Origin of the sequence: Amycolatopsis echigonensis (genome assembly GCF_014174495.1) — a bacterium.
Lineage (GTDB): Bacteria > Actinomycetota > Actinomycetes > Mycobacteriales > Pseudonocardiaceae > Amycolatopsis > Amycolatopsis echigonensis.
This window is the reverse complement of record NZ_JACJHR010000032.1, coordinates 57,178-98,965: the sequence shown is the minus strand read 5'-3', so window position 1 is coordinate 98,965 and position 41,788 is coordinate 57,178. Positions and strand designations below refer to the sequence as shown.

The 41,788-nt window shown below is 69.6% G+C and carries 48 protein-coding genes; 17 read left to right on the top strand and 31 right to left on the bottom strand.

What is annotated here, in order from left to right; translation table 11 throughout:
• Positions 1-295: 295 nt before the first annotated feature.
• The 3 genes from H5411_RS22855 to H5411_RS22845 form a co-directional block, all read right to left on the bottom strand.
• The gene (locus H5411_RS22855) at positions 296-1,246 is read right to left on the bottom strand and encodes a PLP-dependent cysteine synthase family protein (protein ID WP_183124963.1); all 951 of its coding nucleotides are present in this window, start codon (positions 1,244-1,246) and stop codon (positions 296-298) included.
• A gap of 4 nt (positions 1,247-1,250) precedes the next feature.
• Positions 1,251-1,529: a MoaD/ThiS family protein gene (locus H5411_RS22850; protein WP_009082495.1), complete on the bottom strand. Its 279-nt coding sequence runs from the start codon at positions 1,527-1,529 to the stop codon at positions 1,251-1,253.
• Positions 1,530-1,594: 65 nt separating this feature from the next.
• The gene (locus H5411_RS22845) at positions 1,595-2,002 is read right to left on the bottom strand and encodes a M67 family metallopeptidase (RefSeq protein WP_009082496.1); all 408 of its coding nucleotides are present in this window, start codon (positions 2,000-2,002) and stop codon (positions 1,595-1,597) included.
• A gap of 81 nt (positions 2,003-2,083) precedes the next feature.
• Here H5411_RS22845 and H5411_RS22840 point away from each other — a divergent pair, with 81 nt between their 5' ends.
• Complete coding sequence (locus H5411_RS22840) at positions 2,084-2,455, top strand: hypothetical protein (protein WP_101438109.1); 372 nt, start codon at positions 2,084-2,086, stop codon at positions 2,453-2,455.
• Between the two features lie 2 nt (positions 2,456-2,457).
• Here H5411_RS22840 and H5411_RS22835 read toward each other — a convergent pair whose 3' ends face one another.
• The 3 genes from H5411_RS22835 to clpS are packed head-to-tail and all read right to left on the bottom strand — an operon-like array spanning position 2,458 to position 4,309.
• Positions 2,458-3,495, bottom strand: a complete 1,038-nt coding sequence (locus H5411_RS22835) for a P1 family peptidase (protein ID WP_183124962.1) — start codon at positions 3,493-3,495, stop codon at positions 2,458-2,460.
• On the bottom strand, positions 3,456-4,013 hold the full coding sequence (locus H5411_RS22830; protein ID WP_101438107.1) for a DUF2017 domain-containing protein: 558 nt from the start codon (positions 4,011-4,013) through the stop codon (positions 3,456-3,458). The genes H5411_RS22835 and H5411_RS22830 overlap by 40 nt, the downstream gene beginning before the upstream one ends.
• Complete coding sequence (gene clpS / locus H5411_RS22825; protein ID WP_037718267.1) at positions 4,010-4,309, bottom strand: ATP-dependent Clp protease adapter ClpS; 300 nt, start codon at positions 4,307-4,309, stop codon at positions 4,010-4,012. Before clpS ends, H5411_RS22830 begins: the two co-directional genes overlap by 4 nt.
• Before the next feature lie 74 nt (positions 4,310-4,383).
• Here clpS and H5411_RS22820 point away from each other — a divergent pair, with 74 nt between their 5' ends.
• Positions 4,384-5,688: a nicotinate phosphoribosyltransferase gene (locus H5411_RS22820; RefSeq protein WP_101438106.1), complete on the top strand. Its 1,305-nt coding sequence runs from the start codon at positions 4,384-4,386 to the stop codon at positions 5,686-5,688.
• A gap of 10 nt (positions 5,689-5,698) precedes the next feature.
• A complete protein-coding gene (locus H5411_RS22815) occupies positions 5,699-6,274 on the top strand; it encodes an isochorismatase family protein (RefSeq protein ID WP_101438105.1) in 576 nt (191 codons plus the stop codon).
• 4 nt (positions 6,275-6,278) lie between these two features.
• Here H5411_RS22815 and H5411_RS22810 read toward each other — a convergent pair whose 3' ends face one another.
• Positions 6,279-6,935 carry a hypothetical protein gene (locus tag H5411_RS22810; RefSeq protein ID WP_183124961.1) on the bottom strand — a complete coding sequence of 219 codons (657 nt, stop codon included), beginning with the start codon at positions 6,933-6,935 and terminating at the stop codon, positions 6,279-6,281.
• Between the two features lie 187 nt (positions 6,936-7,122).
• Between H5411_RS22810 and H5411_RS22805 the strand changes: the two genes are divergently transcribed.
• The 3 genes from H5411_RS22805 to H5411_RS49815 all read left to right on the top strand — a co-directional run bounded on the left by H5411_RS22805 (position 7,123) and on the right by H5411_RS49815 (position 10,246).
• Positions 7,123-7,713 (top strand): biotin transporter BioY, encoded by a 591-nt coding sequence (locus tag H5411_RS22805; protein WP_101438103.1) that lies wholly within the window; start codon positions 7,123-7,125, stop codon positions 7,711-7,713.
• 91 nt (positions 7,714-7,804) lie between these two features.
• Positions 7,805-9,856: an ATP-dependent DNA helicase gene (locus tag H5411_RS22800; protein ID WP_101438102.1), complete on the top strand. Its 2,052-nt coding sequence runs from the start codon at positions 7,805-7,807 to the stop codon at positions 9,854-9,856.
• Between the two features lie 57 nt (positions 9,857-9,913).
• Positions 9,914-10,246 (top strand): hypothetical protein, encoded by a 333-nt coding sequence (locus H5411_RS49815; RefSeq protein ID WP_009082506.1) that lies wholly within the window; start codon positions 9,914-9,916, stop codon positions 10,244-10,246.
• 581 nt (positions 10,247-10,827) lie between these two features.
• Here H5411_RS49815 and H5411_RS22790 read toward each other — a convergent pair.
• The 4 genes from H5411_RS22790 to ctaD form a co-directional block, all read right to left on the bottom strand.
• The gene (locus H5411_RS22790; protein WP_101438101.1) at positions 10,828-11,232 is read right to left on the bottom strand and encodes an OsmC family protein; all 405 of its coding nucleotides are present in this window, start codon (positions 11,230-11,232) and stop codon (positions 10,828-10,830) included.
• A gap of 51 nt (positions 11,233-11,283) precedes the next feature.
• Positions 11,284-12,057 (bottom strand): peptidyl-tRNA hydrolase, encoded by a 774-nt coding sequence (locus tag H5411_RS22785; RefSeq protein ID WP_101438100.1) that lies wholly within the window; start codon positions 12,055-12,057, stop codon positions 11,284-11,286.
• Positions 12,054-13,283, bottom strand: a complete 1,230-nt coding sequence (gene serB / locus H5411_RS22780; RefSeq protein ID WP_101438099.1) for a phosphoserine phosphatase SerB — start codon at positions 13,281-13,283, stop codon at positions 12,054-12,056. The genes H5411_RS22785 and serB overlap by 4 nt, the downstream gene beginning before the upstream one ends.
• A 390-nt stretch (positions 13,284-13,673) precedes the next feature.
• Entirely contained in the window at positions 13,674-15,446 is a 1,773-nt protein-coding gene (gene ctaD, locus H5411_RS22775; protein ID WP_101438098.1) for an aa3-type cytochrome oxidase subunit I, read from the bottom strand.
• A 135-nt stretch (positions 15,447-15,581) separates the two neighbouring features.
• Between ctaD and H5411_RS22770 the strand changes: the two genes are divergently transcribed.
• A complete protein-coding gene (locus H5411_RS22770) occupies positions 15,582-16,412 on the top strand; it encodes a phosphotransferase enzyme family protein (RefSeq protein ID WP_101438097.1) in 831 nt (276 codons plus the stop codon).
• Here the strand turns inward: H5411_RS22770 and H5411_RS22765 are convergent.
• Complete coding sequence (locus H5411_RS22765) at positions 16,405-17,142, bottom strand: alpha/beta fold hydrolase (protein ID WP_101438096.1); 738 nt, start codon at positions 17,140-17,142, stop codon at positions 16,405-16,407. The genes H5411_RS22770 and H5411_RS22765 overlap by 8 nt on opposite strands.
• Between H5411_RS22765 and H5411_RS22760 the strand changes: the two genes are divergently transcribed.
• Positions 17,141-17,719, top strand: coding sequence for a GNAT family N-acetyltransferase (locus H5411_RS22760; RefSeq protein ID WP_101438095.1), 579 nt, complete (start codon positions 17,141-17,143; stop codon positions 17,717-17,719). The genes H5411_RS22765 and H5411_RS22760 overlap by 2 nt on opposite strands.
• A gap of 757 nt (positions 17,720-18,476) precedes the next feature.
• On the opposite strand, the gene H5411_RS22755 is transcribed toward H5411_RS22760, so the two are convergent.
• Positions 18,477-19,883: an MFS transporter gene (locus tag H5411_RS22755; protein ID WP_101438094.1), complete on the bottom strand. Its 1,407-nt coding sequence runs from the start codon at positions 19,881-19,883 to the stop codon at positions 18,477-18,479.
• Positions 19,884-19,948: 65 nt separating this feature from the next.
• Between H5411_RS22755 and H5411_RS22750 the strand changes: the two genes are divergently transcribed.
• Entirely contained in the window at positions 19,949-20,443 is a 495-nt protein-coding gene (locus tag H5411_RS22750; protein ID WP_101438093.1) for a CGNR zinc finger domain-containing protein, read from the top strand.
• Between the two features lie 10 nt (positions 20,444-20,453).
• Here the strand turns inward: H5411_RS22750 and H5411_RS22745 are convergent, their stop codons facing one another.
• Both H5411_RS22745 and H5411_RS22740 read right to left on the bottom strand, forming a co-directional pair.
• A complete protein-coding gene (locus H5411_RS22745; protein WP_101438092.1) occupies positions 20,454-20,759 on the bottom strand; it encodes a hypothetical protein in 306 nt (101 codons plus the stop codon).
• A 333-nt stretch (positions 20,760-21,092) separates the two neighbouring features.
• On the bottom strand, positions 21,093-22,217 hold the full coding sequence (locus H5411_RS22740; RefSeq protein WP_183124960.1) for an alkaline phosphatase family protein: 1,125 nt from the start codon (positions 22,215-22,217) through the stop codon (positions 21,093-21,095).
• Positions 22,218-22,262: 45 nt separating this feature from the next.
• Between H5411_RS22740 and H5411_RS22735 the strand changes: the two genes are divergently transcribed.
• On the top strand, positions 22,263-22,466 hold the full coding sequence (locus H5411_RS22735) for an FmdB family zinc ribbon protein (protein WP_183124959.1): 204 nt from the start codon (positions 22,263-22,265) through the stop codon (positions 22,464-22,466).
• Between the two features lie 108 nt (positions 22,467-22,574).
• Here H5411_RS22735 and H5411_RS22730 read toward each other — a convergent pair whose 3' ends face one another.
• A complete protein-coding gene (locus tag H5411_RS22730) occupies positions 22,575-23,687 on the bottom strand; it encodes a trans-sulfuration enzyme family protein (protein ID WP_183124958.1) in 1,113 nt (370 codons plus the stop codon).
• Between the two features lie 59 nt (positions 23,688-23,746).
• Between H5411_RS22730 and H5411_RS22725 the strand changes: the two genes are divergently transcribed.
• Together H5411_RS22725 and H5411_RS22720 are read left to right on the top strand one after the other, a co-directional pair.
• Complete coding sequence (locus tag H5411_RS22725) at positions 23,747-24,262, top strand: Lrp/AsnC family transcriptional regulator (RefSeq protein ID WP_101438088.1); 516 nt, start codon at positions 23,747-23,749, stop codon at positions 24,260-24,262.
• 18 nt (positions 24,263-24,280) lie between these two features.
• Positions 24,281-24,715 (top strand): GNAT family N-acetyltransferase, encoded by a 435-nt coding sequence (locus tag H5411_RS22720; RefSeq protein WP_183124957.1) that lies wholly within the window; start codon positions 24,281-24,283, stop codon positions 24,713-24,715.
• On the opposite strand, the gene H5411_RS22715 is transcribed toward H5411_RS22720, so the two are convergent.
• The 7 genes from H5411_RS22715 to H5411_RS22685 form a co-directional block, all read right to left on the bottom strand.
• On the bottom strand, positions 24,709-26,475 hold the full coding sequence (locus H5411_RS22715) for a 3-hydroxyacyl-CoA dehydrogenase family protein (protein ID WP_183124956.1): 1,767 nt from the start codon (positions 26,473-26,475) through the stop codon (positions 24,709-24,711). The two genes, H5411_RS22720 and H5411_RS22715, sit on opposite strands and share 7 nt — an antisense overlap.
• 114 nt (positions 26,476-26,589) lie before the next feature.
• Positions 26,590-27,276: a dihydroxyacetone kinase phosphoryl donor subunit DhaM gene (gene dhaM / locus H5411_RS22710; RefSeq protein WP_101438085.1), complete on the bottom strand. Its 687-nt coding sequence runs from the start codon at positions 27,274-27,276 to the stop codon at positions 26,590-26,592.
• Complete coding sequence (gene dhaL / locus H5411_RS22705; protein ID WP_101441114.1) at positions 27,273-27,896, bottom strand: dihydroxyacetone kinase subunit DhaL; 624 nt, start codon at positions 27,894-27,896, stop codon at positions 27,273-27,275. Before dhaL ends, dhaM begins: the two co-directional genes overlap by 4 nt.
• The gene (gene dhaK, locus H5411_RS22700; protein WP_101438084.1) at positions 27,896-28,897 is read right to left on the bottom strand and encodes a dihydroxyacetone kinase subunit DhaK; all 1,002 of its coding nucleotides are present in this window, start codon (positions 28,895-28,897) and stop codon (positions 27,896-27,898) included. The genes dhaL and dhaK overlap by 1 nt, the downstream gene beginning before the upstream one ends.
• A 78-nt stretch (positions 28,898-28,975) precedes the next feature.
• Positions 28,976-29,983 carry a DUF3558 domain-containing protein gene (locus tag H5411_RS22695; RefSeq protein WP_208637434.1) on the bottom strand — a complete coding sequence of 336 codons (1,008 nt, stop codon included), beginning with the start codon at positions 29,981-29,983 and terminating at the stop codon, positions 28,976-28,978.
• A 47-nt stretch (positions 29,984-30,030) separates the two neighbouring features.
• A complete protein-coding gene (locus H5411_RS22690; RefSeq protein ID WP_101438083.1) occupies positions 30,031-30,306 on the bottom strand; it encodes a hypothetical protein in 276 nt (91 codons plus the stop codon).
• A gap of 10 nt (positions 30,307-30,316) precedes the next feature.
• Complete coding sequence (locus tag H5411_RS22685) at positions 30,317-32,014, bottom strand: sodium:solute symporter family protein (protein ID WP_183124964.1); 1,698 nt, start codon at positions 32,012-32,014, stop codon at positions 30,317-30,319.
• Positions 32,015-32,302: 288 nt separating this feature from the next.
• Between H5411_RS22685 and H5411_RS22680 the strand changes: the two genes are divergently transcribed.
• Entirely contained in the window at positions 32,303-32,752 is a 450-nt protein-coding gene (locus H5411_RS22680; protein WP_183124955.1) for a hypothetical protein, read from the top strand.
• A 93-nt stretch (positions 32,753-32,845) separates the two neighbouring features.
• On the opposite strand, the gene H5411_RS22675 is transcribed toward H5411_RS22680, so the two are convergent.
• Entirely contained in the window at positions 32,846-33,577 is a 732-nt protein-coding gene (locus H5411_RS22675) for a TetR/AcrR family transcriptional regulator (protein ID WP_220817306.1), read from the bottom strand.
• A gap of 89 nt (positions 33,578-33,666) precedes the next feature.
• Between H5411_RS22675 and H5411_RS22670 the strand changes: the two genes are divergently transcribed.
• Together H5411_RS22670 and H5411_RS48525 are read left to right on the top strand one after the other, a co-directional pair.
• Positions 33,667-34,251 (top strand): flavodoxin family protein, encoded by a 585-nt coding sequence (locus tag H5411_RS22670; RefSeq protein ID WP_183124953.1) that lies wholly within the window; start codon positions 33,667-33,669, stop codon positions 34,249-34,251.
• A 451-nt stretch (positions 34,252-34,702) separates the two neighbouring features.
• On the top strand, positions 34,703-34,831 hold the full coding sequence (locus H5411_RS48525; protein ID WP_281377296.1) for a hypothetical protein: 129 nt from the start codon (positions 34,703-34,705) through the stop codon (positions 34,829-34,831).
• A 13-nt stretch (positions 34,832-34,844) separates the two neighbouring features.
• Here H5411_RS48525 and nucS read toward each other — a convergent pair whose 3' ends face one another.
• The gene (nucS, locus tag H5411_RS22665; protein WP_101438079.1) at positions 34,845-35,504 is read right to left on the bottom strand and encodes an endonuclease NucS; all 660 of its coding nucleotides are present in this window, start codon (positions 35,502-35,504) and stop codon (positions 34,845-34,847) included.
• A 102-nt stretch (positions 35,505-35,606) separates the two neighbouring features.
• Between nucS and H5411_RS22660 the strand changes: the two genes are divergently transcribed.
• Positions 35,607-36,146: an NUDIX domain-containing protein gene (locus tag H5411_RS22660; RefSeq protein ID WP_101438078.1), complete on the top strand. Its 540-nt coding sequence runs from the start codon at positions 35,607-35,609 to the stop codon at positions 36,144-36,146.
• Positions 36,147-36,279: 133 nt separating this feature from the next.
• Here the strand turns inward: H5411_RS22660 and H5411_RS22655 are convergent, their stop codons facing one another.
• Complete coding sequence (locus tag H5411_RS22655; protein WP_183124952.1) at positions 36,280-37,053, bottom strand: enoyl-CoA hydratase-related protein; 774 nt, start codon at positions 37,051-37,053, stop codon at positions 36,280-36,282.
• A complete protein-coding gene (locus H5411_RS22650) occupies positions 37,026-38,024 on the bottom strand; it encodes a GlxA family transcriptional regulator (RefSeq protein ID WP_183124951.1) in 999 nt (332 codons plus the stop codon). Before H5411_RS22650 ends, H5411_RS22655 begins: the two co-directional genes overlap by 28 nt.
• A gap of 70 nt (positions 38,025-38,094) precedes the next feature.
• Between H5411_RS22650 and H5411_RS22645 the strand changes: the two genes are divergently transcribed.
• The gene (locus tag H5411_RS22645; protein WP_183124950.1) at positions 38,095-38,652 is read left to right on the top strand and encodes a cysteine hydrolase family protein; all 558 of its coding nucleotides are present in this window, start codon (positions 38,095-38,097) and stop codon (positions 38,650-38,652) included.
• Here the strand turns inward: H5411_RS22645 and ehuA are convergent.
• The 4 genes from ehuA to ehuB are packed head-to-tail and all read right to left on the bottom strand — an operon-like array spanning position 38,636 to position 41,687.
• Positions 38,636-39,400, bottom strand: a complete 765-nt coding sequence (gene ehuA, locus H5411_RS22640) for an ectoine/hydroxyectoine ABC transporter ATP-binding protein EhuA (RefSeq protein WP_183124949.1) — start codon at positions 39,398-39,400, stop codon at positions 38,636-38,638. The genes H5411_RS22645 and ehuA overlap by 17 nt on opposite strands.
• A 4-nt stretch (positions 39,401-39,404) precedes the next feature.
• Positions 39,405-40,061, bottom strand: coding sequence for an ectoine/hydroxyectoine ABC transporter permease subunit EhuD (gene ehuD / locus H5411_RS22635; protein WP_101438073.1), 657 nt, complete (start codon positions 40,059-40,061; stop codon positions 39,405-39,407).
• Positions 40,058-40,762, bottom strand: coding sequence for an ectoine/hydroxyectoine ABC transporter permease subunit EhuC (ehuC, locus tag H5411_RS22630; RefSeq protein WP_101438072.1), 705 nt, complete (start codon positions 40,760-40,762; stop codon positions 40,058-40,060). The genes ehuD and ehuC overlap by 4 nt, the downstream gene beginning before the upstream one ends.
• A gap of 16 nt (positions 40,763-40,778) precedes the next feature.
• Entirely contained in the window at positions 40,779-41,687 is a 909-nt protein-coding gene (gene ehuB / locus H5411_RS22625; protein WP_101438071.1) for an ectoine/hydroxyectoine ABC transporter substrate-binding protein EhuB, read from the bottom strand.
• Positions 41,688-41,788 lie beyond the last annotated feature (101 nt).

The window sequence follows — 41,788 nt, the reverse complement described above, 5'->3', positions numbered from 1 at the left end:
TCGAGCAGCTCCACGAGGTACAGCACCGCCACGAACCCCAGCGCGACGAACGCCGCGGCCTTGGGACGGGCCGGCAGGATGCGCTTCGCGGCGTCGACCGGCTTGTCGCCGCCGGCAGCGGGCGGCGGCGAGGTCGGCGGGGAGGGAGGCAGTGTGCTCACGACCTCAGGCTACGTCGCGGGCGAGCGGGCGGCCTCGGGAGAAATCCCTGAACTTCAGGCCCGGGACGCGGTCCGTGAAGGACTCCTTCCGGGAATCTGATTCCCTCAAGGAGTCCTTCACGGACAGTCAAAGGTCAGGCCCAGAGCTGACCGTCAAGCCGTTCTGCCGCTTCGTCCAGCGACCCGGAATACGCGCCGGTCGACAGATACTTCCACCCGGCGTCCGCGACCACGAAAGCCACGTCCGCCTTTTCGCCGCGGGCAGCGGCCTTCTCCGCGACCCCGAGAGCGGCGTGCAGCACCGCACCCGTGGAGATCCCGGCGAAAATGCCCTCGTGCTCCAGCAGCTCCCGCGTCCGCCGGAGAGCGTCGTACGCCCCCACCGAATAGCGTCCGTTGAGCACACTTTCGTCGTACAGCTCCGGCACGAACCCCTCGTCGAGGTTCCGCAAGCCGTAGACCAGCTCGCCGTACCGGGGCTCAGCCGCGATGACCTGGACGTCCGGCTTGGTCTCGTGCAGGTACCGGCCCACTCCCACCAGCGTCCCGGTCGTCCCGAGGCCGCCGACGAAATGCGTCAGCGTGGGCAGGTCCTTCAGCAGCTCAGGCCCGGTGCCGCGGTAGTGCGCGTCCGCGTTGGCCGGGTTGCCGTACTGGTACAGCATCACCCAGTCCGGATTCTGCTTCGCCAGCTCCTTGGCCCGCCGCACCGCCTCGTTCGAGCCGCCCGCGGCCGGCGAGAACACGACCCGCGCGCCGTACGCCTGCAGCAGCTGCTTGCGTTCGGCCGACGTGTTCTCCGGCATCACGCACACCAGGCCGTAACCCTTGAGCTTCGCGGCCATGGCCAGCGAAATCCCGGTGTTGCCCGAGGTCGGTTCGAGGATCGTGGACCCTCGGCGCAGGATGCCGTCCCGCTCCGCCGCCTCGATCATGGCCAGCGCGGGCCGGTCCTTGATCGAGCCGGTCGGGTTGCGGTCCTCGAGCTTCGCCCACAGCCGCACCTCGTCGGTCGGGGACAGCCGCGGCAGCCCGACCAGCGGCGTGCCGCCGAGGGCGTCGAGGAGGGAGTCGTAGCGAGTCACCGGCTCAGCGCGCGCCGCCCGCGACGGCGGGCAGGATGGTGAGGGTGTCGCCGTCCTTGACCTCGGCGTCGAGCCCGCCGGAGAAGCGCACGTCCTCGTCGTTGACGTAGACGTTGATGAAGCGGTGCAGCTTCTCTTCCTTGACCAGGCGCGCCTTCAGCCCGGCGTGCCGCGACTCGACGTCGTCGATGATCTCGAGGACGGTCTTGCCCGACGCCTCGACGGACTTCTCGCCGCCGGTGTGGGTGCGCAGGATGGTCGGGATGGACACGGTCACGGCCATGGTTTCTTACCTCCGGGTGGGTTCCTAACACGCTGACGCATCGGACGCCGCGCTTTATTCCGGGATCAGTCGATGATCTCGACCGGCTCCTCGGTGATCTCGGCGTCCACGATCCGGTACGAGCGGAACTCGTGCGAATCGGGCTCTCGGGTCGAGACGAGCACGTAGTGCGCGTCGGGTTCGGCGGCGATGTTCGCGTCGGTGCGCGACGGATAGGCCTCGGTCGCGGTGTGCGAGTGGTAGATGACCACCGGGACCTCGTCGTTCGCGTCCATCTCGCGGTAAAGCTTGAGCAGGTCGCCCGAGTCGAACTCGTAGAACGTCGGCGAGCGGGCCGCGTTCAGCATCGGGATGAACCGCTCGGGGCGGTCCGAACCGGCAGGACCGGCCACCACCCCGCACGCTTCGTCGGGGTGGTCACGGCGGGCGTGGGCGACGATCTCGTCGACGAGTTCACGGCGGATCCGGAGCACACGGACATCTTAGTTCGTGGACCGAACCAGTCCACACTGTGAGAGCTACCGCTCATCCGCAGGTCAGGGCACAATAGCGGGATGCCGGTGTCGTCGAAGGTCCGCGAACGCTGCCGTTCGTTCCTGGTCGAGGGCGACGTCGTCCAGTACGTGTTTCCCGCCACGTCGCTGATGGTGTCGATGATGGCCGCGCACCGGAACTTCGTCGTCGTGGTCACCGACCGGCACGTGACGGTCCTGGCCTGCAGCGCTTTCCGCCGGTGGAAGCCGGTCTCGGTGTGGGCGCAGCTGCCGAGGTCGACCGAACTGGGCCCGGTGGACCTGCATCCGTCGCTCGGGGCGACCGTGTCGTTCGGCGGCCTGGTGCTGGAGATCGAGGACGAGTACGTGGCCGCCGTGCGCGCCGCCGACCTCGAGCGGAGCGAGGACGCCCTCCCGCAGGACCCGTTCTGACCTCAGCCGAAAGCTTCCGGCCACACATCCCGGTAAGCAGGGACGCCAGCCGCTGAAGTCGCCGACAGCAGTCCGTGCACCATCGCTCGCGCGAACACCCGCGCAGCCGCCGCACAAAGCGCGTCCAGCGCGCCCGCTCGCGCCGCCGCCGCGAACGACCCGGGCTCCCCTGGCAGCTCCCGCGCACCTGTCGCCAGCGCGAACACGGTGTCGCCGTCGAACATCGAGTGCGCCGGACGCACCGCGCGCGCCAACCCGTCCTGCGCGGCGACCGTCAACCGGCGCGCCTCGGCCTTCGTCAACGCCGCATCGCAAGCCACTACACCGATCGTGGTGTTCAGATCGGTCCGCTGCCCGGGCACCTCGCCGGGACGGTCCGGCCAGCGGACGCCGAATTCGCCGTCTACTTCGTGATCAGCGGCAAAAGCCCGCCCGGTCGCGAAATCCACTGCCTGGCCCGCCGCGTTCACCGCGACGATCGCGCCGACCGTCACCTCGCCGACGACCTCGCTGGCCGTCCCGATGCCGCCCTTGAGCGAGCCGACGACCGCGCCCGAACCCGCGCCGACGGTGCCCATCGCGACCGCGTCCCCGGCTGCTTCGCAAGCGGCGTAACCGAAATCGGCGTCCGGCCGGTTGCCCCACGCACTGCGCGGCAGGTCGAACAGCACCGCCGCGGGCACGATCGGCACCACCTCATACGGTTGTGCGCCAACGGGAAACCCGAAATTCCGCTCGGACAGCCACCGCATCACGCCGTCCGCCGCCGCGAGCCCGTACGCGCTTCCGCCGGAGAGACAGACCGCGTTCACCTGCTGCACCAGGTTTTCCGGCTCCAGCAAGTTGGTTTCGCGTGTGCCGGGCGCGCCGCCGCGCTGATCGACCGCGCCGGTCGCTCCGTCCGGCACGAGCACGACAGTGGTTCCGCTGGCCCAGCCGTCGCCCAGCCGCTGGTGATGGCCTACGAGCACGCCGGGAACGTCGGTGATTTTCCCGCCGGTCAGCCGGTCAGCGCCTGGATCAGCGTCTCCTGCACCCATGTGAGCCAATGGTAGACGCCGAGATGGGGGGCACGGGGGTCGTCGTCGGGCAGCTCGTCGGGCATGTCCTCGGTGACGTCGAGCGCGGTGCCCAGCGCCAGCCGGACGTCGTTCAGCGCGCCGAGCCAGGCGTCGGCCTGCTCGAAGGTCAGCTTCACCGAACCGCCGTCGCGCGGCAGCGTGTCGAGCACGGTCTTCGCGACGCCGACCTTCTTCTCCAGCAGCTCCGGCTCGTGCAGCGAACGCATCGCCGCGGCCGAATCGAGGTCCTCGCGGCTCGGGTTGTCCGGGTCGAGCCGGTGGAAGTCCGGCAGCAGCCGCGACAGCACCGGGTCGTCCGGCGATTCGGCGGGTCCGGTGCGGATGCCGGTCAGCTCGGCCAGTTCGTCCTGCGGGGCCTCCTCGGCCCGCGCGGTGAGCATGTCCTCCAGCTGCCCGACCAGCCCGCGCAGCACCGCGGCTTCCTGCTGTTCGAACCCGGCGAGAATGGCGTCCCCCTTGCGCCGCCAGGCCTTCACGAGGGCTGTTCCATGGTCGCCCACAGGCCCGCGGCGTGCAGCTTCGCCACGTCGGTCTCCACCTTCTCCTTCGAACCCGACGACACGATCGCCCTGCCCTTGTTGTGCACGTCGAGCATGAGCTTCGTGGCGTGGTCCCGGCTGTAGCCGAACAGCTTCTGGAAGACGTACGTCACGTACGACATCAGGTTGACCGGATCGTTCCAGACGATCGTCCGCCAAGGCTGGTCGGATTCGGCCAGCTCGGCCCCGAGTGGATCGACCTGCGTCTGTTCGGATGCGACAGGCGTGGACATGCACACCATGGTGTCACGGGGCCGTCCCGGTACGCCGCGCCAGGTCCGTCCATGTGAGTGAATAGGGTGCTCCCATGGGTTCCCCCGAGCCGGTCACCAGCGCCAGCACGGCGCTGCTCACCGACCACTACGAGCTGACCATGCTGGCGAGCGCGCTCGCGGACGGGACGGCCGACCGGCCGTGCGTGTTCGAAGTCTTCGCGCGCCGGCTTCCCGACGGCCGCCGGTACGGCGTCGTCGCCGGCACCGCGCGCGTGCTCGACGCGATCGCCGAGTTCCGGTTCACCGACGCCGAACTGGCCATGCTGGAGCAGACCGCGGTCGTCGACGCGGAAACGCTGGCGTGGCTGGCCGACTACGAGTTCCGCGGCGACATCGACGGCTACCGCGAAGGCGACCTCTACTTCCCCGGTTCGCCGATCCTCACCGTGACCGGCAGTTTCGCCGAGGCGGTGGTGCTGGAAACGCTGGTGCTGTCGATCCTCAACCACGACAGCGCGATCGCGTCGGCGGCAGCGCGGATGTCCGGCGCGGCGCACGGCAGGCCGATCATCGAGATGGGCGGACGGCGCACGCACGAGTACGCCGCGGTCGCCGCCGCGCGCGCCGCCTACCTGGCCGGATTCGCCACCACGTCGAACCTCGAAGCGGGCCGCCGCTACGGGATCCCGACCCGCGGCACGGTCGCGCACGCGTTCATGCTGCTGCACGACAGCGAGGAAGCCGCGTTCCGCGCCCAGGTCAGCAAGATGGGCGCGGACACCACTCTCCTGGTGGACACCTACGACATCACCGCGGGCATCGAGGCGGCCGTGCGCGTCGCCGGTCCGGAGCTGGGCGCGATCCGGATCGACTCCGGCGACGTCGGCCCGCTCGCCCGCAAGGCCCGCGACCAGCTCGACGCGCTCGGCGCGAAGGACACCCGGATCGTGGTGTCCGGCGACCTCGACGAGCACGCGATCGCGGCGCTGCGCGCGGAGCCGGTGGACGCCTACGGCGTCGGCACGTCGGTGGTCACCGGATCCGGCGCACCGACCGCCGGGATGGTGTACAAACTGGTCGAGGTCGACGGCAGGCCGGTCGCGAAACGCAGTGCGCACAAGGAATCCCGCGGCGGGCGCAAGCACGCGCTGCGCCGGCACCGCGACACCGGGACCGCGGTCGAGGAAGTGGTCTGGACCGCCGCCAGCGGCCGCCCGGAACCCGGAGAGAACGATCTCGACCTGCAGATCCCCCTGGTGCGCGGTGGCGTGCCGATGGATGATTTGCCCACGCTGGACGACGCGCGTGCCCGCCTGCGGCGCGCGCAGGTGAGCCTGCCGTGGGAGGGCCTCAAGCTCTCGCACGGCGAGCCCGCGATACCGACGACTTTTCTGTAGGGAGCCGACCATGGGAACCGCGCTGATCGTGGTGGACGTGCAGAACGACTTCTGCGAGGGAGGCTCGCTCGGCCTGCCGGGCGGGGCGGCCGCCGCGACGGCCATCTCGCGGCGGATGGCCGACGGCGGCTACGCGCACATCGTCGCCACCCGCGACCACCACATCGACCCGGGCGACCACTTCAGCGACACGCCCGACTTCAACACCAGCTGGCCGCCGCACTGCATCGCGGGCACCGCGGGCGCGTCGTTCCACTCGGAACTGGACGTGGTGCCGGTCGAGGCAGTGTTCTCGAAGGGCGAGTACAGCGCCGCGTACTCCGGTTTCGAGGGCAAGTCCGGCGACGGCAAGACGCTCGAGGAATGGCTGCGCGCGCATGAAGTGACCGACGTCGACGTCGTCGGCATCGCCACCGACTTCTGCGTGCGCGCCACCGCCCTCGACGCCGCGGGCGCCGGGTTCAACGTGCACGTGCTGCTGGATCTGACCGTCGGCGGATCGCGGCCGACGGTGGACGCGACGCTGAAGGACTTCGACAAGGCAGGCGTCCGCTACACCGGCACGCCCGCCTTGCCGCCCGCCTGACGCGTCACTGCTTGGGCGCACCGCCCTTGCCGTACGGGTTGCACGCCGCGGTGCCGAGGTAGATGTCCCCGCTGGCCGGACCGCCTTGCGGGAACAGCTTCACGTGCACCGCGTGCGTGACCAGGCTGCCGTCGGCGGGCTGCGGCGTCACCGTCTCGTTGAGCGTGATCGTGGCCAGCGCCGTGCCCGCCGCGCCGCCGGGGATCGTGACGCGGTAGTTCGCCGGGATCGACGACGGCGCGGTGAAGCCGGAGACCTCGCCGATCGACATCGAACCGGTGCTGCCCGAATCCGTCGTGGTAGTGCAGCCGACCGAGTACGTGCGGACCTTCAGTTCAGGCCCGCCGTACCGGGTGAGCAGGTCGGATTCGAAGCGCTGGCCGCCGGTCCGCACCTGCGCGACCTGGCCTTGTCGCTCGCAGGTGGTGCCGCCGAAACCGAACACCGCGACGTCGCCCGCCGCGCCCCCGGTGGTACGCGCGGAAACCGGCCCGTCGGCGTCGCACCGGGCCAGTTCGCCGGTGACGACGTGCTGGTGGTCCACCAGGACGTCGAGGCTGCCCGCGGAACCCCAGCCGGTGGACGTCGGCGGATCGGCGTGCGCCACCGCGGGCACCGCCGCCAGGAAAACCCCGGTGACCAGCAAGATCCGTCCGCGCATTCGACTGCTCTCCCTTCGCCCGTGCTTCGACATCGGCAGCGCGGAGGGGGTCCCAAACGTCGACGGTCGCAGCTCACCCGGACGTGTGGCGGACGACAGGGGTGGTGAGGAACGCAACTTGTCTCGTTCCGTCGCCTCGCTCGACGATAACCTGCCCTGACGTCCGTTTTCCGTGGTTGGAGGTCCCGTGTCGTCACTGTCTCTCCCGGCCCGCCGTCAAGTGCTGGCCGACCTCGTGCCCGGCACTCTGGTGCGCGACCTGGCGCTCGTCGCCGGCGGGGCCGTGCTCACCGGCGCGGCCGCGCAACTGGTCATCCCGCTTCCCGGCACACCGGTGCCGATGACGGGCCAGACCTTCGCCGCGCTGCTCGTCGGCGCGACGCTCGGCATGCGCCGCGGCGCTGCCTCGCTGCTGCTGTACTTGCTCGTCGGCGCGGCCGGCGTGCCGTGGTTCCAGGGCGGAACCTCCGGGCTGTCCGGAGCCTCGGCCGGCTACATCGTCGGGTTCGTGTTCGCCGGCGCCCTCGTGGGCACCCTCGCCCGCCGCGGCGGCGACCGCACTCCGCTGCGCACGGCGGGGACCATGGTGCTCGGCAACGTCGCGATCTACGCCTTCGGCGTGCCGTGGCTGATGGCCGTCACCGGGTTCGATCTCGCCACCGCTTTCGACAAGGGCGTCACGCCGTTTCTCGTCGGTGACGTGCTGAAGACCGTGGTCGCGGCCGGGGTGCTGCCGCTCGCGTGGGCCGCGGTTTCGCGCTTCCGCAAGGAAGACTGAGCCGGAATTCCGGGAGCTTCGGTCCGGCGCGACGGGTCCGTTCGCGCCGGATCGAAGATCCTGTCGGGGCTGGCGGCTATCGTGTCTCGCTGTGCCCGCCCGAACCGATTTCCCCGGCGTCCTCGAACTCCTCACCCACGCGGTGGAGTCTGTCGGCGGCGCTGAACGCCCCGGCCAGGTGAAGATGGCCGACGCCGTCGGCCACGCCATCCGCACCGGCGAACACCTCGCCGTGCAAGCGGGAACGGGCACCGGCAAATCGCTGGCGTACCTGGTGCCCGCGATCCGGCACGCGGTGGAGAAAGACACCACCGTCGTCGTTTCCACCGCCACCATCGCGTTGCAGCGCCAGCTGGTCGACCGCGATCTCCCGCGCCTGGCGAAGGCGCTCAAGAAGCCGCTCGGGCGCGAACCGACCTTCGCGATCCTCAAGGGCCGCCGCAACTATCTCTGCCTGCACCGGCTCGACACCGGCCCGGCCGACGAACCCGACGACGCGCAGCTGTTCGACCCGTTCGCGGTGTCCCGGCTGGGCAAGGAAGTCACGCGGCTGCACGAGTGGACGTCGGACACCGAAACCGGCGACCGCGACGAGCTGGTGCCCGGCGTGTCCGACCAGGCGTGGCGGCAGGTTTCCGTCACCGCAAGGGAATGTCTCGGCGCCGCGAAGTGCCCGGTCGGCACCGATTGCTTCGCCGAACGCGCGCGAGCCGAGGCGGGCCGAGCCGATGTCGTGGTCACCAACCACGCGCTGCTGGCCATCGACGCGCTGCAGGGCTACCAGGTGCTGCCGGACCACGACCTGGTGATCATCGACGAGGCGCACGACCTGGTCGACCGGGTCACCTCGGTCGCGACCGGCGAGCTCACCAGCGCCATGGTGTCGGCCGCCGCGCGGCGCTGCGGAAAGCTGATCGACGCGGGAATCGCGGACCGGCTGCTGGAGTCCTCCGACGGGCTCGCGCTGATCCTCGACGACATCCCGGCCGGACGGCTCGACGCGCTGCCCCGGCCGTTGCAGGGCGCGATCCCGGCGGTGCGCGACGCGGCGAAGGAATGCCTCACCGCGCTGGGCTCGGATCGCAAGGAAGACGTCGGCGAGGCGACCGCGCGCAAACTGGCGCGGTCGCTGCTCGAAGAAGTGCACGACACCGCGGTGCGGCTGCTCGAGGCGTACGACGAAGATCTGGCGCACCAACGCGACGTCGTCTGGGTGACCGGCGACAAGTACTCCGCGAACCCGCGGCCGCCGGCGTTGAAGGTCGCGCCGCTGGGCGTCGCGGGATTGCTGCGGGAGCGGGTCTTCAATCAGCACACCACCGTGCTGACCTCGGCGACGCTGACGCTCGGCGGCGAATTCGACACCATGGCCCGGCAATGGGGTCTCCCGCCGAGCGGCGCGCGCGTGGTGAAGTCGCCGGGCACGGCCACCGACAAGGAAGCCCCGTCCGACGAGGACAACGGCCCGAAATGGACCGGACTGGACGTCGGATCGCCGTTCGACCACCGCCGCAACGGCATCCTCTATCTCGCCAAGCACCTGCCGCCGCCGGGAAGGGACGGGCTCGCCGAGTCCACAATGGACGAACTGGCCGGGCTGGTCGAAGCCGCCGGCGGCCGTACGCTGGGCCTGTTCTCCTCGATGCGCGCGGCGAAACAGGCCGCGGAGGCCATGCGGGAACGGCTCGACCACCCGATCCTCTGCCAGGGCGACGACGCCACGCCGTTGCTGGTGCGGCAGTTCGCCGAGGACGCGCGCACCTGTCTGTTCGGCACGCTCACGCTGTGGCAGGGCGTCGACGTGCCGGGTCCGTCGCTGCAGCTCGTGGTGGTGGACCGGATCCCGTTCCCCCGTCCGGACGATCCGGTGTTGTCCGCTCGCCAGCGCGCGGTGGAAGCCCGGGGCGGCAACGGATTTCTCACCGTGGCCGCGACGCACGCGGCGTTGCTGCTGGCACAGGGCACCGGACGGCTGCACCGCTCGGTCACCGACCGCGGCGTAGTGGCCGTGCTGGACTCCCGTCTGGCCACCGCGCGCTACGGCGGTTTCCTGCGCGCGTCGCTGCCGCCGTTCTGGCCGACGACAGATCCGCAGGTCGCGCGCGACGCACTGAAGCGACTCGACGCGGCCGCGCCCGCCTGACCGAGCGCGGCGGACGGGCGGGTACGGTGAGTGGAACGAACACGACAGGGAGCACCGTTGACCCAGGATTCGTCCAGCGCCCAATCCCGGACCGTCAGTGTTGACGACACCGGGGTTCGGCGCCGGCTCGCCGATGGCAGCGAAGAAGCTGTGACGTGGTCGGAGCTGCAATCCGTCATGGTGAGAGTCATCCCCGACGGCCCCTGGAACGAAGACGTCTTCTTCATGCTGGTCGGCAACGACGGCAAAGGCACCGCGGTCCCGAGCGGCGACCCGGCCGCGGACGCCCTCATCGAACGCCTCCAGACCCTGCCCGGCTTCGACAACGAGAAGTTCATCGAGGCGATGACCACGGACGCTGACCAGGCGTACGTGGTGTGGCAAAGCTGAGCTTGAGTCTGGTTTGAGCCGCGCCGGGGTTCGGCTGGCGCGTTCGCTGCCGGTGGCGGCGGGGAAAACCCTTGCTGGACAAGGGGCGCGGCGGCTTTGACGGGTGCGGCCAGAGCTGTTCGAGACCGTGCCGCAGTGGCTGCTTGGCACGGTTGTTCGGCGATCCTGGCACGAGGATCGCCTGCCGTCAGCTCTGCTTGGCCACCACCGCAGGAACCACCTGCTGCGGCAACTCGGCGGCCGTGCCAGGAGAACCGTCCGTTGCCACGGCAGCTGGACGATCCCGCCGCAGCGGCTCGGCGATCTCGCTACGAGACCAACCCGCCGCTCCTGCTCGGCGAGCCCACCGTGGGAACCGCCCCGTCGCAACTCCGCGGCCCCACCCCGACCAACCACTCGCCCGCCGGGGCAACTCGGCGACACACAGCTACCGCAACTCCGCAGCCCCACCCCGACCAACCACTCGCCCGCCGCGGCAACTCGGCGAACGCCCGTCCACCGCACCTTGGCGATCCCGCCAGACGAACCGCCCGAGGCGCAGCAACTCGGCTGTCCGCCCCCAAGCATCCACCCGCTGCGGCTCAAGCGGTCGGGAAGGTCTCCGTCACCGGAATGCCCTTCTTCAACGTCCGGCTCACCGTGCACAGCCGCTCGATCGCCCGGTCCACCGCGCCCGCCAGGTCCGCCCGCTGACCCTCGTCGAGCGCGGACACATCGACGTCGAACGCGACGTGCACCGCGTCCAGTTCCGACGCACCTTCGCGCCGGTCGGCCGTCACGGAGACCCGGAACTTCGAATCCTCGCCCACCCGTCGCGTGATCAGCTGCTCCGCCGTCACCGCAGAGCAGCCCGCGGCCGCGATCTGCAGCAGTTCCGCCGGGGAGAACGCGCCCTCCGCACCAGCCCGGCCCACCCGCACTTCCGCGCCGCGCTCGTTGCGGCCGACGAAACTGTGCGTGCCTTCGCGCTGTACTTCCAAGGTCATCCGAGACGCCTTTCCACCCGTTGGGTCACTGCATTGGCCCAACCGCGCGAGTCACGCCGATGTTCCGGGCTGCTGCGCGAGCACGGTGATCGTGCCGGGGTCGACCTCGGTGAAACCCGCGTCGCGGACGGCGATCACGCGGTTGTCACGCCAGCCCGCCTCCGGGTCCTCGACCGGGCACAGCTCCTTCCACCGGGCCGGGCTGGGCGTGCGGACCGCGACCCGGTAGTCCCTCGCCGCCCACGCCGCCAGTTCGTCATCCGGCAGCAGCGACGCGAGGATCATCGTGGCGTGCCCGACCTGCGCGGACGCCTTGCCGACGGTCATCGGGACGTCCGGGTTCAGCATCAGCAGCGGGACGTCGGCCGGGGCCGGGCCGGGGGTGTCGGCGGGCAGTTCGCTGCCGGAGATCTGCAGCCGCGAGACCTCTTTCGGGGTCTCCTTGACCAGCCCGGGCACGAGCGCCCGCGCCTGCGCGCCGTCGACTTCGATGGTGATTCCCGGCTGGTCGAGCACCGCCTGCCAGTGCGTGCCGCGAGCCCGGCGCGCGACCTTCCGGATGCGGTTGTCGAGCCACGCGTGGACCGGCTCGGCCCATTCGCCGCCGGGCTGGGCGCGTTCGTCCAGGCAGACCGCCAGCGCCGCCGCGGCCGCCGCTTCGAGGAGCGCGGTGCGGCCCGGCGGTTCGGCGCGTTCGATCCGCAGGATGATCGGCATCGCGCGGACCTCGTCCGGGTTCTCGTCGGATGTGTCCGACGTGTCCTCGGCGGGGAGGCCGAGCCACGAGGCGTAGCGGCTGCGCAGCGGTTCGAGCAGAGGGTTCACGGGCGGACCAGTTCGAGTCCGTCGGCCGCGTCGGCCGCCTCGACCTCGGCGCGCGTGACGCCGAGGACGAACAGCACCGCGTCGAGGTACGGGTGCGACAGCGCGGTGTCGGCGACCTCCCGCAGCGCGGGCTTGGCGTTGAACGCGACACCCATGCCGGCCGCGGCGAGCATGTCGATGTCGTTGGCCCCGTCGCCGACCGCGACGCACGCGCCCAGCGGGATCCCGTACTCGCCCGCGAACCGTCGCAGCGCCGTGGCCTTGCCCGCGCGGTCCACGATGTCGCCGACGACGCGGCCGGTGAGCTTGCCGTCCACGACTTCCAGTTCGTTGGCCGCGGCGAAATCGAGGCCGAGGTCGTCCACGAGATGGTCGATGACCTGGGTAAACCCGCCGGACACGACACCGCAGCGGAAGCCCATGCGCTTGAGCGTGCGGACGGTCGTGCGGGCCCCCGGCGTCAGCTCGAGTTTCTCCGCGACCTCGTCCATCACGCTCGCGGGCAGTCCGGCCAGCAGCGACACGCGCCGCTCCAGCGACTCGGCGAAGTTCAGCTCGCCGCGCATCGCGGCCTCGGTGATCTCGCGGACCTGCTCCTCGACGCCGGCGTACGCGCCGAGCATCTCGATGACCTCGCCCTGCACGAGCGTGGAATCGACGTCGAAGACCACCAGCCGCTTCGCCCGGCGCGTGATGCCCGCGCGCTCGACGGCGACGTCGATGTTGGCCTCGGACGCCGCGTCGGCCAGCGTGGACCGGAGTTCCGCGTCCGTCTCGTCGGTGTCTTCGCGCACCGAGACGTACAGCTCGAGCCCGGTCACCGGGTAGTCCGCGACGCTGCGGATCGAATCGATGTTCGCCCCGACGCCCGCCAGCCGCCGCGCGACCTCGGAGAACGCCCGCGCGGTCACCGGACGCCCGAGCAAGACGAGCACGTGCGACGAATCGCGCCGGCCGAGCGCGAACGGATCTTCGCCGATCGCGTCGCCGATCCGAACCTCGACCTCCATGCCGACAGTCGCCATCGCCTGCTCGACGGACTCCTGAAGCCCCTCCGGGTCGCGGTAGACGCCAGCGAGCACGCCGAGCACGAGCTGCCCTCGGATGACCACCTGCTCGATGTCGAGCACGTCCACGTCGTGCCGGGTGAGCACGGCGAACAGCACGGACGAGACCCCGGGCTTGTCCGGACCGGTCGTGGTGATGAGGACGGGAGTCTGGCTCACTGGTTCGGTATCCCTCGTTCGTCTCGGCACCGACGCTTAGGCCACGGCGAGTCGGCACGCCCAGTCTGGCCTCCCGCGGCGGCGGGCAGAACGCCCCCGTGCCGCGCTTCACACCGCTGGCACCACTAACGGGCGATGAGAGCCGCTGCGACGGGCTGGGACGAGGTCGGGCGTGTCCCGCGAGGCCTCGCGCGAGCGTCGGCAGAGGGGCGGCACGGGCCCGCTGAGGGGTCTCAGGCGAAGGCTGGCGGCGCGGTCCGGGTGCGTGTGCCGGTTAGAACCGCTCACCGCGCTCTGCCCCGGCTCAGCGGGTCCAGCCACGAAAAAGGCGCGTGCCCGGCCGAGAGAAACCCCGACCGGGCACGCGCCCGTGCAATTCTTCGAGCGCCGTTACTGCTCGCTCGCGTTGTCCTTGCTGTGGTCGCCCGGCATGGTGGCGTCCACGAGCTTCTGCGACGGGGCCGCGACGTGCTTGGCCTTGCCGAAGAAGCCGATCTCGCCTTCCGCGTGGAGGCGTTCGACCATGTGCGGGTAGTGCAGCTCGAACGCGGGCCGCTCGGAGCGGATCCGGGGCAGCTCGGTGAAGTTGTGCCGCGGCGGCGGGCAGGACGTGGCCCACTCGAGCGAGTTGCCGTAGCCCCACGGGTCGTCCACCGTGACGATCTCGCCGTACCGGTAGCTCTTGAACACGTTCCAGATGAACGGCAGCGTGGACGCCCCGAGGATGTACGCGCCGATCGTGGAGATCGTGTTCAGCGTGGTGAACCCGTCGCTGGCCAGGTAGTCCGCGTAACGCCGCGGCATGCCTTCCGCGCCCAGCCAGTGCTGCACCAGGAACGTGGTGTGGAAGCCGATGAACGTGGTCCAGAAGTGCCACTTCCCGAGCTTCTCGTCCATCATCCGGCCGGTGATCTTCGGGAACCAGAAGTAGATCCCGGCGAAGGTCGCGAACACGATCGTGCCGTAGAGGACGTAGTGGAAGTGCGCCACCACGAAGTAGCTGTCCGACACGTGGAAGTCGATCGCCGGAGCGGCCAGCATGATGCCGGTCAGACCGCCGAAGAGGAACGTGACGATGAAGCCCATCGAGAAGATCATCGGCGTCTCGAAGGACAGCTGGCCCTTCCACATCGTGCCGATCCAGTTGAAGAACTTCACGCCGGTCGGGACCGCGATGAGGAACGTCATGAAGGAGAAGAACGGCAGCAGGACCGCGCCGGTCGCGTACATGTGGTGCGCCCACACCGCCACCGACAGCGCCGCGATCGACAGCGTCGCGAAGACCAGGCCCTTGTAGCCGAACACCGGCTTGCGGCTGAAGACCGGGAAGATCTCCGACACGATCCCGAAGAACGGCAGCGCGACGATGTAGACCTCAGGATGGCCGAAGAACCAGAAGAGGTGCTGCCACAGGATCACGCCGCCGTTGGCGGGGTCGAACACGTGGGCGCCGAGGTGCCGGTCCGCCATCAGGCCGAACAGGGCCGCGGTCAGGATCGGGAACGCGAGCAGGATCAGGATGCTCGTGATCAGGATGTTCCAGGTGAAGATCGGCATCCGGTACATGGTCATGCCGGGCGCGCGGAGGCAGACCACGGTGGTGATCATGTTGACGCCGCCGAGAATCGTGCCTAGACCGGATACCGCCAGACCGGCGATCCAGAGGTCGGCTCCGACGCCCGGAGAGTGGATCGCGTCCGAGAGCGGCGTGTAGGCGAACCATCCGAAGTCGGCGGCGCCGCCCGGGGTGAGGAAGCCCGACAGCACGATCAGGCTGCCGAAGAGGAACAGCCAGAAGGAGAACGCGTTCAGCCGCGGGAACGCCACGTCCGGCGAACCGATCTGCAGCGGCAGGACGAAGTTCGCGAACCCGAACAGGCTCGGCGTCGCGTACAGCAGCAGCATCACCGTGCCGTGCATGGTGAACAGCTGGTTGTACTGCTCCTGCGACAGGAACTGCTGGCCGGGCTGGGCCAGCTCCGTCCGCATGAGCATGGCCATCGCGCCGCCGACCATGAAGAAGGCGAACGACGCGACGAGATACATGATCCCGATCTGCTTGTGGTCCGTCGTGCGGAACAACCGCAGCAGGTACGAACCCTTTGCCGTCTCGCGCGCGGGATACGGGCGCGTCGCGATCGGCTTCGGGGCTACGGCCGTCACTCCTGCCTCCAACACTGCAACCTGGTGGTGGTCAACTTCGGGGCGCTCGGGCTCAGGCGAGCCTGATCCGGGCGGCTAGGGGGATCGTAGCCCTCGGTACCGACAGTCGCTCGCACCGGCTGGTTAGATCACCGCGTGACCGACCCGTACCGCGCCGCGGCGGTCTCCTCCGCACTCGCCGTCGGCCGCCGGTTCGGCCTCGCGACCGGCTCCGCCGAGGTGCTGCACGAGCGCTCGAACGTGCTGGTGAGGATGGGTCCGGTCGTGGCGAGAGTCCCGGGCACCACCCGGTTGCTGCGGCCGGACGCGAGCGCGTGGCTCGAGCGGGACGTCGCCCTGTCGGCCTACGTCACCGAACGTGGTGTGCGCGTCGTCTCACCGACCGCGGATCCCCCGGCCGGACCGCATTTCGCGGACGGATTGCCGGTCACGCTCTGGCACTGGACCCCGCACGATCCGGACCATCGGCACGGGCCGGACGAGAGCGCCCGGTCGCTCGCCCGGGTCCACGCCGCGTTGCGCGGCTACCCGGGCGAACTGCCGTCTCGCGGCCCGGTCGGCGAACTCCTGGACACCGTCGCCCGAAGCGGCTCGCTGCTGGACGGCTTCGCCGACCGGATCCGCGCGGAAACCGAACGGCTGGCGGCGCTGCTGCCGCCCGGCCCGGTCCAGGCCCTGCACGGCGACGCGCACCCGGGCAACCTCATCGAGACCGCCGACGGCCCGTGCTGGCTCGATTTCGAGGACACCTGGCGCGGACCTCTTGAATGGGACCTGGCGATCCTCGCGCGACAGGGCGGTCCGGAGTTTCTCGCCGCGTACCCGGCCGAAGCGGACGAAGCCGTCCTCGCGACGTGTACGCAGCTTCGCTCTCTCTTTGCGGTGACGTGGCGGTTGCTGATCGCACAGCGTTTTCCGCACCGCCTGGGCGAAGCGCGCGCCGCTGCGGCCGAGTACTTCAGTTGACCCAGCCGAGGATCGCTTCGACCACTCCGGCCGGGTCCTCCAGCGGCGTCAGATGCCCGACGTCCGGGAGGACGGCGAGGGTCGCGTCGGGCAGCGCGTCGACCATGGTATTGGCGGCGTCGAGCGGCGTGATCGCGTCGCGCTCCCCCACGATGACGAGCGCCGGGACGCCGGTTTCGCGCAGCAGGTCAACGGAATCGGGCCGGTTGCGCATCGCCCGCGCGGCCCAGGCGACCCCGGACGGCGGCTGCGCGTCGATCAATTCGCGCACGCGCGCGCGGACGTCGGCGGACGCGGTGTCGGCCAGCAGGTTCGGCAGATTGCCGTCGGCCAGCCAGCCCTTGACGCCCTCGGCCTCCGCGCGGTCCGCGACGTCGAGCCGGGTCTGCGCGGCTTCGGGAGTGTCCGCGGTGGCTTTGGTGTCGATGAGGACCAGTCCCCCGACGCGCTCGGGCGCCTGCCGCAGGACGGCCATCGCGAGGTAGCCGCCCATCGAACAGCCGCCGAGCACCACCTGATCGAGTTCGAGCTTGTCGAGGAGCGCGACGACGTCCCGCGCGGCGTCGGCCAGATCCGGCTCGGCTTCGGTCTCCGGCAACGGGCTCCGGCCGAGACCGCGCTGGTCCGGCGTGATGACCCGGAAGCGTTCCGCGAGCGGCGCGCGGACCGGGTCCCACATGCGGGCGTCGAGCGGGAAGGCGTGCAGGAGCACCAACGGCAGTTCGGTCATGGCGGAGATTGTCGCTGTTTTTTCGGCGCGTTTTTTGTCGGACCCCGTCGTTACGGTCGGGGGCGTGACAGAGATCGTGACGGAAAGGCTGGTGCTGCGGCACTTCGTGGAGGCTGATCGGCAGGCAGTGGTGGAGATCCAGTGCGACCCGGAGACGAACCGGCACAACCCGCGGCCGCCGGACACCGCGACCACGCTGGCGATGTTCGACAGCTGGCTCGAGCACTGGGAGACGTACGGCTACGGATACCTGGCGGTCCGGGAGCGAGGCAGGCCGGAAGCGGGCGACGGGTCGGACGTGATCGGCATGACCGGAGTGCGCAACCGGGAGTTCCGAGGCGAGAAGGTGCTGAACCTGGCGTACCGCTTCCGCCCGACGGCGTGGGGCAAGGGCTACGCGGCCGAGGCGGCACGGGCGGCGGTGGAGTGGGCGGAACGGGAGATACCGGCGATCCCGGTGCTGATCAGCGTCGCGGTGACGAACACGCCGTCGCTGCGAGTGGTGGAGAAGCTGGGGTTCACGGAGTACGTGGAGGACGAGTACGACGGAGCGGTTTCACGGCATTTCCGGCGGTGAGGGTCCCGGTGCTGGGCCGGGGCCGGGGTACTGCGGTGGTGGCTGGCGGGTTGCTGCCTGGTTGTTGGCCGGATCCTGGCGGGTTGTTGGCTGGATTCCGGGTTGAGGAGGCGGATGGCTCGGAGGGTGAGAGGCGGGTGGATTGGGAGAAGTGAGCTGATCGGGTGCGGGCCGGTGGGCTGACGGCGTGCTCACGCGGGATCGCCGCGCGTGAGTACGCGGGCTAGCCGGGTCCGGGCGCGCGGATTGAGCAGGTGCGAATCCACGGGCGGGCCAAGCGCGAACACCCACGCTGAGCGCGCGAACCACGGACGGCCGAGTTCGGACACGCGGACGGGCCGCCAACGAACCACGCACGCTGGCCGGGGATTGGCACGCGGAAGGGCCCAGCGCGAACCACACAAGCTCGCCGAGGCCGAACACGCGGACAAAACACGTGCGCGTCCGCCGACCGACCGGGTTCGCACACTCGAACCCGGTCGAGGCCGGGCACGTGGGACTGGCCGTCCGCGAACGCTGGGACTCGCCTGGCCGAACCGCCGGACTGGCCGTGTAGTGCTGGCCGCACGACCGAAGGTCGGCCCAAACGCACCGTGCGCCGCGGTGGAGCCGCGTTGAGTGGGATCTGGCCGAACTTGCTTTCGCGCGTGGCGGGGATTCGGCTGCGAGGTGGGCGTGCGACTGCGCTGCCGTCAGGTGGCCGCGTTTTCTCGGGTGACCATTGTGGACAGACGGGTGAGTTGAGGCAGACGGCGGGTCACGCTTGGCTAAGGCGATTGGCGTTGTCCCGCAACAACCATCCGCCGACGAGACCGCTCGTTACGGCGATCACGCCGAAGAGCAGCAGCACCAGCAGCACCCCGTGTGTCGCCCCGGTGCTTCCCTCGCCGTGGGTCGCGTAGACCGCGCCGGATACTGCGATTCCGAGCGCCAGGCCGAGTTGCCGGGAGCTGTTCGCGGCCGCGCCGGCTGTGCCGCCGTAGTCCGCGGGGACCGATGCGATCGCCACGGCCGGGAAGACCGGGGACACGATGCCCGCGCCGATTCCGGTCAGGATCAACACCGGGAGCAGGGCCGTCCAGGTCGGGCTGAGCAGGACGGCGACCGCGGTCAGGCAGCCGAGGCCGAGCAGGACCGTCGCGCCGCCCAGAACCTGGCCCGGCGACCTGGCGTGCAACCGTCCGCTGAGCAGCGCCGACACCACGACGAACACCACCACCTGCAGCGCCAGTACCGCCGACGTCGCCGCCGAGCTGAGTCCGGTCGCGTTCTGCAGCCACAGGGAAATCACTGGCAGCGCCCCGAATCCGGCGAAGTAATAGCTGAACGCGACGAGCAGCACGCCGAGGAACCGGCGCGTCGCGAACAAGCCAGTCGGCACCATTGGCGCGCGGCTGCGGCGTTCCACGACCACAAACGCGCCGATGGCCACCACCGTCGCCAGGTATCCGATCACCGCCCCGGCGGAGGACCAGCCGCGGTCGCCGCCGGTGATGACGGAATAGGTCAGGCCCGTCGCGGCGAGCGAAAACGTGACGATGCCGGGGTAGTCGACGCGGCGGCCGGGCGCTCGCGGACTCTCCTTCAACGACGTCGCCGCCAGGACGATCGCGACCGCGCACAAGGGCAGGGAAACAAAGAAAATCCACCGCCAGCCGAGCAACTGCGCGATGACGCCGCCGGAGAAAATGCCCATCGCGCTGGCCACCCCGGCCACCGTCCCCCAGACCGCGAACGCGCGGGCCCGGTCCCGGCCTTCGTAAGTCAGTCCGACCAGCGGCAGGATCGTCGCGAACATCGCCGCGCCCGCGACACCCTGCATGACCCGCGCGGCGATCAACTCGCCGGGCGTTCCGGCCACGCCGCAGCCGAGCGTCGCGAGCGAGAAAAGGATCAGCCCGGCGAGGTAGACGCGCTTGCGCCCGAGCAGGTCGCTCAGCGAGCCGAACCCCAGCAGCAGGCCCGCGAGCGCGACGGTGAAGACGTCCACGATCCATTGCAGCTGGCCGTATCCCGCACCGAGCTCGGCCCCGATCGCCGGCAGCGCGACGGTCACGATGCTGGTGTAGACCAGCAGCAAAAACGTGCCGAAGCAGGCGGCGGTCAACGGGACCCAGGACGGTGCGGCAACCGCGTGCTCCGCGCGGCTCGGCAGAGGAGACATGCCGAGAATCGTGCTGTAATAGTCTTATGCCGCATAACTCTTACCAGCGGAGTTTCCTCAAGTTTGTGACCGGCCTCACCAACGACCGCCCCGCCGACCTGGCGGCGTTGCTGCAGCACTGGGACGAGCCGGAAATGGGGCCGCTCCCGCCGGTCGCCGACGAGGACTTCCCCGAGCTGTGCGCGTTCCTGGATCGCTGGGTCGAGGTCATCGACGCGACGGACGACGCGGACCGGGTCCGGCTGCTGAACGCCCTGCTGGCCGAAGCCGCCGCCTACCCGAGAATCACCGCGCACGACGGTTTCAGCTGGCATCTCCACTACCGGGACGACGGGATACGGCTGCCCGCGATGCTGCGCGCGGTCACCTCAGTCGCGGCGGCGCAGTATTTGACCTCGACCAGCCTGCACCGTCTCAGCCGCTGCGCCGCGCCGGAATGCCGCCGCGCGTTCGTCGACTTCACCCGCAGCGGGACGCAGCGCTACTGCACCCACGCCTGCGTCAACCGGGACGCGGTCCGACGACACCGGGCCCGGCGCAAGGAAGCTCTCTCGCGGTAACGGTTTCCGCTCACCAGCGCCGGTTCGGCCGCCGCCGTGCCCGTGCCTCCCAGCACGGCCGGTGCCAATGCCGGCGGTCCGCGACGCCGCCCGTCTCGTCCGCGGGCCAGACGACCAGATGCGGCACGCCCGGGCGGATTTCGTGGTCGCAGCCGGGACAGCGGTAGGTCTTGGCCGCCTGCGAGCCGGGAACGGTGCGCACCAGCCAGTCGCCGTCGGGAGCGGATTCGCTGCGGGCCCAGCCGCTGACCGCGCCGGCGTCCGGCCGCTCGACGGGACCGGAACGGCCTCGGCCGGGTCGATTTCGTCTGGGCACGCAGTCACGGTAACCCGGACGCCGGCGGAAGTGCTCAGCCACGCACCTCGGGGATCGCTCCGACGACAGGTCCCGTTGTTCCCCCAGGCTGACCGGGTGATCGGGAACGTGACCTTTCAACCGGGCAGCCCAGGCCGAGCGGGAGGACATCGCCTGCTGAGGGCGGACCCAGAGCACACCGCACTACCCGGACAACCCCAACGCGGCATTCGCTGCGTCAGACGCACCCAACGGTGAGCGTCGCAGTGAGCGGGTCGAAGCTCACGCGCGAACCTGCGCCGCCGCTTCACCAGTGCGAGAACACCACCGCCGAGACGGTCCGGCCCCGAGAGATCAACCCCGCGCGATGGCCAGCGGGACCAGCTGCTCGGCCGACGTCAGCGAGCCGTGCTGGCCCACCAGGTTCGACTCCACTGCTTCGGCCAGTTCGCGCACCATGCCGAACGTTCCGGTCGCCGCCGCGACGACGTCGCCGATTCGCGGGCGTACCCGGTCGCTCACCGCGGTGCCGAACCAGCCCGCCGCGATCGCTTCCTCGCGCGGCAGAACCCACGCCCGCGAGCCCAGGACCTCGCGCCAAGCAGCTGTTACCTCCGCCGTCGCGCCGGGTTCCGTGTAGACGTGCCGTGCGCGGACCTCGCCGCCGAAAGCGCGGACGCCTTCCAGCAGTTCCGGAGTGTCCTCGAGGTTCAGTTTCTCCTCGACGGTCACCATTCCGTGGTCCGCCACCACCGCCAGGACGGCGCCGGAGGGCAACCCGTCCACAATGGACTCCACCAGGCGGTCGACGTGGCGAAGCTGCATCCGCCACGCGGTCGAGCCGGGGCCGTAGAGGTGGCCTAGCAGGTCCAATTCGCTGTGGTAGGCATAGCAAAACGCGCGCGAGGAGAGTACGTCCAAGGTCCGCGCGGCCAGGTCGCCCAGCGCGTGCACCCCCGCGTATCGGGCACCGCTTTGCGTCGCTTGAGTCAAGGCTGTGTTGGCGAAATGCGCCGAGGACACCACCGTGGCCTCGATCCCCGCGGCAGCGGCGCGTTCGAAGGTCGTCGGCAGGGGCTGGACTTCCCGGGGCGGCAGAGCGCCGCGCAGGTCGCTGCCGTCGTCGTGGGAGCGCCAGCGCAGGGCGTTCAGGACGCCGGCTCCCGGGACCTCGAAGGTGTAGCCGACCATGCCGTGCTCGCCCGACGCGAGGCCGGTGCCGATCGCGGCGACACCGGCCGCGGTGGTCGACGGGAAGCCGACGCGCAGGGGGCTGCTGGCGAGTTCGGTGAGAACGGGCGCGTCGGCCGCGTGCTGGGCGAGCAGTTCCCAGCCGAGGCCGTCGATGAGGAGCACGCACGCGCTGCGGGCTTCGGGCAGCGCCAGACCGCCGTCCTCGCCGGGCACGCCCAGCGCGCCGAGCAGGGCGGGAACGACCTGGCCTAGGTGCGGAACATCCGCGTACTGGGGCACATCCACCCGGACAGCTTCCCACCAACGCGGCCCGCCAGCGATAATCGACGCATGCCCACCTACGCCTACCGCTGCCGCGACTGCACCGAGACGTTCGAACTCCAGCGCCCGATGGCCGAGTCCAGCGCGCCCGCCCCGTGCCCGGAGGGGCATACGGACACGGTCAAGCTGCTCACGACGGTCGCACTCACCGGTTCGGCCTCCGCCCCGGCACCGGCTGGCGGAGGTTGTTGCGGGGGCGGCTGCTGCGGCTGACCGGGCGAGACCGCGGCGGAGGCGACCGGCCCAGGCCGACCGGTTTGGCGGACGCACGCCGTCCCGCGGTATCCACCAGCCGACGGTGGATACCGCGAGCACAGCCGCTCAGCAGCTCTTCAGTGCCTGATCGAGGTCAAGCCACAGGTCCTCGACATCCTCCAGCCCAGCCGAAAGCCGCAGCAGGCCGTGCGTGATGCCGGAACCCGTGCGGTCGTCCTCGGCGACGATGCGATGCGTCAGCGACGCCGGGTGCTGGATCAGCGTGTCGACACTGCCCAAGCTCACCGCGGGCGTGATCAGCCGAACCGCGCCGACCACCGCGTGCGGGTCGCCGGTGACCTCGAACGCCACCAGCGGGCCGCCCAGTTTCGGGTAGTGCACGGTGCGTACCGACGGGTGCGAAGCAAGCCGCTCGGCCAGGACGGCCGCGGTTTCCGAAGCAGCTTTCACCCGCAGCGGGAGCGTCGAGAGACCGCGCAGCAACAGGTATCCGGCCAGTGGGTGCAGCACGCCGCCGGTCGCGAAGCGCAGGGAGCGCAGGCGCGCGGCTTCCTCGGCGTCACAGGCCACGATGCCGCCCATGACGTCGCCGTGGCCGCCCAGGAACTTTGTCGCGCTGTGCAGCACCATTCGGGCACCGAGGCGGCCGGGGCGTTGCAGCACTGGCGTCGCGAAGGTGTTGTCGACCAGCACCGGAACGTCGCCGCACGCGGCGGTGAGGGTGGCGATGTCCAGTTCGCTCAAGGTCGGGTTCGCGGGCGTTTCCACGAAAACCAGCCCGGTGTCCGGGCGCAGGGCGTCGGCGACGTTCTCGGGCGCGGTCCAGGTGACCTCGGTGCCCAGGAGACCGGTGGTCAGCAGGTGGTCGGTGCAGCCGTACAACGGCCGGACGCCGACGACGTGCCGTTTTCCTTGCGACACCGCGGAAAGCAGGCAGGCCGAAACCGCCGCCATGCCGCTCGCGAAGGCCACGGCGTGGTCGAAGCCCTCGAGTTCCGCCAGCGCCTGCTCGAACCGTTCGACGGTCGGATTGCTGATCCGGCCGTAGATGCCGGTGACGTTCGCGCCCGCGGCGAACTCGTCGATCCGGCGGGCCTCCTCCGCGCTGTCGCGCGCGGGGTAGGTCGTGGAGAAGTCGAGCGGGGCGGCGTGCAGGCCGAGGTCGGCGAGATCGTCGCGACCGGCATGGACGGCTCGGGTGCGCAGGGCGGAAGTCATGGCAGTCACGTTCGGGCACACAACGGCTAAAGGGCAAGAATCTCGGATAAGATTCAGCAATGAGCGAGACTGTCGAACTGAGTCCGGTTGATCTTGAGATTCTGCGGGTGCTGCAGAACGATGCCCGGACGACGAACAAAGAACTCGCGGCCGCGGTCGGGCTCGCGCCGTCGACCTGCTTGGACCGGGTGGCCCGGCTCCGGGAGACCGGCGTGATCACCGGCCAGCACGCGAAGGTCGACGCGGCGAAGGTGGGCCGTCCGCTGGAGGCGTTCCTGTTCGTGCAGGTGCGGCCGCACCGACGGCCGCTGGTCGAGCAGTTCGTGGAACACCTCCTGGCGCTGCCGGAAATCCGCGCGGTCTACCACCTGACCGGACCGGACGACTTTCTCGCGCACGTCGCCACCACGTCGGCCGCCGAGTTGCAGCGGCTGGTGCTGGACGAACTCACCTCCCGCGACGAGGTCGCCCGCGTGCACACCAACCTCGTGTTCCAGCAGTGGCAGGGCGGCCCGTTGCTGCCGCCGGACGGCGAACCCGCCCAGGGCGCGCGCATCCGGCGGCGCGACCGGTGATCAGCGCAAGATAGCTGGGTGGAGATCAGCTACCTGACCGAATCCGACCGCGCCGGCTGGGAAACCCTCGCCCGCGGCAAAGACGCCTACTTCGACGTCGAGCGCGCCGACGACAGCTACGACCGGACTTGGCGGCGCCTGCTCGACGACGACCGGCTGCGCGGGATCGCCGCCCGACTCGACGGGACGATGGTCGGCATCGCGCACTACCTGTTCCACGCCAGCATCTGGTACTCCGGCAAGTGCTACCTCGCCGACCTGTTCGTGAACGAGAACGTCCGGCGAAAGGGCGTCGCGACGGCGCTGATCGAGTGGGTCGCCAGTGACGCGGAGAAACACGGCTTCCCGTCGCTCTACTGGAACACGCTCGAAGACGCCCCGGCTCGCGCGCTTTACGACCGGGTGGGCAAGTACCACGACGGCTTCGTTCTCTACACGTACCAGCGTCAGTAGTCCTTGAAGCCCTTCCCCGTCTTGCGACCCAATCGTCCTGCCGTCACGAGGTGTTCCAAAAGCGGCGCAGGCGCGTAGCCCTCTTCGCGGAACTCGTTGAACAGCGTCCGCTCGATCGCCAGCGACACGTCCAGGCCGACCACGTCCAGCAATTCGAACGGCCCCATCGGCAGGCTGCAGCCGACCTTCATCGCGGTGTCGATGTCGTCCGCCGACGCGTAATGCGCTTCCAGCATTTTCACCGCGTCGTTGAGATACGGGAACAGCAACGCGTTCACGATGAATCCGGCGCGGTCGCCGCACTGCACGGGGTGTTTGCCGACCGCCGCGCAAACCGCCGTCGCAGTCGCGGTGACGTCTGGGGCGGTCGCGATCGTCGACACGACTTCCACCAGTTTCATCACCGGCGCGGGGTTGAAGAAGTGCAGACCCACCACATCGCCGGGCCGCGAGGTCGCCGCCGCGCATTCGATGACCGGCAGCGAGGACGTCGTGGTCGCGAGCACCGCACCCGGTTTGACGACTTCGTCGAGCGCGGAAAACACCGCCTGCTTAACGGAAAGCTCCTCGGCGACCGCCTCGACCACCAGATCGACGTTGGCCAGTTCTTCGAACTCCGTCACCGGACGGATCCGGGCCAGGGCGTCCGCGGCGTCCTCTTCGGAGAGTTTGCCCTTGACCACGGCCTTGTCGAGTGACTTCTTCACCTTCGCCACCGACGCTTCGGCCTTCTCCATGCTGCGCGCCCGCAGCACGACGTCGAAACCGCGCTTGGCGAACACTTCCGCGATGCCGGTGGCCATGGTTCCGGTGCCGATCACCCCGGCGGAACGCACTTCGCGAGTCACCGAAGAGTCCACTCCCGACGATGCGACGGAATCCACCACCACCGGCGAATCCGGTGCGTCGTAAGTGTAAAAACCACGCCCGCTCTTCCGGCCCAGCTGCCCCGCGGTGACCATCTGCTTCAGCAGCGGCGCGGGTGCGTGCAAGCGATTGCGGGATTGGTGGTACATCGTGTCGAGGATTTCGTACGCGGTGTCCAGCCCGATCAGGTCCAGCAGCGCGAGCGGGCCCATCGGGTAGCCGCAGCCGAAACGCATTGCCGCGTCGAGATCTTCGCGGGTGGCGTACTTCTGCTCGTACATCCGCACCGCGTGGTTGAGATACCCGAACAGCAGCGCGTTCGCGATGAACCCGGCCCGGTCGCCGATCACCACCGGCGATTTTCCCAGCCGCTGCGCGAATTCCACGACGTCGGACACCACATCGGGCTCGGTGACCACCGTGCGCACGACCTCGACCAGCTTCAGCACCGGCGCCGGGTTGAAGAAGTGCATGCCGACGACCTTGCCCGGCCGCGCGGTGTGCACGCCGATCTCGGTGATCGACAGCGAGGACGTATTGGACGCGAATACCACGTCCGGCCGGGTCACCTTGTCCAGCTGGGCGAAAACCTCGGCTTTCGCCGACAGGTTCTCCGGGATCGCCTCGATCACGAAGTCCACTTCGGACAAGTCGGCGAGCGCGGTCGTGGTGCGAATCCGTCCCAGCAGCGCTTCCCGGCCGGCCTCGTCGAGCTTCCCGCCCGCGAGCCCCCGTCCGGTCGAATGCCGCAGGTGGCCGAGGCCGCGTTCGACCCCGGCGTCGTCGAGTTCGACCGCGACCACGTCGAGCCCGCTGCGGGCGAGCACTTCGGCGATGCCCGCGCCCATCGTGCCAAGGCCGACCACACCGACCGTCGAGATTTCCCGTGCCACGAGGCCTCCAGAGGTTACCCGCCGGTAATTGCCGCTCACTGTGCCACGCGAGACCCTCGAAAGCACATCGGAATCGAGTCAGTCCTGCCGAAGTCACCCGGACGGAACCCGCGTTTACTCCCCGAAGTTCGACTCGACCAGCTCGGCCACCTTCGCCACCGCCTCGGACGCCTGCAGCCCGCGAGCCCGCACCACGATCCGGTCGCCCTGCCGCGCGCCGAGCGACATCAGCGCCAGCACGCTGTGCGCGTCCGCCTCCTGTTCGCCCAGCTGGATCGACACCTCGGCCTCGAATTCGGCCAGGCTGCGCACCAGGACCGCGGCCGGCCGAGCGTGCAGGCCGACATCGTTGGTCAGCGTGAACTCCTTCTCCACCACGCCTTCCTCGCCGGCTGCCGAAGGCTCCGCCGCGGCCAGGTCGGGCGCGACCCCGGCACTCGCCGCGGCCTCGCCCACCGTCTTGGCGTTCGCGCCGCCCTGCGCCGCGACGGCCGCGGCCACCGCGCCTTCCACCAGCGGCGCGTCGACCACCACCGCGGCGGACGGATCGGCCAGCGATTCCACCGCCAGCTCCGCGGTCATCTGCGCGCTGCCGAGGTCGTACAGCAGCACCACGCCGTCGCCCGAGTCCGCCCGCTGGGCAGCCGCGACGACCTCGTCGTAGTCGGTGCCGATGCCGCCGCCGTCGGGCAGCCCGCCCGCCGGGACGATCCGGACGTCCGGGGCCATCTGGGCGGCCAGTTCGGCCAGGCCTTCGGCCAGTTTCGCGCTGTGCGACACGAGAACGATTCCGACGGTCACCGGGCCGCCTCCGCGAACGCGCGCAGGAGCAGCGCCGTCGAGCGGGCACCGGGATCCATGTGCCCGACCGCGCGTTCCCCGAGGTAGGAGGCGCGGCCCTTGCGCGGGATCAAGTCCACAGTGGACTCCGCGCCGCGGTCGGCCCCGTCGGCAGCCGCGGTGAGCACGTCCGCGATCGTGCCGTCCGCGGCTCCTTCAGCCGCGGAAACGGCCGGGATCAGCGCGTCGACCATCGTCGCGTCGCCGCCCACTGCCTTGCCGCGCGCCTGCACGCCCTCCAGGGCCGCCCGCAGCGCGTCCAGCAGCAGCGGAACGTCGATCTCCGCCGCGTCGCCGAGCTTCGCCGACGCACGCAGGAACGCCGTGCCGTAAAGCGGTCCGGCCGCGCCGCCGACCTTCGAAATCAGCGTGGTGGCGGCGAGTTTCGCGACCCCGGCCGGCGTTTCCGGCACCCCGGTCTCCAGCGCGGAGACGATCGCGGTGAAGCCCCGGCTCAGGTTCTCGCCGTGGTCGGCGTCGCCGATCGCGCGGTCGAGGTCGACCAGTTCGGTGCGGTGTTCGGCGATCACTTCGGCGGCGGCGCGCAACGCGGCCGCGACCCCTTCGGCAGTGCAGGCCATCAGATCCCCCACCGCAGCGCGGGCGTGCGCACCGGCGCGTCCCACAGCTGCGTAAGCTCGTCGTCCAATTTCAGCAGGGTCAGGCTGATGCCCTGCATTTCCAGGCTCGTGATGTACGGGCCGACCAGCCTGCGCTCGACCAGGATCCCTCGCTCGGCCAGCAGCCGCTCGGCGATGCCGTGCGCGAGGTACAGCTCCAGCTGCGGCGTGCCGCCCATCGAGTTGGTGAACAGCAGCACCTTGTCGCCGGATTCGAACGGCAGATCGGACACCACCGCCTCGACCATCCGGCCGACCAGCGCGTCGGCTGATTCCGCCGGGATCCGCTCGCGTCCGGGCTCGCCGTGGATGCCGATGCCGAATTCGATCTCGTCCGGCCCGAGGTCGAAACTCGGCTCGCCCACGTGCGGAACGGTCGGCGCGGACAGCGCCACCCCGATCGACCGCACCTGCCCGATCACCTTGCGCGCCAACGCTTCCACCGCGTCCAGCGAATCGCCGCGCTCGGCCGCCGCGCCGGTGATCTTCTCCAGCAGCACGGTGCCGCCGACGCCGCGCCGCCCGGCGGTGAACGTGGAGTCCTTGACCGCCACGTCGTCGTCGATGACCACGCTGCGCACGTCCAGGTCCTCGGCCGCGGCCAGTTCGGCGGCGGTCTCGAAGTTCAGCACGTCGCCGGTGTAGTTCTTCACGATCAGCAGCGCCCCGGCCGGCCCGGTGGTCGCCGCGATCGCGCCCTGCACCGCGTCCGGGGTCGGAGAGGTGAACACCGGCCCGGGCACCGCGGCGTCGAGCATCCCGGGCCCGACGAACCCGCCGTGCAGCGGTTCGTGTCCGGAGCCGCCGCCGGAAACCACCGCGACCTTGCCCGCCACCGGCGCGTCCGCGCGCACGACCAGCGCCGGATCGTCGCGCACGCGCAGCAGGTCGGCGTGGGCGACCGCGAGCCCTCTCAGCGATTCCGCGACGACGGCCGCCGGATCGTTGATGATCTTCTTCATAGCGGACCTCCGGCACCTCGGCGTCGTGGACGACCCCAACCTATGAGGTCGCCCGGCGCGCCGCAAAGCGCCCCCTGGTCACGCCGCGGGCAGTTTCCCGGCCAGCTGCTTGGCCAGCCCGACGGTCTTGCCGCACGGGTCGTCCTTGTCCGCCTGCGCGTCGGAGTTCGAATACTCCAGCTGGACCACCTCGACGTGGTCTTCCTTCCACTGCCGGTGCTGCCATTTCACCTGGCAGCTCGACCCCGAGGTGGTGCCCTGCTTCGCGTACGCCTGGTTCGGCGTGCCGACGTCGGCCTTCAGCCAGCCGTCGCCCTCGGCCGGCGCGATGCCGGGGAACATCGTCACCCGGACGCTCGGGATGAGGCCCCAGTCGCACGAGTGCAGTCCGGACGCCCGCGGCTTCCCGCCCTTCACGACGCCGTCCACGGCAGCCTCGTCGAGCACCGAGCAAGGATCGACAGCGAGCAACGTGCCCGGGCCAGGCACGTACTTCTGCGGGTTGTTGTGCAGTTTCTCGACCGCTGTCGCGACGAGCTTGCGGCCGGCCGCGCACGCGTCGCCGCCGGTGTAGTCGATCCGGAACGAGACGCCGAAGTCCGGGTTCCGCGCAGTGAGCGCACTGACCACGCAGCCGGACCCTCCGCCGAGGTCGGGCACCTCGACCTGCGGCAGCCCGCCGACCGCACCGGTCGTCTTGTCCGACGCGAACGTCACGATGCCGCCGACCTCGACGCTCGCCCGGATTTCCTTGCCGCCCGGGTCGGTCGCCTTCGCGACGCAGGCGTCGAACTGCGTGCTCGACGCGGTCGCGTCGCCCTGCATCGTGCCGAGCGGGCTCATCGCGGTCTTGTCCACGAACTGGCACGGCAGCAGGTCGCGCAGGACGGCGGGGGCGACCGCGGGATCGGTGATCGGGCCGGACGTCGCGCCGCTGTCCCCGGCGGCGGGGACCGTCGTGCGCGCGAAGTTCTCCTTGCCCAGGTCCGGGCCGCCGCACGCGGACAGCGCGGAGGTCGCGACCACGCCCGCGGCGACCAGGGCGGACAACTTGAGGAACCGGCCGAACCGGAGATCGTGCACCACGTCCGGCAACCTAGCGGGCGAGGCTGCCGGACGTGGGCGCAACCCGGTTATTCGGAGGGTGACTCTTCCGCCAGTTCGGTGCTCGGCGGCACGACCAGCGGCCGCAGCACCGCCCACAGCACGAACAACGCGGTCACCACCAGCAGGCCGATGCCCGACCAGAGGTTGATGTTCACGTCGGCGGCCTTCTTCAGATCGTCGTCGCTGGTGAACCCGGCGCCCATGATCGTGAGGATCACGCCGTAGACGCCGAGCAGCAGCGCGATGATCAATCGGATGTCGAAGGCGCCCGCCTTGTGCGGCCGCGAGGTTTTCTCGGTCATGCGGGCCTCCTCAGAAGATGATGTTGAGAGCGATGGTGAGCACGAGGACGATGCCGGCCAGCAGGCCCGGCTTGCGGTACCAGCCCGCGTTCTCGCCGGTGTCGTCGTGCTTGAGCGCGTCGCGCGGCGTGAGCGAGTAGACCAGGCCGACCAGCTGCGAGTCCGGCTTCGGCTGGGTGGCCAGCGAAACCGCGACGCTCACCACGATGTCGATGGCGAACGCGGTGCCCGCCGCCACGAAGCTGGTGCCCTGACCGGCGAGCGAGAGCACGCCCGCCTGCGACAGCGCCCAGATCGTGATCGCCGACGCGGTGCCCGCCACCAGACCGGTCCACCCGGCCGCCGCGGTCATCCGCTTCCAGAACATGCCGAGGATGAACGTGGCGAACAGCGGCGCGTTGAAGAAGGAGAACAGGTCCTGCAGGTAGGTCAGGATGTTCGCGGACTGCGACGCGACGAACGCGGTGCCGATGGCCAGCACGGTCGCGCCCACCGTGGTCTTCCGGCCGAGGCTCAGGTAGTAGCCGTCCGGCTTGTCCTTCTTCACGTACGTCTGCCAGATGTCGTACGTGAAGACGGTGTTGAACGAGCTGAGGTTGGCCGCCATGCCCGCCATGAACGACGCGAGCAGACCGGCGATCGCGATGCCGAGGATGCCGTTGGGCAGCAGGTCGCGCATCAGCAGCAGGAGCGCGTTGTTCGCGGTGACCCCGGTCGTGGCCGGCTTGTCCGCCAGCAGAAGTCCCTTGTCCTTCAAGTACTCCGGCACCACGACCCCCGCGATCATGCCGGGGATGATCACGATGAACGGCACCAGCATCTTCGGGAACGCGCCGATGATCGGCGTCCGCCGCGCGGCCGACATGCTCTTCGACGCCATCGCGCGCTGGACCTCGACGAAGTTCGTCGTCCAGTACCCGAAGGACAGCACGAAGCCGAGGCCGAACACAATGCCCAGCACGGACAGGAAGTTGTTGCCGAAGCCGGTCAGGTTGTCGCCGGGCCAGGAGTGCAGCTGCGCGGTGCCGCCGGGGCTGTGCGTGACCTTGTCGACCAGGCCCTGCCAGCCGCCGACCTTGACCAGGCCGACGATGGTGAGCGGCAGCAGCGCCACGACGATCACGAAGAACTGCAGCACCTCGTTGTAGATCGCGGCGGACAGGCCGCCCAGCGCGGTGTACGCGAGCACGATGGCGGCCGCGACGACGATCGACACCCACAGCGGCCAGCCCAGCAGCAGGTTCACGACGCTGGCCAGGAGGAACAGGTTCGCGCCGGCGATGAGGATCTGCGCCGCGGCGAAGCTGATGCCGTTGACCAGGTGCGCGGTCGGCCCGAACCGGCGGCGCATGAACTCGGGCACGCTGCGGACCTTCGAGCCGTAGTAGAACGGCATCATCACCAGGCCGAGGAACAGCATCGCCGGGATGGCGCCGATCCAGAAGTAATGGACGGTCGGGAGTCCGTAGAGGACGCCGTTGGCCGACATGCCCATGACCTCGACCGCGCCGAGGTTCGCGGAAATGAACGCCAGACCGGTGACCCACGCGGGCAGCGACCGGCCCGACAGCAGGAAGTCGAGACTGCTCGACACCTGCCTTCGCGCGAGATAGCCGATGCCGAGCACCAGGACGAAATAGAACGCCAACTCGATGTAGTCGATCGGACTCGCGTCGAGCCGCAAGTTCGCGTCGGCGAGGAACGGCACCCCTGCCACCTCCGAATCAAACATTCTTACACAGAAAACACCATCGTTCCTGTCAGACCGGCACAGTACTGCATGGATTCCGAAGAGGCACCCCGACACCGCGGTTTTTCACCAACCTGCCGCTGACCTGTGCATTCCGCGTGCCCGGACGGACCGGTGTTGAGTCCTGTCGCTTCGCCGGACAAGGACTCACCAAGGTCACAGATTCACCCGATTCGGGAAGGTTGCCCGCCTCCGCCCATAAGATCCCGGCACCTTCGAAGATCTTCGGAAAGGACCCCCTTCGCGATGACCAGTCCCACGTCCCCGCTCCGCATGCCCGGACGGCTGCGCGCCGCGCTCGTGTTCGTGTTCCTGCAGGCGCTCCTGAACGGCATACTCGGCATCTTCGCCCAGCTGGAGATCGCGAGATGGCAGGACCACGGCCAAGATCCGGCCGGGGTCCTGTATCTGGTCGAGTTCCTGTCGTACATCTTCGCCGCGGGCCTGCTGGCGTCCGGCATCGCGATCCTGGTCGGCTACGACTGGGGCCGGTGGGCGATGCTGGCGTGCGAGGTGCTGTCCGCGATCGGCGGGCTGATCAACCTGGTGTCCGGCAGCCCGCAAGCCCTCCTCGGGCTGGTGCTGGCCGGACTGGTGGTGACGACGCTGTTCCAGGAACAGGTCAAGGCGTGGTTCGAGGCGAAGGCGGCTCAGCGCCGAGCGGGACCTGCGCCGCAACCGGGCACGACGATCTGAGGCGTTCCCGGACGACGCTGCGCCGAGGGGCCCACGACCTGGTCGTGGGCCCTTTTTACCGCAGTTGCCGTTCCCTGCCGCCGTGGTGCGACGTCATCGGCTGGCCTCGGTGAGCCGTGCGAGCCATTCGCGCAGCAGACCGGCCTCGAAGACGCTGAAGCCCGCGTCGGTCACCGGGTCGGAGTCTTTGGCCGGAGCGACGATCCCGAGCAGGGACTCCGCGCGGTCGGCTATCGGGGAACGCTCGTCGGCGCGAGACGCCGATTGCTCCGTCAGCGCGTCGAGCACGATGTCGCGCAAAGGCTGGATCAGCTGAATGTCTCGCTCTTCTTCCGGCCGGGCCAGCAGGAGCAGCACCGCGCCGGTCGTGGACGCCTCGATGGCCGCCGCGGCTGCCTCGACCGGCACCCGGAGCAGGCCTCGCGCGTTGGCGCGTTCGAGCATCCCGCGCAGGATGGCCCGGTTTTCCGCCGCCGCCGCGGGTTGCCGGCCCGGCCGGACGTTTCCGTACATCAGCGTGTAGATCGCGGGGTTGGCGAGCCCGAACGCGACGTGCACATCCCAGCCGCGGCGCAGGTCTTCGACCGGGTCCTCGCTGGGTTCGAACGCGCGCTTCTCCGCGAGGTAGCTCTCGAAACCGAAGATGGCCACGGCGTCGAGCAGCCCGTCCTTGTCCCCGAAAAGCCGGTACAGCGTCGGGGTTTGCACTCCGGCCGCGTTCGCGACCGCGCGAGTGGACAGACCCGACGGCCCGGCCTCGGCCAGCAGTTTCACCGCTTCGCTCAGGATGCGCTCGCGCTGGTCCTCCGACCCCTGGGGTGCCATGTGCCAACGATAACAGAATTCTGTTGACGTTGACAATGACGGTGTCACGGCAATAGCGTTATCAACGTCAACAGCGAAAGGATCCGCTCATGTCCTCTGTTCACGTCGCGATCGCTTACTACTCCGGCTACGGGCACACCCTCGAGATCGCGAAGGCCGTCGCCGACGGCGCCGGGTCAGTGCCCGGGGCCCGCGCCGAACTGGTCGATGTCGCCGAAATGACCGACCCGAAGTGGGAAACCCTCGACGCCAGCGACGCGATCGTCTTCGGCACCCCGACCTACATGGGATCGGCGTCCGGCGCGTTCCACGCATTCGCCGAGGCGACGTCGAAACGCTGGATGACCCAGCGCTGGCTGGACAAACTCGCGTCCGGGTTCACCAACTCCGGATCGATGAGCGGCGACAAACTGCACACCCTGCAATACCTCGCGCTGCTCGCCGCGCAGCACGGCATGCACTGGGTCAGCCTCGGCCTGATGCCCGGCTGGAACACCACCACCAGCAGCGAACACGACGACAACCGGCTCGGGTTCTACCTCGGCGCGGGTGCGCAAACCTGGAACGACCAGGGCCCGGACGCCGTCCACGCCGCGGACCTCGCCACGGCACGCCACCTCGGAGCACGGGTCGCGACCCAGGCGCTTCGCTACCGGCAGCCGCTCGCTTCCTAGGTCCGGCGGGGCGAACGTCGACCGAAGATCAAAATGGCTGCGCCCGAGGCTGCCGCGATCGGCTGCGCACTCGTCGAATCCGCAGAAACAGCGCGTTCGGGGAGCCGCGTCGGTGGACCCGGGAGACTTGGTGGGCGCACTCAGCGTGCAGCTCGGAGACGGCGCAACATACGTCTCGGCAGATCGGGGCTGGGTCGCAGACCACGCGCTGCTGCCAGCACCTCGGCTGGTAACCCCAACGGGAATCGACGCGACGATTCACCGTCGCCAGACCGAAACCGCGAAGTCCTTCTCGGTGACCCTGGTGAGTCCCGCCGCGGGAGCCGGGGTTCACGTGGCTCCCACCGCAGCTTGACCTGAACATGTGACGAGGCCCAGGCCTCAAGGCAGCGCGCGCAATCGGAACGGCTTCAACTCCTCCATGTCGCGGCGGGCACAGGAGACGGTCGGCATGCCGTTCGAGCGTGTGAACGGCATGCACGCGCTCCGGCGCGCGTCCACTCCGCTGGACGCGCGGGAGTCGATCGTGGCGGTCGCCGCGTACCGGGCGTGCCCCAGCTATCCCCGGGGCGCGGCCTGACCAGCGGATACGATCAGAACAGCCGGAACTCGTCCGAATCCGTGCCGCGCAACGCGTCGTAGTCGAGGACCACGCAGCGGATCCCTCGGTCCTCGGCGAGGACCCGCGCCTGCGGCTTGATCACCTGCGCCGCGAACACGCCTTGCACCGGGGCCAGCAGCGGGTCCCGGTTGAGGAGTTCGAGGTACCGGGTCAGCTGCTCGACGCCGTCGATCTCGCCGCGGCGTTTGATCTCCACCGCGACCGAACCGCCGTCGGCGTCGCGGGCCATGATGTCGACCGGGCCGATCGCGGTCGGGTACTCGCGGCGGACCAGGGTGTAGCCGTCGCCGAGGGTTTTGATGTGCTCGGCCAGCAGTTCCTGCAGATGCGCTTCCACGCCGTCCTTCTGCAGGCCCGGGTCGACGCCCAGGTCGTGCTTCAGGTCGTGCATGACCTCGTCGATCGTGATGACGAGTTTCTCGCCCGCCTTGTTCTGGACCGTCCAGACGTCCGGGTCCTCGATCAGCCAGCACGGCGGCGACATCCAGTTCAGCGGCTTGTACGAGCCGCCGTCGGAGTGCACGAGCACCGAACCGTCGGCCTTCACCATCAGGACGCGGTTGGCCATCGGGAGATGCGCGGTCAGCCTGCCGACGTAATCGACCTGGCACCGGGCGACGACGAGCCTCATCGGACCCGCCCCGCACGGAGCGGGCTGGCGAAACCGGCCTGTTGGGAAGGGAGCACGAGACGCACCCGCCGAGGGTAGGACAGCCTCGGCGATACTGGCGAGGTGGACCCCATTCAGCGTGTCGCGACCCGCGAGGTGTATCGGAACAACTGGATGACGGTGCGGGAGGACGCCATCCGCCGCGCCGACGGCAGCGACGGCATCTACGGCGTGGTCGACAAACCGACCTACGCCCTCGTCGTCCCGCTCGACGGCGACCGGCTGCACCTGGTCGAGCAGTTCCGGTACCCGCTCGGGATGCGGCGCTGGGAATTCCCGCAGGGGACCGCGCCCGACCTCGCCGAGACCCCGCCCGCCGAACTGGCCCGGCGGGAATTGCGGGAGGAGACCGGGTTGCGGGCGTCGGAGTTCACGGAACTGGGGATGCTCGACGTCGCGCCCGGGCTGGCCAGCCAGCGCGGCCACGTGTATCTCGCGACCGGCCTCACCGAGGGCGAGCCGGAGCGGGAGCTGGAGGAACAGGACATGCGGACGGCGTGGTTCAGCCGGACGGAGGTGGAGAAGATGATCTCCACCGGGGAGATCTCGGACGCGCAATCGGTGGCGGCGTACACATTGCTGCTGCTGCACGAACGCCGCTGAGCGCTCTTGCGTCACCGGCACCGCCGACGTGGGGGTTGCTGCGCGCGGAGGTCCGTGAAGGGCTCCTTGAGGGAATCTGATTCCCTCAAGGAGCCCTTCACGGACCTCCGCACCACAAGGCCAGGCCGAGGGGTCAATCCGTCCAGTCAGGCTTGCGCTTCTCCAAGAACGCCGCCATCCCCTCCCGAGCGCCCGGCAGTTGCGAGGCCGACGCCATCACCTCGACGGCGATCGCGTACGCGTCCGCTTCCGGACGGTCCAGCTGGGCGTACAGGGTCTGCTTCCCCATCGCCTTGCTGGCCCGGCTGCCGCGGGTCGCGCGGGCGAGCAACTCCGCCACCGCCTCGTCCAGCGAATCGTCCGGGACCACGCGGTTGACCAGACCCCAGTCCAGCGCCGTCGCCGCGTCGATCACGTCGCCGGTCAGAGCCAGTTCCATCAGGCGTTTCCGGCCGATCGCGCGCGCTACCGGGACCGCGGGCGTGTGGCAGAACCAGCCGCCCTTGCCGCCAGGGAGGGCGAAGCCCGCCGACTCCGCCGCGACCGCAAGATCGCACGACGCCACCAGCTGGCAGCCCGCGGCGGTCGCCAGGCCGTGGACCCGGGCGATCACCACCTGCGGCACCGATTCCATCGTCCGCATCAGCGTCGTGCACAGGGTGAGCAGCTCGCGTACCCCCATGAGGTCGCGGGAGGCGACGTCGCCGAAGTCGTGTCCGGCGGAGAACACCGGCCCCGCGCCGGCCAGCACGATGCCGGTCGCGTCGGACTCACCAGCCTCGCGGAACGCGGCCAGCAGTTCGCCGAGATGCTCGCCGGACAGCGAATTGCGCCGCGCCGCGCGGTTCATCGTGATGGTGACCGTGTCCCCGTCCCGCTTCACGAGGATGTGCTCGTACTCGCCCATGCCCCGACCGTAACCCCGCCCGGCGGCATACGGAAAGTACGCCGATAGGAATCCGGACCGACGCCGACCTCCGCCCGCAGCCGGCGGCGCAGGTTCGCGGCGCTGCCGAGCCCGGCCCGCTCGGCCACCCGGGCGACCGGCAGGTCCGTGGTCTCCAGCAGCCGCCGCGCGTGCTGCACCCGCTGGACGAGAAGCCACCGTCCCGGCGTGCTGCCGGTCGCGGCGGCGAACTCGCGATGGAAGGTCCGGGGGCTCATCCCCGCGTGCTCGACCAGATCCGGCACGCCGATCTCGTCGGCGAGCCGAGTCGTCGTCCAGTCCATTGTGGACGCGATACTCGGCCGGGAAGCGCTGGCGGGCAACGGAGCTTCCGCATACTGCCGCTGACCGCCTTCGCGCACCGGCGGCATGACCAGACGCCGGGCAAGACGCGCGGCGACATCCGCACCATGGTCGCGGCGCACCAGATGCAGGCAAAGATCGAGACCGCCGACGACGCCCGCAGAGGTGAGCACGCCGTCCTTCTCGGTGTACAGCACGTCGCGACGGAGATCCGCAGCTGGTGCCGCCGTCGCGAGTGCGTCCAGGTCGCGCCAATGCGTGGTGGCAGGCCGCCCGTCGAGCAGCCCGGCCGCGGCGAGCGTGAAGGCCCCGGAGCAAAGCCCGGCGACCGTCGCACCGGCACGATGAGCCCGCCGAAGCGCGGCCTGAGCAGCGGCGGGAACTTCCGCCAGCGGATCGTCCCGTCCCGGGGAGAGAACCAGGTCGCAGTCGCCGAGCCCGGAAAGACCATGCGTCGCAACGACTTCACCGAACGGCGACACGCGCGTCCGCCCTCGCCCGGGCGCGCACACGCGCACGGTGAACGGACCGATGCCGCTGTCGGTGCGATCCTGCGCCCACACCTCCGCGATCACCGCGAGGTCGAACATCCGGCTGCCGGGCAGGAGCAGCACCCCGATCGTGTGCATGGCAGAAAAGTACCGCATCGCGCGTCTTATGCCACTCCCCGCGGCGCGCTCCCCCGGACAGAATCGAGCCATGACTACCGCACTGCTGCTGATCGACGTCCAGCAAGGTTTCGACGACGCCGCGTTCTGGGGTCCGCGCAACAACCCCGATGCGGAGGCGAACATCAAGGCCCTGCTGCGGGCTTGGCAGGACCGCCACGACCCGGTCGTGCTCGTGCACCACGATTCGATCAAGCCCGATTCGCCTCTCCGGCCCGGGCAGCCAGGCAACGACTTCAAACCCGAACTGGCCGGTGCGCGCCCGGACTTGGTGTTCGGCAAGAAGGTGAACTCGGCTTTCCTCGGCGACGTCGATCTCGACGGCTGGTTCACCACCCGAGGCATCACCAGTTTCGTCCTGGCCGGAATCCAAACCAACTTCTGCTGCGAAACCACCGCGCGCATGGGCGGAAACCTAGGCTACGACGTAACTTTCGCCCTGGACGCCACCTTCACCTTCGACCTCGCAGGCCCGGACGGCACCACCCTGACCGCCGAAGAACTCTCCCGGGCAACCGCGACGAACCTGCACGGCGGCGGCTTCGCGACCGTCAAGTCCACCAAGGAAATCCTCACTCCCGATCGATGACGGCACGCAGGAATTCCTTCGTGCGCTCATGCTCCGGAGCGGTGAACAACCGGTCCGGCGGCGCGTCCTCCAAGACCTGACCGCGGTCGAACATCATCACCCGGTCCGACACCTCGCGCGCGAACTGCATTTCGTGCGTCACGCACAGAATCGTGATGTCCGTGGTGGTCGCGATCTCCCGGAGCACCCGCAGCACTTCAGCGACCAGCTCCGGGTCGAGCGCCGAAGTCACCTCGTCCAGCAGCAGAACCTCGGGCCGCATCGCCAGCGCGCGGGCGATCGCGACGCGCTGCTGCTGGCCGCCGGACAGCTGCGTCGGATGCGCGTCCGCTTTGTCGGCGAGCCCGACCAGTTCGAGCAGTTCGGTCGCCCGCCGCACGGCGTCCTCCCGGGACAGTCCGAGCGCGCGGACCGGGGCCTCGGTGATGTTCTGCAGCACCCGCATGTTCGGGAAGAGGTTGAACTGCTGGAAGACCATCCCGATCCGGCGGCGCATGCCGCGCAGGTACTTTTCGTCCGCCGGAACGAGTTTCCCGCGGCGGGGCATGTGGCTCAGCGGCTGGCCGCCGACCTCGATCATGCCCCCGTCGACCTTCTCCAGGGTCATCAGCAACCGCAGGATGGTCGTCTTGCCGGAACCGCTCGGCCCGATCAGCGAGACGAACTCCCCTGGCGCGACCGTGAAATCCAGTTCGCGCAGGACGGTGTTGTCGCCGAATTTCTTGACCACCCGGTCGAAGCGGATCATCGGTTCATCTGCTGAGGCCAAAACGACGCTCCAGGAATCGCACGAGCAGGGAGGCCGGATAGCTCAACACGAGGAAGAGCACCCCCGCCAGGGTGAGGGGTTCGACGTACCGGAAGTTCAGGGACCCGACCTCGAACGCGGCCCCGGCGAGGTCGAGCACGCCGATCGCCAGCAGCAGCGGGGTTTCCTTGAACATCGAGATCGTGTAGTTGCCGAGCGCGGGCAGCACGCGCGGGATCGCCTGCGGCAGGATCACCCGCAGCCAGGTGCGCGCCCGTGGCAGGCTCAGCGCCACCGCGGCCTCCCACTGTCCTTTCGGGACCGCCTCGATCCCGGCGCGGTACACCTCGGACGTGTACGTCGCGTAATGCAGGCCGAGGCCGACCACTCCCGCGGTCAACGGCGAGAGCGTGAGCCCGAACTGCGGCAGCACGAAGAACAGGAAGAACAGCTGCACCAGCAACGGAGTGCTGCGCACGAACTCCACGATCAGCCAGATCACCCAGCTGACCGCCCGGATTCCCGACCGCCGCAGGATCGCGAAAACCAAACCCAGCACGTACGCGAGAAGCGCGCCGAGGACGGTCGCCTCGAACGTCACCAGGAGCCCCTTCAGCACTGAAGGGAGCACCGTCCACAGATAAGCCCAGTCCCAGCTCATGTGCCCGCCCCGCTGAGCACTGCCCGCCGCCGCGCCGGTGCCCGGCCCACTCGCGCGGCCGCCCGCCGTTCCAGCACCTTCATGCCGCTGGTGATCAGGATCGACAGGACCAGGTAGAACACCAGCACGATGGTCCAGATCAGCGCGGCCTGCCCGGTGAAGCGCGTCACCAGGACCTGGCTCGCCTGATAGGTCATCTCGGGAACGGTGATAAAGGTGAGCAGAGCGGTGCCCTTGAGCAGCTGGATGAACAGATTCGTGAACGGCGGCACCATGTCGACCAGCGCCTGCGGCAGGATCACGCGCCGCATCCGCTGCGCCGGCGTGAAGTTCAACGCGATGCAGCCTTCTCGCTGTTCCCGCGGCACCGACTGCACCGCACCGCGCACGATCTCCGCGCCGTACGCGCCGAAGTTCAAGCCCAGCACCAGAATGCCCGACCACAACGGCAGGATCTGGAAGCCGGTGAGCACCGGCAGCGCGAAGTAGATCCAGAAGAGCTGGACCACCTCCGAGGTCCCGCGCCACACCTCGACGTAAATCCGCGTGATCGCGCGCAGCCACGCGAACCGCGACAGCATCGCCAGCCCGGCCAGGAACGACAGGACGCTGGCGACCAGGATGCCGCCGACCGTCGCCTCGACCGTCAGCAGCAGTCCGTTCGCGATCGTGGAGACGAACAGTCCGAAGTGGTCGAACATCAGCCCTCCACCGCCGTCAGGAACCCGAGCAGAGCTGCTCGGTCGTGACGTCGGCGGGCGGCAGGTTGTCCTTGGTGAAGCCGAACGGCTTGACGATCTCGAGCCACTGCCCGTTCTGGTGCAGTTTCGCCAGCTCGGTGTTGAACGCGGTCACCAGATCGCTGTCGCTCTTGCGGAACACGAACCCGCCCGCCTGGATCTGCTTCTTGCCCTGCACTACCGGCACGAAGCCGTTGGTGACTTCCAGCGCGGCGCCCGGATTCTGCTTGAGCAGCGCCTTGAGCGAGATGTCGGTGAGCGCGCCCGCGTACGCGCGGTTCGCCTGCAATGCCTGCAACATCTGCGGTTGGCCGTCGTAGGTTTGCAGCTGGCTGTCCGGAATTCCGGTCGCCTTGGCCACCTGCTGCTCGACCGTCCCGGACAGCACCGCGAGGTTCACGCCCTTCGCCTTGATGTCCTCGAAGCTCAGCACCTGCTTCGGATTGCCTTTGGGCACCAGGAAAGCCGTCGGGGTCACGTAGTCCACCGCGGAGAACGCGGCCTGTTTGCACCGGCTGGGCAGGATCGCCATCCCGGCCGCGACCATGTCGAACTGCTGGGCGGCGAGAGCCGGGATCAGCTGTTTGAACTCGACCTGCGTCGCTTCGACCTTCGCGATGCCGATGTTCTTGAACACCGCCTTGGCGACTTCCGGCGATTCGCCGGTCACGTTGCCGCCCTCGGTGTAGCCGTAAGGAATCTCGCCGGCGATGCCGACCTTGATCGTGCCCGCCTTTTTCGCCCGCTCCAGCGCGCTGCCGCCGCCCTGCCCGCCCGACTGGGGCGCCTGGGTGCACGCGGCCGCGAACGCGGTCCCGCCCAGCACCACCGCTCCGGACGCCGCCAGCCGGAAGAAGTCCCGGCGCTTCCATTCGTCGTGAACCATGTCTGCGGCCCCTTTGCCCTGATCGGGTCACGCATCCGTGACCTGCGATTTCCGGTCACAACCGGCCAGGGACCCCACCCGCGAAGCTGGCGGCAGTGACG

Coding starts and splice junctions, on each gene's coding strand:
- H5411_RS22850 (WP_009082495.1), bottom strand. CDS start 1,529: ATGGCCGTGACCGTGTCCATCCCGACCATCCTGCGCACCCACACCGGC.
- H5411_RS22840 (WP_101438109.1), top strand. CDS start 2,084: ATGCCGGTGTCGTCGAAGGTCCGCGAACGCTGCCGTTCGTTCCTGGTC.
- H5411_RS22835 (WP_183124962.1), bottom strand. CDS start 3,495: ATGGGTGCAGGAGACGCTGATCCAGGCGCTGACCGGCTGACCGGCGGG.
- clpS (WP_037718267.1), bottom strand. CDS start 4,309: ATGTCCACGCCTGTCGCATCCGAACAGACGCAGGTCGATCCACTCGGG.
- H5411_RS22820 (WP_101438106.1), top strand. CDS start 4,384: ATGGGTTCCCCCGAGCCGGTCACCAGCGCCAGCACGGCGCTGCTCACC.
- H5411_RS22815 (WP_101438105.1), top strand. CDS start 5,699: ATGGGAACCGCGCTGATCGTGGTGGACGTGCAGAACGACTTCTGCGAG.
- H5411_RS22810 (WP_183124961.1), bottom strand. CDS start 6,935: ATGCGCGGACGGATCTTGCTGGTCACCGGGGTTTTCCTGGCGGCGGTG.
- H5411_RS22790 (WP_101438101.1), bottom strand. CDS start 11,232: ATGACCTTGGAAGTACAGCGCGAAGGCACGCACAGTTTCGTCGGCCGC.
- H5411_RS22760 (WP_101438095.1), top strand. CDS start 17,141: ATGGCGGAGATTGTCGCTGTTTTTTCGGCGCGTTTTTTGTCGGACCCC.
- H5411_RS22765 (WP_101438096.1), bottom strand. CDS start 17,142: ATGACCGAACTGCCGTTGGTGCTCCTGCACGCCTTCCCGCTCGACGCC.
- H5411_RS22755 (WP_101438094.1), bottom strand. CDS start 19,883: ATGTCTCCTCTGCCGAGCCGCGCGGAGCACGCGGTTGCCGCACCGTCC.
- H5411_RS22735 (WP_183124959.1), top strand. CDS start 22,263: ATGCCCACCTACGCCTACCGCTGCCGCGACTGCACCGAGACGTTCGAA.
- H5411_RS22730 (WP_183124958.1), bottom strand. CDS start 23,687: ATGACTTCCGCCCTGCGCACCCGAGCCGTCCATGCCGGTCGCGACGAT.
- H5411_RS22725 (WP_101438088.1), top strand. CDS start 23,747: ATGAGCGAGACTGTCGAACTGAGTCCGGTTGATCTTGAGATTCTGCGG.
- dhaL (WP_101441114.1), bottom strand. CDS start 27,896: ATGGCCTGCACTGCCGAAGGGGTCGCGGCCGCGTTGCGCGCCGCCGCC.
- dhaK (WP_101438084.1), bottom strand. CDS start 28,897: ATGAAGAAGATCATCAACGATCCGGCGGCCGTCGTCGCGGAATCGCTG.
- H5411_RS22690 (WP_101438083.1), bottom strand. CDS start 30,306: ATGACCGAGAAAACCTCGCGGCCGCACAAGGCGGGCGCCTTCGACATC.
- H5411_RS22680 (WP_183124955.1), top strand. CDS start 32,303: ATGACCAGTCCCACGTCCCCGCTCCGCATGCCCGGACGGCTGCGCGCC.
- H5411_RS22675 (WP_220817306.1), bottom strand. CDS start 33,577: ATGGCACCCCAGGGGTCGGAGGACCAGCGCGAGCGCATCCTGAGCGAA.
- H5411_RS22670 (WP_183124953.1), top strand. CDS start 33,667: ATGTCCTCTGTTCACGTCGCGATCGCTTACTACTCCGGCTACGGGCAC.
- H5411_RS48525 (WP_281377296.1), top strand. CDS start 34,703: ATGCCGTTCGAGCGTGTGAACGGCATGCACGCGCTCCGGCGCGCGTCC.
- nucS (WP_101438079.1), bottom strand. CDS start 35,504: ATGAGGCTCGTCGTCGCCCGGTGCCAGGTCGATTACGTCGGCAGGCTG.
- H5411_RS22655 (WP_183124952.1), bottom strand. CDS start 37,053: ATGGGCGAGTACGAGCACATCCTCGTGAAGCGGGACGGGGACACGGTC.
- H5411_RS22650 (WP_183124951.1), bottom strand. CDS start 38,024: ATGCACACGATCGGGGTGCTGCTCCTGCCCGGCAGCCGGATGTTCGAC.
- H5411_RS22645 (WP_183124950.1), top strand. CDS start 38,095: ATGACTACCGCACTGCTGCTGATCGACGTCCAGCAAGGTTTCGACGAC.
- ehuA (WP_183124949.1), bottom strand. CDS start 39,400: ATGATCCGCTTCGACCGGGTGGTCAAGAAATTCGGCGACAACACCGTC.
- ehuD (WP_101438073.1), bottom strand. CDS start 40,061: ATGAGCTGGGACTGGGCTTATCTGTGGACGGTGCTCCCTTCAGTGCTG.
- ehuC (WP_101438072.1), bottom strand. CDS start 40,762: ATGTTCGACCACTTCGGACTGTTCGTCTCCACGATCGCGAACGGACTG.
- ehuB (WP_101438071.1), bottom strand. CDS start 41,687: ATGGTTCACGACGAATGGAAGCGCCGGGACTTCTTCCGGCTGGCGGCG.